The 57,671-nt window shown below is 64.0% G+C and carries 45 protein-coding genes, 1 tRNA gene, 3 rRNA genes and 3 pseudogenes (1 of these 52 only partly in view); 44 read left to right on the top strand and 8 right to left on the bottom strand.

Annotated features, from left to right (window positions below):
- Window positions 1-333: 333 nt before the first annotated feature.
- The 6 genes and pseudogenes from infC (at window position 334) to pheT (ending at window position 6,098) form a co-directional block, all read left to right on the top strand.
- Window positions 334-965, top strand: a pseudogene (gene infC / locus MVA47_RS18360) (translation initiation factor IF-3).
- A 36-nt stretch (window positions 966-1,001) separates the two neighbouring features.
- A complete protein-coding gene (rpmI, locus tag MVA47_RS18355; RefSeq protein ID WP_023960686.1) occupies window positions 1,002-1,196 on the top strand; it encodes a 50S ribosomal protein L35 in 195 nt (64 codons plus the stop codon).
- Between the two features lie 64 nt (window positions 1,197-1,260).
- The gene (gene rplT / locus MVA47_RS18350) at window positions 1,261-1,641 is read left to right on the top strand and encodes a 50S ribosomal protein L20 (protein ID WP_030173202.1); all 381 of its coding nucleotides are present in this window, start codon (window positions 1,261-1,263) and stop codon (window positions 1,639-1,641) included.
- Between the two features lie 17 nt (window positions 1,642-1,658).
- The gene (locus MVA47_RS18345) at window positions 1,659-2,498 is read left to right on the top strand and encodes an RNA methyltransferase (RefSeq protein ID WP_247209172.1); all 840 of its coding nucleotides are present in this window, start codon (window positions 1,659-1,661) and stop codon (window positions 2,496-2,498) included.
- 42 nt (window positions 2,499-2,540) lie between these two features.
- Window positions 2,541-3,590: a phenylalanine--tRNA ligase subunit alpha gene (pheS, locus tag MVA47_RS18340; RefSeq protein ID WP_247209169.1), complete on the top strand. Its 1,050-nt coding sequence runs from the start codon at window positions 2,541-2,543 to the stop codon at window positions 3,588-3,590.
- A gap of 30 nt (window positions 3,591-3,620) precedes the next feature.
- On the top strand, window positions 3,621-6,098 hold the full coding sequence (gene pheT, locus MVA47_RS18335) for a phenylalanine--tRNA ligase subunit beta (RefSeq protein ID WP_247209163.1): 2,478 nt from the start codon (window positions 3,621-3,623) through the stop codon (window positions 6,096-6,098).
- Window positions 6,099-6,112: 14 nt separating this feature from the next.
- On the opposite strand, the gene MVA47_RS18330 is transcribed toward pheT, so the two are convergent.
- Genes MVA47_RS18330 through MVA47_RS18320 form a run of 3 tightly spaced genes read right to left on the bottom strand, consistent with a single transcriptional unit; the run spans window position 6,113 to window position 8,251 of the window.
- The gene (locus MVA47_RS18330; RefSeq protein WP_247209162.1) at window positions 6,113-6,712 is read right to left on the bottom strand and encodes a TetR family transcriptional regulator; all 600 of its coding nucleotides are present in this window, start codon (window positions 6,710-6,712) and stop codon (window positions 6,113-6,115) included.
- 46 nt (window positions 6,713-6,758) lie between these two features.
- Window positions 6,759-7,514, bottom strand: coding sequence for an ABC transporter permease (locus MVA47_RS18325; protein ID WP_247209160.1), 756 nt, complete (start codon window positions 7,512-7,514; stop codon window positions 6,759-6,761).
- Window positions 7,511-8,251: an ABC transporter ATP-binding protein gene (locus tag MVA47_RS18320; protein WP_247209158.1), complete on the bottom strand. Its 741-nt coding sequence runs from the start codon at window positions 8,249-8,251 to the stop codon at window positions 7,511-7,513. Before MVA47_RS18320 ends, MVA47_RS18325 begins: the two co-directional genes overlap by 4 nt.
- Window positions 8,252-8,371: 120 nt before the next feature.
- On the opposite strand from MVA47_RS18320, the gene argC reads away from it, so the two are divergent.
- From argC to tyrS, 12 genes and pseudogenes are all read left to right on the top strand, one after another.
- Window positions 8,372-9,409, top strand: coding sequence for an N-acetyl-gamma-glutamyl-phosphate reductase (gene argC / locus MVA47_RS18315; RefSeq protein WP_247209157.1), 1,038 nt, complete (start codon window positions 8,372-8,374; stop codon window positions 9,407-9,409).
- 85 nt (window positions 9,410-9,494) lie between these two features.
- Window positions 9,495-10,682 (top strand): bifunctional glutamate N-acetyltransferase/amino-acid acetyltransferase ArgJ, encoded by a 1,188-nt coding sequence (argJ, locus tag MVA47_RS18310; protein WP_247209155.1) that lies wholly within the window; start codon window positions 9,495-9,497, stop codon window positions 10,680-10,682.
- Window positions 10,679-11,647 (top strand): acetylglutamate kinase, encoded by a 969-nt coding sequence (argB, locus tag MVA47_RS18305; RefSeq protein WP_247209153.1) that lies wholly within the window; start codon window positions 10,679-10,681, stop codon window positions 11,645-11,647. The genes argJ and argB overlap by 4 nt, the downstream gene beginning before the upstream one ends.
- Window positions 11,644-12,837, top strand: coding sequence for an acetylornithine transaminase (locus MVA47_RS18300; RefSeq protein ID WP_247209151.1), 1,194 nt, complete (start codon window positions 11,644-11,646; stop codon window positions 12,835-12,837). The genes argB and MVA47_RS18300 overlap by 4 nt, the downstream gene beginning before the upstream one ends.
- Window positions 12,834-13,757 (top strand): ornithine carbamoyltransferase, encoded by a 924-nt coding sequence (gene argF, locus MVA47_RS18295; protein ID WP_247209145.1) that lies wholly within the window; start codon window positions 12,834-12,836, stop codon window positions 13,755-13,757. Before MVA47_RS18300 ends, argF begins: the two co-directional genes overlap by 4 nt.
- Window positions 13,736-14,224: an arginine repressor gene (locus MVA47_RS18290; protein WP_051406618.1), complete on the top strand. Its 489-nt coding sequence runs from the start codon at window positions 13,736-13,738 to the stop codon at window positions 14,222-14,224. The genes argF and MVA47_RS18290 overlap by 22 nt, the downstream gene beginning before the upstream one ends.
- Before the next feature lie 76 nt (window positions 14,225-14,300).
- Window positions 14,301-15,497, top strand: coding sequence for an argininosuccinate synthase (locus tag MVA47_RS18285; protein WP_247209144.1), 1,197 nt, complete (start codon window positions 14,301-14,303; stop codon window positions 15,495-15,497).
- The gene (argH, locus tag MVA47_RS18280; protein WP_247209142.1) at window positions 15,498-16,901 is read left to right on the top strand and encodes an argininosuccinate lyase; all 1,404 of its coding nucleotides are present in this window, start codon (window positions 15,498-15,500) and stop codon (window positions 16,899-16,901) included. It abuts the gene before it with no gap.
- Between the two features lie 86 nt (window positions 16,902-16,987).
- Window positions 16,988-19,970, top strand: a pseudogene (locus MVA47_RS18275) (AMP-binding protein).
- A 32-nt stretch (window positions 19,971-20,002) separates the two neighbouring features.
- Window positions 20,003-20,242 (top strand): Trm112 family protein, encoded by a 240-nt coding sequence (locus tag MVA47_RS18270; protein ID WP_247209140.1) that lies wholly within the window; start codon window positions 20,003-20,005, stop codon window positions 20,240-20,242.
- Window positions 20,243-20,269: 27 nt separating this feature from the next.
- Window positions 20,270-20,941, top strand: a complete 672-nt coding sequence (locus MVA47_RS18265) for a DNA-3-methyladenine glycosylase (RefSeq protein ID WP_247209139.1) — start codon at window positions 20,270-20,272, stop codon at window positions 20,939-20,941.
- Window positions 20,938-22,206, top strand: a complete 1,269-nt coding sequence (gene tyrS / locus MVA47_RS18260; RefSeq protein ID WP_247209137.1) for a tyrosine--tRNA ligase — start codon at window positions 20,938-20,940, stop codon at window positions 22,204-22,206. The genes MVA47_RS18265 and tyrS overlap by 4 nt, the downstream gene beginning before the upstream one ends.
- 459 nt (window positions 22,207-22,665) lie before the next feature.
- Here the strand turns inward: tyrS and MVA47_RS18255 are convergent, their stop codons facing one another.
- Window positions 22,666-22,863, bottom strand: coding sequence for a hypothetical protein (locus tag MVA47_RS18255; protein ID WP_247209136.1), 198 nt, complete (start codon window positions 22,861-22,863; stop codon window positions 22,666-22,668).
- Between MVA47_RS18255 and MVA47_RS18250 the strand changes: the two genes are divergently transcribed.
- The 5 genes from MVA47_RS18250 (at window position 22,859) to MVA47_RS18230 (ending at window position 31,963) form a co-directional block, all read left to right on the top strand.
- Window positions 22,859-24,379: ribosomal RNA gene (locus MVA47_RS18250) — 16S ribosomal RNA — on the top strand. The genes MVA47_RS18255 and MVA47_RS18250 overlap by 5 nt on opposite strands.
- A gap of 367 nt (window positions 24,380-24,746) precedes the next feature.
- Window positions 24,747-27,882: ribosomal RNA gene (locus MVA47_RS18245) — 23S ribosomal RNA — on the top strand.
- Between the two features lie 106 nt (window positions 27,883-27,988).
- A 5S ribosomal RNA gene (gene rrf / locus MVA47_RS18240) occupies window positions 27,989-28,105 on the top strand.
- The 16S, 23S and 5S rRNA genes sit together here, the layout of an rRNA operon.
- Before the next feature lie 179 nt (window positions 28,106-28,284).
- Window positions 28,285-29,799, top strand: coding sequence for an FAD-dependent oxidoreductase (locus MVA47_RS18235; RefSeq protein WP_247209135.1), 1,515 nt, complete (start codon window positions 28,285-28,287; stop codon window positions 29,797-29,799).
- A 148-nt stretch (window positions 29,800-29,947) separates the two neighbouring features.
- Window positions 29,948-31,963, top strand: a complete 2,016-nt coding sequence (locus MVA47_RS18230) for an HAD-IIA family hydrolase (protein ID WP_374474257.1) — start codon at window positions 29,948-29,950, stop codon at window positions 31,961-31,963.
- Between the two features lie 11 nt (window positions 31,964-31,974).
- Here MVA47_RS18230 and MVA47_RS18225 read toward each other — a convergent pair whose 3' ends face one another.
- On the bottom strand, window positions 31,975-32,826 hold the full coding sequence (locus tag MVA47_RS18225) for a shikimate 5-dehydrogenase (RefSeq protein WP_247209133.1): 852 nt from the start codon (window positions 32,824-32,826) through the stop codon (window positions 31,975-31,977).
- A gap of 147 nt (window positions 32,827-32,973) precedes the next feature.
- Here MVA47_RS18225 and MVA47_RS18220 point away from each other — a divergent pair, with 147 nt between their 5' ends.
- The 16 genes and pseudogenes from MVA47_RS18220 (at window position 32,974) to MVA47_RS18140 (ending at window position 48,779) form a co-directional block, all read left to right on the top strand.
- Window positions 32,974-33,123 carry a hypothetical protein gene (locus tag MVA47_RS18220; RefSeq protein WP_247209131.1) on the top strand — a complete coding sequence of 50 codons (150 nt, stop codon included), beginning with the start codon at window positions 32,974-32,976 and terminating at the stop codon, window positions 33,121-33,123.
- Between the two features lie 11 nt (window positions 33,124-33,134).
- Complete coding sequence (locus MVA47_RS18215) at window positions 33,135-33,971, top strand: TlyA family RNA methyltransferase (RefSeq protein ID WP_247209125.1); 837 nt, start codon at window positions 33,135-33,137, stop codon at window positions 33,969-33,971.
- Window positions 33,968-34,948: an NAD kinase gene (locus tag MVA47_RS18210; RefSeq protein ID WP_062798481.1), complete on the top strand. Its 981-nt coding sequence runs from the start codon at window positions 33,968-33,970 to the stop codon at window positions 34,946-34,948. The genes MVA47_RS18215 and MVA47_RS18210 overlap by 4 nt, the downstream gene beginning before the upstream one ends.
- Window positions 34,948-36,729 (top strand): DNA repair protein RecN, encoded by a 1,782-nt coding sequence (gene recN, locus MVA47_RS18205; RefSeq protein WP_247209123.1) that lies wholly within the window; start codon window positions 34,948-34,950, stop codon window positions 36,727-36,729. The genes MVA47_RS18210 and recN overlap by 1 nt, the downstream gene beginning before the upstream one ends.
- Before the next feature lie 86 nt (window positions 36,730-36,815).
- Window positions 36,816-38,003 (top strand): putative cytokinetic ring protein SteA, encoded by a 1,188-nt coding sequence (gene steA / locus MVA47_RS18200; RefSeq protein ID WP_023957939.1) that lies wholly within the window; start codon window positions 36,816-36,818, stop codon window positions 38,001-38,003.
- Window positions 38,004-38,126: 123 nt separating this feature from the next.
- Window positions 38,127-39,047, top strand: coding sequence for a copper transporter (locus MVA47_RS18195; RefSeq protein ID WP_247209121.1), 921 nt, complete (start codon window positions 38,127-38,129; stop codon window positions 39,045-39,047).
- Window positions 39,048-39,240: 193 nt separating this feature from the next.
- Window positions 39,241-41,001, top strand: a complete 1,761-nt coding sequence (locus tag MVA47_RS18190; RefSeq protein WP_033334840.1) for a CTP synthase — start codon at window positions 39,241-39,243, stop codon at window positions 40,999-41,001.
- The gene (locus MVA47_RS18185; RefSeq protein ID WP_247209120.1) at window positions 40,998-41,633 is read left to right on the top strand and encodes an NUDIX hydrolase; all 636 of its coding nucleotides are present in this window, start codon (window positions 40,998-41,000) and stop codon (window positions 41,631-41,633) included. The genes MVA47_RS18190 and MVA47_RS18185 overlap by 4 nt, the downstream gene beginning before the upstream one ends.
- Window positions 41,634-41,684: 51 nt before the next feature.
- Window positions 41,685-42,610: pseudogene (xerD, locus tag MVA47_RS26790) on the top strand (site-specific tyrosine recombinase XerD).
- Between the two features lie 123 nt (window positions 42,611-42,733).
- Window positions 42,734-43,657, top strand: coding sequence for a ParA family protein (locus MVA47_RS18170; RefSeq protein WP_281505441.1), 924 nt, complete (start codon window positions 42,734-42,736; stop codon window positions 43,655-43,657).
- 5 nt (window positions 43,658-43,662) lie between these two features.
- The gene (locus tag MVA47_RS18165; protein ID WP_247209116.1) at window positions 43,663-44,472 is read left to right on the top strand and encodes a ScpA family protein; all 810 of its coding nucleotides are present in this window, start codon (window positions 43,663-43,665) and stop codon (window positions 44,470-44,472) included.
- Window positions 44,465-45,163, top strand: coding sequence for an SMC-Scp complex subunit ScpB (gene scpB / locus MVA47_RS18160; RefSeq protein ID WP_116915173.1), 699 nt, complete (start codon window positions 44,465-44,467; stop codon window positions 45,161-45,163). The genes MVA47_RS18165 and scpB overlap by 8 nt, the downstream gene beginning before the upstream one ends.
- Window positions 45,164-45,189: 26 nt before the next feature.
- Window positions 45,190-46,509: a pseudouridine synthase gene (locus MVA47_RS18155; RefSeq protein ID WP_247209110.1), complete on the top strand. Its 1,320-nt coding sequence runs from the start codon at window positions 45,190-45,192 to the stop codon at window positions 46,507-46,509.
- 17 nt (window positions 46,510-46,526) lie between these two features.
- Window positions 46,527-47,195 (top strand): (d)CMP kinase, encoded by a 669-nt coding sequence (cmk, locus tag MVA47_RS18150; protein ID WP_247210890.1) that lies wholly within the window; start codon window positions 46,527-46,529, stop codon window positions 47,193-47,195.
- Complete coding sequence (gene der / locus MVA47_RS18145; protein WP_247209107.1) at window positions 47,192-48,619, top strand: ribosome biogenesis GTPase Der; 1,428 nt, start codon at window positions 47,192-47,194, stop codon at window positions 48,617-48,619. Before cmk ends, der begins: the two co-directional genes overlap by 4 nt.
- An 86-nt stretch (window positions 48,620-48,705) precedes the next feature.
- Window positions 48,706-48,779, top strand: a tRNA-Pro gene (locus MVA47_RS18140).
- Between the two features lie 50 nt (window positions 48,780-48,829).
- Here MVA47_RS18140 and MVA47_RS18135 read toward each other — a convergent pair.
- From MVA47_RS18135 to MVA47_RS18125, 3 genes are all read right to left on the bottom strand, one after another.
- Window positions 48,830-50,164, bottom strand: a complete 1,335-nt coding sequence (locus tag MVA47_RS18135) for an NAD(P)/FAD-dependent oxidoreductase (protein WP_247209105.1) — start codon at window positions 50,162-50,164, stop codon at window positions 48,830-48,832.
- Between the two features lie 36 nt (window positions 50,165-50,200).
- A complete protein-coding gene (locus tag MVA47_RS18130) occupies window positions 50,201-51,019 on the bottom strand; it encodes an Fpg/Nei family DNA glycosylase (protein ID WP_247209104.1) in 819 nt (272 codons plus the stop codon).
- Window positions 51,020-51,126: 107 nt separating this feature from the next.
- A complete protein-coding gene (locus MVA47_RS18125; protein ID WP_247210888.1) occupies window positions 51,127-51,759 on the bottom strand; it encodes a HEAT repeat domain-containing protein in 633 nt (210 codons plus the stop codon).
- Window positions 51,760-51,956: 197 nt separating this feature from the next.
- On the opposite strand from MVA47_RS18125, the gene MVA47_RS18120 reads away from it, so the two are divergent.
- The 5 genes from MVA47_RS18120 to MVA47_RS18100 form a co-directional block, all read left to right on the top strand.
- Window positions 51,957-52,871: an alpha/beta fold hydrolase gene (locus MVA47_RS18120; protein WP_247209103.1), complete on the top strand. Its 915-nt coding sequence runs from the start codon at window positions 51,957-51,959 to the stop codon at window positions 52,869-52,871.
- Window positions 52,872-53,499: 628 nt separating this feature from the next.
- Window positions 53,500-53,829, top strand: coding sequence for a hypothetical protein (locus MVA47_RS18115; protein ID WP_247209101.1), 330 nt, complete (start codon window positions 53,500-53,502; stop codon window positions 53,827-53,829).
- Window positions 53,830-53,982: 153 nt separating this feature from the next.
- The gene (locus tag MVA47_RS18110; protein WP_247210886.1) at window positions 53,983-56,325 is read left to right on the top strand and encodes a Tex family protein; all 2,343 of its coding nucleotides are present in this window, start codon (window positions 53,983-53,985) and stop codon (window positions 56,323-56,325) included.
- A gap of 89 nt (window positions 56,326-56,414) precedes the next feature.
- Window positions 56,415-57,029 (top strand): bifunctional 2-polyprenyl-6-hydroxyphenol methylase/3-demethylubiquinol 3-O-methyltransferase UbiG, encoded by a 615-nt coding sequence (locus MVA47_RS18105; RefSeq protein ID WP_247209099.1) that lies wholly within the window; start codon window positions 56,415-56,417, stop codon window positions 57,027-57,029.
- A gap of 25 nt (window positions 57,030-57,054) precedes the next feature.
- Window positions 57,055-57,671: the 5' portion of an endonuclease/exonuclease/phosphatase family protein gene (locus MVA47_RS18100; RefSeq protein WP_247209098.1), read on the top strand. Its footprint extends 607 nt past the window's final position; the window shows 617 of its 1,224 coding nt (coding positions 1-617); its start codon is at window positions 57,055-57,057; the stop codon falls past the right edge of the window.

Below are 57,671 nucleotides of genomic sequence, written 5' to 3'. Positions count from 1 at the left end.
GCGTACGCCGGGGTTGCAAGTGGAGTTCACACTCCCACCGCTCGACGTCGGTGTCTTCGCAAGAAGCCCGCACAGTTGAACGGTCCGGTTTTGTCGCCGGAGGTATCCGTGTCAGCGGAATATTTCCGGTGGCCTCTGAGTTGGAGGCTGTGATCGCTGGGATGCGATAGGTGACATGAACCGGTCGGTGTGGGCCCCGTCGATGAACTTTCATCGAGCCGGGGCCTTTTCGCTGAGGATCTGTCTTCGCCAGTTGCTCCCGCGGTCCAACCCGACAGAAAACGTCTGCCACGAGGAACCACCTACGTACGCGGACACAAATGAGGAGGCCCCATCAGCACTGAGACTCGTATCAATGAGCGCATCCGAGTTCCCGAGGTCCGTTTGGTCGGACCGAACTCGGAGCAGGTCGGCATCGTCCGCGTGGAAGATGCCCTGCGCTTGGCTATCGAGGCCGATCTTGATCTGGTCGAGGTGGCCCCGAACGCGCGCCCGCCGGTCTGCAAGATCATGGACTACGGCAAGTTCAAATACGAGGCGGCACAGAAGCAGCGCGAATCGCGTCGCAACCAGCAGATGACCGTCATCAAGGAGCAGAAGCTCCGCCCCAAGATCGACGACCACGATTACGAGACCAAAAAGGTCACGTCATCCGCTTCCTCGAAGCCGGGTCCAAGGTCAAGGTGACGATCATGTTCCGCGGACGCGAACAGTCGCGACCCGAGCTCGGTTACCGATTGCTGCAGCGCTTGGGCAACGACGTCGGCGAGTACGGGTTCGTCGAGACCTCCGCCAAGCAAGATGGCCGCAACATGACGATGGTTCTGGCCCCGCACAAGGGCGCCAAGACCAAAGCACAGGCTCAAGCTCAAGCTCAGGCACCGAAAGCGCAACCAGCGCAGAGTGCACCCAGTAAGCCTGCGGCAGATTCAGGACCGGCTCCGGCCGCAAATCCTGAAGGCTGACCGCCTCCCAGGCTGATCGAGAAGAAAGGCATGACCATGCCCAAGACAAAGACCCACAAGGGAACCGCGAAGCGATTCAAGGTGACCGGCAGTGGCAAGATCGTCCGCCAGCGCGCAAACCGTCGCCACTTGATGGAGCACAAGCCCACCAAGCGCACACGTCGTCTCGACGGCACCGTCGTCGTCTCCGAGAACGATGCTCCCCGCATCAAGCGCCTGCTGAAGATCTGACGCTCCCCACAGACCACCCGCTGGCCGGTTCCCGGCAGCCGCACTACTAAGAGGTAAATCAACGATGGCACGCGTAAAAAGGGCGGTAAACGCCCAGAAGAAGCGTCGTACAACCCTGGAGGCTTCCAAGGGCTACCGCGGACAGCGTTCGCGGCTCTACCGCAAGGCCAAAGAGCAGCAGCTGCATTCGCTCACCTACGCGTACCGGGACCGCCGGGCGCGCAAGGGCGAGTTCCGCAAGCTCTGGATCTCGCGGATCAACGCCGCAGCCCGGGCCAACGACATCACCTACAACCGCTTCATCCAGGGTCTGAAGATCGCTGGTGTCGAGGTCGACCGGAAGATCCTCGCCGAGATCGCCGTCAGCGATCCCGAGGCGTTCACCGGTCTGGTTGCTGTCGCCAAGAAGGCGCTGCCGTCGGACGTCAACGCGCCGGCCGCCTGATCGAGCCCGCCAACAACATGTCCGCGCCGGACGTTCTCACCGAACGTTCGGCGCGGATTGTTTCGTACGCCAAACTGCACCGTTCCGCGGGCCGACGCAAAGCAGCCGCATTCCTGGCCGAGGGCGCCAACTCGGTGGCGGCTGCACTACAGAGTCGTCGCGCCCGAGTCCTGCTCGCGACGGACGACGCGCACCTCCGGCACGCTGACCTGATCGACGACGCTCAGCGCATAGGCATCGAGGTCTGCGCGATCACCGAGGGCGCCGCGTCCAAGCTCGCCGACACGGTCACCAGCACTGGTCTGTTCGTGATTGCCGACCTGGTCGACGTACCCCTAGTCGACGTACTGGCGACCTCACCTCGCCTGCTTGCGGTTCCCGTCGAGATGACCGACCCCGGCAATGCCGGCACGCTCATCCGAACTGCAGATGCAATGGGCGCCGACGCCGTGGTGCTGGCAGGCGACAGTGTGGACCCCCACAACGGGAAGTGTGTGCGTTCCACCGCCGGAAGCGTTTTCCATATCCCCATCGCTCGTGAGCGTGACATCGATGTGGTCCTGGCAGAACTGCGTGCCGGCGGGGTCGCGATCTGCGCGACATCCGGGAATGCCGAGCTGAGTCTGCCCGAGGCCGGCCACGTGTTGTCGGGTCCGACTGCGTGGCTCTTCGGCAATGAGGCGCACGGTCTGCCCGAGGACATCCTCGGCCGCGCCGACCATCGCATCTCGATCCCGATCAGGGGCCGGGCCGAGAGCCTCAACTTGGCTGCTGCGGCCGCGATCTGCCTGTATGCCAGCGCCGATGCGCATTCGGGTGTCGACTACCCTCGTACGGGGTCCAGCCCGACCCCCTGAACCTTTTTCTCCACCATCTGACGAGCAGGAGTTACCGCAGCCGTGGCCGACGAGTCGATCCCAATCAGCGAGGCGGACAAGCCACTCGCGACCGCAGTGGACGCCGCTGTGGCAGCGTTCTCCGACGCGGTCGACCTGCCCGCGCTCGCGGTCGCCAAGACCGAACACATGGGGGACAAGTCGGCGATCGCTCTGGCTCGCCGCGAGCTCGGCGCGCTGCCCAAAGAGCAGAAAGCCGAAGCGGGCAAGCGGGTCAACATCGCCCGCGGCCAGGTCCAGCGCGCCTACGAGGAACGACTGGCGGTCTTGACCGCCGAACGCGACGCGGCCGTCCTGGTCGCCGAGACCATCGATGTCACCTTGCCCAGTGCGCGTCGTCCGTCGGGAGCGCGGCACCCGATCACGGTGATCGCCGATCAGGTTGCCGACGTGTTCGTCGGGATGGGCTGGGAGATCGCCGAAGGACCCGAGGTCGAGACAGAGCACTTCAACTTCGATGCGCTGAACTTCCTGCCCGACCACCCGGCGCGTTCGATGCAGGACACCTTCTACATCGCTCCACCCGATTCGCGGCAGGTGCTGCGTACGCACACCTCACCCGTCCAGGTCCGCGCGATGCTCTCGCGTGACCTCCCGATCTACGTCGCCTGTCCGGGCCGCACGTTCCGCACGGACGAACTCGACAGCACCCATACCCCGGTGTTCCACCAGGTCGAGGGTCTGGCCGTGGACAAGGGACTGACCATGGCGCATCTACGCGGCACGCTCGACCTGTTTGCGAAGGCACTGTTCGGACCCGAGACCGTGACCCGGATGCGGCCCAGCTACTTCCCGTTCACCGAACCATCGGCCGAGGTGGACGTCTGGTTCACCGGTAAGAAAGGCGGCGCAGGCTGGGTAGAGTGGGGCGGCTGCGGCATGGTCAACCCTAATGTGTTGCGCGCCAGCGGAATCGACCCAGACGTCTATTCGGGATTCGCTTTCGGCATGGGTCTCGAACGCACGCTGCAGTTCCGCAACGACCTGCCCGACATGCGCGACATGGTCGAGGGCGACATCCGATTCACGGTGCCCTTCGGCCCCGGCGCCTGATTTCCTTCCGAACGAAAGAGCTGAGTCCCAGTGCAAGTAGCGCAGTCGTGGCTGACCGAAGTCCTGCAACGTGGCGCGCCCGGATGGAGCGCATCGTCTGCCCAGATCGATGAAGGTTTCGTGCGGGTCGGCTTCGAGATCGAAGAGATCCGCTCGTTGCCCGTGATCACCGGTCCGCTGGTGGTCGGCCGGGTCAACCACATCGAGCAGCTCACCGAGTTCAAGAAGCCGATCCGGTACTGCCAGGTCGACGTCGGTGAAGCCGATGATCGCGGAATCATCTGTGGTGCACAGAATTTCGCCGAGGGTGACCTGATCGTCGCAGCTCTGCCGGGCAGCGTCTTGCCAGGCGACTTCGCCATCGCGGCACGCAAGACCTACGGCAGGGTGTCCGACGGGATGATCTGCTCGGTGTCGGAGATGGGCATCGGCAACGATCACAGCGGGATTCTGGTGTTGCCGCCGAACATCGCCGCCCCGGGGTCTGACGCCCGCGCGGTCCTGGGCCTGGACGACACCGTCATCGACGTCAATGTGACTCCCGACCGTGGCTACGCGTTCTCGGTCCGGGGGTTGTCCAGGGAGCTCGCCTGCAGCTTCGATCTCGAGTTCGTGGATCCCGCGGATAAACCCGATCTGTCCACGAGCGCAGGCGATTCCGGCTGGCCCGTGCGTATCGACCCCGCGTCGGGGGCCACGCGGTACAGCGCAGCTGTCGTCCGTGGCATCGACCCGACAGCTCCGTCGCCGTGGTGGCTCGTCAAACGGCTGATGTTGGCCGGTGTGCGTCCGATCTCGGCCGCTGTCGACATCACCAACTACGTGATGCTCGAACTGGGTCAACCGCTGCACGCTTTCGACGCTGCGAAACTGTCGGGCGAGATCGTGGTGCGCCGCGCACTCGCCGGGGAAAAGCTGACCACGCTCGACGATGCCGTCCGCGTTCTCGACCCCGAAGACGTTGTGATCACCGACCAGTCGGGACCCATCGCGTTAGCGGGTGTGATGGGTGGGGCGTCCACCGAGATCAACCTCGAAAGCAGCGAAGTGCTGCTCGAAGCCGCTACCTTCGACCCGGTTGCGGTCTTCCGGACGGCAAAACGGCACCGCCTCACCAGTGAGGCGAGCAAGCGATTCGAGCGGGTGGTCGACCCTCGTATCACCGATGTCGCATTGCTCAGGGCTGCCCAGCTGCTCACCGAGATCTGCGGTGGCACAATCGATCCCGTCTACACAGATGTCGGTGATGTGGCTCCGCAGACTCCGGTCACGATGGCGTTGTCGGCGCCTTCGGCCACCGCGGGTATCGCCTATCCCGATGGCACCGCGGTGCGGCGCCTCGAGCAAGTCGGCTGTGAGGTCGCCGCGTCCGGTGACACCCTCACAGTGGTCCCGCCGAGTTGGCGTCCCGATCTACGCCAGAGCGCCGATCTCGTGGAAGAGGTGCTACGCCTCGAGGGCTACGAGAACATCCCGGTTGCCGTTCCGACGGCTCCTGGAGGCACTGGCCTGACCCCGGCCCAGCGCCGCCGACGCAGCATCGGACGCAGCCTTGCGTTGTCGGGCTATGTCGAGGTGCTGCCTTACCCGTTCATGCCTGCGGATGTGTTCGACGTGTGGAACCTCCCGGCCGACGATCCGCGCCGCAACACCGTCAAGGTGCTCAACCCGCTGGAAGCCGACCGTCCGGAGTTGAACTCCACCCTGCTGCCCGGGCTGTTGGAGATGGTCGGGCGCAACCTTGCTCGGGGACAACGTGATCTGTCGATGTTCGCAATCGGTCAGGTGGTGCTGGCCGGTGCCGGCGTGCACCCGGTGCCGGCGCTGCCGGTTGATCGTCGACCCACCGATGACGAGGTCGCCGAGCTGATCTGTTCGTTGCCCGCGCAGCCGCTGCATGTCGCCGCCGTTCTGACGGGTCTGCGAGAGCCGGCAGGGCCGTGGGGCAAGGGGCGTCAGGCCGACCCCACCGACGTCTTCGATGCCGTACGCATCATCGGCCAGGCTGCCGGTGTCGAGCTAACGCTGCGCTCGGGCTCCGAGGTGCCCTGGCATCCGGGCCGCTGCGCCGAAGTTCTGGTCGATGACTCCGTGGTCGGCTGGGCGGGTGAACTGCATCCGGCGGTGCTCGAGAAGATGCACCTTCCGGCACGCTCCTTGGCGCTCGAGATCAACATCGACGCCGTACCGCTCAGCGAGCGCCTGGTGTCGCCGCGTATCTCGCCGTACCCTCCCGTGCTGCAAGACCTCGCAGTGGTCGTCGACGCCGATGTCGCGGCCGCCGATGTGCAGGCCGCGCTGGCCGCCGGCGCCGGTGAGCTGCTCGAGAGCATTGCACTGTTCGATGTGTTCACCGGTGAGCAAGTGGGGGACGGCCGCAAGTCGTTGACCTTCTCCTTGCGCTTCCGGGCATCTGACCGCACCCTCACCGAAGACGAGGCCACTGCAGCCCGCGACGCCGCGCTCGCACAGGCGACGGCGACGGTCGGTGCACAGATGCGGAGCTGACCGACCGGGAGGAGTTACGGACTGATCGGGCCGGTGAGGTAGCGCTGGATCGTGGGTCCGAGGTTGGCGACCACGTCGTCGGCCGGCAGCGAAGCGAGGGGTTCGAAACGCAGCAGGTACCGCGTCATGATCATGCCGAGCACCGCACTGCCCACGAGATTGGCCCGTAGTTTCCCGGTGCCGGCGGGGTTGTCGGCGCGTTCGGTGATGTCTGCGAGCACCACCTCGAGCACCATGGTTCGGATCAGCGTCGGATCGGGTCCACTGATCACGGTGCGCAGCAACGCGATTCCGGATTCTTGCAGTTCGCTGTCCCATACCCCGACTACCGTACGGACGAGGATGGGGCCGAGTTCATCGAGCGGGACCTCGCGCAGAGGCCCCACCACATCGAGCGGATCGATGGGCAATTCGATCGCGGCGAGGAACAGCTTGTGTTTGGTGCCGAAATAGTGGTGCACAAGTGCCGGATCCACTCCCGCGTCCGCGGCGACCGCACGGATGGATGTGCGGTCCAGTCCGTCGCGAGCGAAGAGTGTGCGGGCTGACGCCAAGATCTGTCCCTTGGTGTCAGGTTCACCGGGGCGCCGTCCTGATCGCCTCGGACCGCTCACCCGGGCATCATCTCCAGGTGCCGGTGGCGTCGGACGAGCAGACCCATCACTCGGTCCGCCGCCGCAGCGATCCGGCGGCCAACGCCAGCGCTGCGATGGTGCACAGCAGTACAACCAGCAGGTCCCGCCACATCGTGCCGGTCGGCTCGGAATATCGGCCCACCTGATCCAGCGCCTCCACGGCATAGCTGAGCGGCATCACGTTGCTGATCACCTCGAGCCACCGCGGCAGATCGGCTCGCGGGACGAAGAGTCCACACAGGAACAACTGGGGGATGACCACCACCGGCAAGAACTGGACGGCCTGGAACTCGGTCTGGGCAAAAGCGCTGCACAGCAATCCGAGTCCGACACCGAGGATGGCGTCAAGGATCGCGATCACGAGAACCCATCCGATGCTTCCGGCCGTCTGCAGTCCGAGAACCCAGAACGACACGACACATGCGAGTGCAGCTTGAGCCATCGCGGCCGTGGAAAACGCGGCGGCGTAGCCAACCAGCAGATCCGCCTTGCTCATAGGGGTGGTGAGCAGTCGTTCCAACGTGCCGGACGATCTCTCTCGCAACATCGCGATCGAGGTGATCAAGAACATGATCGCGAAAGGGAGCACCCCGAGCAGAACGAGTGCGATCCGATCGAACGGTTCCGGTCCGCCGGGAGGGCCGACCTGGTTCTCGAACATGAAGTACAGCAACGCCATCAAGATCACCGGGACGAGCAGGATCATGGCGATCGTTCGTGGGTCGGCCTTGAGTTGCCGAAGAACCCGACCGGTGGTCGAGAGCGCGATGGTGGCGTTCATGATGCTGTCCGTTCGGTGATCAGGGCGAGGAAGGCCTGTTCGAGGTTGGTCTGACGCGTCCGGGCGCGTAGGTCGTCGGGAGTGAGTTCTGCGATGACTCCGCCTTCGCGCATCAACACCAGCGCGTCGCAGTGGTCGGCCTCGTCCATCACGTGACTCGATACGAGCAGGGTGGTCCCGGTGTCGGCAAGTGCACGGAACCGCTCCCACAACTCCGCCCGCAGAACCGGGTCGAGACCCACGGTCGGTTCGTCGAGGATCAAGATCTCGGGACTGCCGACGAGCGCGCAGGCGATCGACACCCGGCTGCGCTGACCTCCTGACAACTGAGAGGTTCGGCGACCACGGAAATCGTCGAGACCGACGGCGCGAATCGAGTCGTCCATCAGGTCGCGGCGACGGTAGAGGTCGGCGAAGTAACGGACATTTTCTTCGACGGTGAGATCGGTGTAGACCGAGGGAGCCTGCGTCACGTAGCCGACGCGTCCGCGGAGTTCTTTCGCGCCGGCGGGTCGGCTCAGCACGTCGATAGAGCCTGACGTGATGCGTTGCGTGCCCACCACAGAACGCATGAGCGTGGTCTTCCCGCATCCCGATGGACCGAGAAGTCCGGTGATCGATCCGCGGGGCACCGACAGCGTCACGCCGTTCAGCGCGCGAGTGCTACCGCGCCTGACGACGAGGTCCTCGATTCGGATGGCGGGGTGAGGGTGGTTGGTGGGGTCTGGCTGTGCCATGGCGGTCTCAATTCATCTTGTGTTGAATTCATTGCCTGGTGAATAACATAGAACGCGCGATGGTGGGCGTCAATGGAGGAGCATGTGAATTAACTTGCGGCAGCGTGCATAATGAATCACATGACTGTGTCAGTGGCTGTCGCCGGAGCCAGCGGGTACGCGGGCGGGGAAATTCTTCGCCTGTTACTCGGCCATCCCAAGTACATCTCTGGAGAGATGCGAATCGGTTCACTCACCGCCGGCTCGAACGCGGGGTCGCTGCTGGGTGCTCATCATCCCCACCTTTTACCGCTGGCGGATCGCGAACTCGGCGAGACCACCACCGAAGCGCTGACCGGCCACGACGTGGTGTTCCTGGCGCTCCCGCACGGTACGTCGGGGCCGGTCGCCGACGCTTTGCCGCCCAGCACCCTGGTGATCGACTGCGGCGCCGATTTCCGCTTGCAGGACTCGGCGGAGTGGGACAAGTACTACGGCGGAAATCATGCCGGCAGTTGGCCCTACGGCCTGCCCGAGCTTCCCGGGAACCGCGAGATCTTGTCCGGTGCGTCGCGAATCGCAGTGCCGGGTTGCTATCCGACAGTGAGCACTCTTGCGTTGTTACCCGCTGTCGCGGCGGGAATCGTCGGTCCGCAACTGACGATCGTCGCGGTGACCGGCGCCTCAGGCGCCGGCCGTTCGCCACGGGTCGATCTGCTGGGTTCGGAAGTGATCGGTTCTGCTCGTGCCTACGGGGTCGGCGGGTCACACAGGCACACACCCGAGATCATCCAAAACCTGTCGGCCGTGGGGAACTCACCGGTCAGCGTCTCCTTCACCCCGATATTGGTGCCGATGACCCGAGGAATTCTCGCGACGTGCACAGCTCCCTCGACCGCAACCACCGCCGAGGCGCGTGCCGTGTACGAGAAGGCATATGCGGATGAACCTTTTGTTGCGTTGTTGCCCGAAGGCCGGCTGCCGGCGACGGGCTCGGTGATGGGGTCGAACGCCGTGCAACTCAGCGTGGCCGTCGACGAGCGTGCGGGCACCCTGGTGGCCGTCGCTGCGATCGACAATCTCACCAAAGGCACCGGCGGCGGCGCGGTCCAATCCATGAACCTGGCTCTGGGCTGGGACGAAACAGAGGGTCTGAGCACTGTGGGTGTGGCGCCATGAGCAACGGTGATACGACTGTCAACGGCATCGAGCCCGACTCCGTTGCCTCGCCAGAGAATTGGCGGGAGGTGGCGGCGGGCACCGGATGACTCGATTGCAGGGCGTCACGGCATCCTCAGGTTTCCGGGCTGCGGGCATCGCTGCCGGTATCAAGGCCAGCGGCAAGGAAGATCTGGCGTTGGTGTTCAACGAGGGTCCCGAGTACGAGGCCGCTGGTGTGTTCACGGAGAACAAGGTCAAGGCCGCGCCGGTGTTGTGGAGCCGGCAGGTCTTGTCCACGGGCAGGCTGCGGGCCGTGATCCTCAACTCCGGCGGTGCGAACGCCTGCACGGGGCCCGGGGGGTTCCAAGACGCGCACGCCACGGCGGAAGCCGTGGCAGAAGCCATCAGTGGCTGGGGTACCGAGACCGGCGCCATCGAGGTCGCCGTCTGCTCGACCGGTCTGATCGGTGACCGGTTGCCCATGGACAAGGTGCTGGCAGGCGTGACCGAGGTGGTACACGAGATGGGCGGCGGTATCTCGGGCGGGACCGATGCCGCGCACGCGATCATGACCACCGACACCGTGCCGAAGCAATCTGCGTTCCACCACGCCGAGGGCTGGAATGTCGGAGGCATGGCCAAAGGCGCAGGCATGCTTGCTCCATCGTTGGCAACGATGTTGTCGGTGTTGACCACGGACGCGAAGGTGACCGCGGCTCAGCTCGACGAGGCACTGCGGGCGGCGGCAGCGATCACATTCGATCGGCTGGATGTCGATGGCGCCAGTTCCACGAACGACACCGTGTTGCTACTGAGTTCGGGTGCCAGTGAGGTCGAACCCACGCAGGCCGACCTCAACGAGGCGGTGCGGCTGGTGTGTGACGATCTCGCCGCCCAGATGCAGGCCGACGCCGAGGGTGTCACCAAACGAGTGGTGGTCACCGTGACGGGGGCAGCCAGTGATTCCGAAGCGCTTGTCGCGGCACGCACGATCGCCCGGGACAGTCTGGTGAAGACCGCGTTGTTCGGATCCGATCCCAACTGGGGCCGTGTCCTCGCCGCAGTCGGTATCGCGCCCATCGAGCTCGACCCTGACCGGATTGCCGTGCGGTTCAACGGTTCACCGGTGTGTGAACACGGGATGGGTGTCCCGGGCGCGCGCGAGGTGGATCTGTCGGTCACCGATATCGATCTCACTGTCGACCTGGGAATCGGATCGGGCAGCGCGTGGATCCGCACCACGGACCTGTCCCATGCGTATGTCGAAGAGAACTCGGCGTACTCGTCGTGAAGGGCGCACTCACGCCTCTCGAGAAGGCACACGTTCTCGCCGAAGCGCTTCCGTGGCTGCAGAGGTTCTCCGGCAAGGTGATCGTCGTCAAATACGGCGGCAATGCCATGATCGACGACACCCTGAAGGCGGCATTCGCCGAGGACATGGTGTTCCTGCGGACCTGCGGAATACATCCGGTCGTGGTCCACGGCGGCGGACCGCAGATCTCGGCGATGCTGAAGCGCCTCGGGCTCACCGGCGAGTTCCGTGGTGGATTCCGGGTCACCACGCCGGAGGTGATGGATGTCGTGCGGATGGTGCTCTTCGGCCAGGTCGGCCGGGAACTCGTGGGTCTGATCAACGCACACGGACCCTATGCGGTCGGCATCTCGGGGGAGGACGCGCACCTGTTCACCGCGACGCGCCGCTCGGTTCTCGTAGACGGCGAGGCCACCGATATCGGGCTGGTGGGTGACGTGACGACCGTCGATCCTGCCGCCGTCACCGATCTCATTGCAGCGGGGCGTATTCCGGTGGTGTCGACCATCGCGCCCGACGCGGACGGGGTGGTGCACAACATCAATGCCGACACCGCCGCGGCAGCGCTGGCCCAGGCACTCGGTGCCGAGAAGCTGGTGGTGCTCACCGATGTCGAGGGGCTGTACACCAAGTGGCCCGACCGCGACTCGCTGGTGTCGCAGATCAACACAACCGACCTCGCCGAGCTGCTCCCGCGGCTTGATTCGGGCATGGTCCCGAAGATGGAGGCGTGCTTGCGCGCAGTGGGAGGTGGTGTCGGTCAAGCGCATGTGATCGACGGGCGCACACCGCACTCGATGCTCCTCGAGCTCTTCACGAGTGAGGGCATCGGCACCATGGTGGTTCCCGACCAAGGACATGCGACGCCGCCGGCCTATGGGCATGACGTGCCCGCCGTCGACCACGCTCAGACGCACCCGACACCTAGTGGGGAAAACAAATGACACACGATCGGACCGAGGCCTTGCAAGAACGGTGGTCGGCTTCGCTGATGACGAACTACGGGACGCCGAAGGTGGCCCTGAAGTCCGGGCTCGGCGCGGTTCTCACCGATGTCGAGGGCCGGGAGTATCTCGACCTTCTCGGTGGGATCGCGGTGAACGTCCTGGGGCACGCCAACCCCGGCGTCATCGCGGCGGTGACCGAGCAGATGTCCACTCTCGGACACACCTCGAACATCTATCTCAACGAACCTGTGGTCAAGCTGGCCGAGGCGCTGCTGTCGAGGTGGGGTGTCGAGGGCAGGGCGTTCTTCTGCAATTCCGGCGCCGAGGCCAACGAGGCGGCGTTCAAGATCGCCCGGCGCACGGGGAGGCCAGAGATCATCGCGGCCGAGCAGGCGTTCCACGGACGCACGATGGGGGCTCTGGCACTGACGGGCCAGCCGGCGAAACGCACGCCGTTCGAGCCGATGCCACCAGGGGTGCGCCACGTGCCCTACGGGGACATCGACGCGATGGCCGCAGCCATCGGACCGCAGACCGCTGCAGTCTTTCTCGAACCCATCCTGGGCGAAAGCGGGGTGGTGGTGCCGCCTGCGGACTATCTCGCGTCGGTACGGCAGCTCACCACCGAGCACGGCGCCCTCCTGATCCTGGACGAGGTACAGACCGGAATCGGTCGTACCGGAACGTTTTACGCCCACCAGTCGGTCGGGATCACCCCAGACGTGATCACGTTGGCCAAGGGCCTCGGCGGCGGACTGCCGATCGGAGCGGTCCTGGCGACGGGCCCGGCCGCAGACCTACTCGAACCCGGTCAACACGGCACGACGTTCGGTGGCAACCCGGTGTGCGCGGCGGCTGCGCTGTCGGTGCTCGATCAGATCGACTCACAGGGGCTCACCGAGCATGCTGCGTCGCTGGGCAAGTTCATCACCAGCGGCATCGACGAACTGGGACACCCGCTCATCTCCCATACTCGCGGTGCGGGTCTGCTTCTGGCCGTTGTCCTCACCGAGCCGGTCGCCGGCGCGGCCGAGGCCGCGGCCCGGGAGCGTGGGTTCCTCATCAACGCTCCGGCCCCGGACGTCCTGCGATTGGCACCGCCCTTGATCCTCACCGAGGAACAGGCAGCTGGGTTCGTACAAGCGCTGCCCGGCATCCTCGACGCGGCCGGAAAGGCGCAGTCATGACGCGGCATTTCCTGAGGGACGATGACCTCTCGCCGGAGGAGCAGGCCCGAGTGTTGGCCCTGGCCGCAGAGGTCAAGGCACAACCTTTTGCTCACACACCGCTTTCCGGCCCGAAGGGTGTCGGGGTCATCTTCGACAAGAACTCCACCCGGACTCGGTTTTCCTTCGAGATGGGTATCGCCCAACTCGGTGGGCACGCGGTGGTTGTCGACGGCAAGGAAACCCAACTGGGCCGTGATGAGACGCTGGCCGACACGGGCCGGGTCCTGTCCCGGTATGTGGAGGCGATCGTCTGGCGCACGTACGGCCAGAACCGTCTCGAAGAGATGGCGTCCACCGCAACCGTCCCGGTCATCAACGCATTGTCCGACGACTTCCACCCGTGCCAGGTGCTGGCTGATCTGCAGACGATCGTCGAACACAAAGGTCATGCTGCGGGTCTCACGCTCACCTACCTCGGGGACGGCGCGAACAACATGGCCCATTCTTTGATGCTCGGCTGTGTGACGGCGGGAATGCACGTGAAAATCAGTGCACCGCAAGGATTCACGCCCGACGAACGGTTTGTCGGCTACGCACGGGACCGAGCTGCGCTCACCGGTGGAAGCGTCGAGGTTGTCGTCGACCCGAAGTCGGCCGTTGCCGGGGCCGATGTACTGGTGACCGACACCTGGGTGTCGATGGGTCAGGAAGACGACGGACGTGATCGGAGGGCGCCCTTCCGCGCCTATCAGATCAACGCCGATCTGCTGGCGCTCGCCGATCCCCAAGCGATCGTGCTGCATTGCCTGCCTGCTCATCGCGGGGAGGAGATCACCGACGAGGTCATCGACGGGCCACAGAGCGTGGTGTTCGACGAGGCGGAGAACCGGTTGCATGCCCAGAAGGCGGTGATGTTGTGGCTGCTGGATCAACGGTGACCACCCGGGCCGGCCGACACGCACGGATCATCGCTCTGCTGGCCGGCCGCGAGGTGCACAGTCAGACCCAGCTGCGGGAGCTTCTCGCCGCCGATGGCATCGACGCGACCCAGGCGACGATCTCCCGTGATCTCGATGAACTGGGTGCGGTGAAGATCCGCGGCGCCGACGGCGGATCCGGCATCTACGTGGTGCCGGAGGACGGCTCACCGGTTCGCGGAGTCAGCGGCGGCACCGACCGCTTGTCGCGCCTGATGGGGGACCTGCTCGTGTCGATCGACTCCAGCGGTGCCATGGCGGTGTTGCGAACCCCGCCCGGCGCGGCGCACTATCTGGCCAGTGCGCTCGACCGGGCGAGCCTTCCCGAAGTCGTCGGCACCATCGCCGGGGACGACACACTTTTTGTGCTTGCCCGCGAACCGATCACCGGCGCCGACCTGGCCGAGATGCTCGAGGCGCTGGCATGAGATTCTGAGCAGCACCACCTGACGAACAGCCCTAAGACCTACAACGCACGACCGAACTACAAGGAGTAACCCCCTCATGGCGCAGCGCGTGATCCTCGCGTATTCCGGCGGCCTGGACACCTCGGTGGCCATCAGCTGGATCGGTAAGGAAACCGGTAAGGAGGTGGTGGCCGTGGCCATCGACCTCGGCCAGGGTGGTGAGGACATGGAGGTGGTCCGCCAGCGAGCCCTCGACTGTGGGGCGGTGGAGTCGGTGGTGGTCGACGCACGTGACGAGTTCGCCGAGCAATACTGCCTGCCCGCCATCACCAGCAACGCGCTGTACATGGATCGCTACCCGCTGGTGTCGGCCATCTCTCGGCCGCTGATCGCCAAGCACCTGGTGACCGCGGCCCGCGAACACGGCGGCACCACCGTCGCGCACGGTTGCACCGGCAAGGGCAATGACCAGGTTCGATTCGAGGTCGGATTCGGTTCACTCGCACCGGAACTCGAGGTGATCGCACCGGTCCGCGACTACGCCTGGACCCGTGAGAAGGCCATCACCTTCGCCGAAGAGAACGCCATCCCCATCAACGTGTCGAAGAAGTCACCGTTCTCGATCGACCAGAACGTGTGGGGCCGGGCGGTGGAAACCGGGTTCCTCGAGGATCTCTGGAATGCGCCCACCAAGGATGTGTACTCGTACACCGAGGACCCGACCATCAACTGGCAGGCGCCCGACGAGGTCATCATCAGCTTCGAGAAGGGCCGTCCCACAGCGATCGACGGACGGCCGGTCTCGGTCCTCGAGGCGATCGTCGAACTCAACCGTCGGGCAGGCGCGCACGGCGTCGGCCGTCTCGACGTGGTCGAGGACCGATTGGTCGGCATCAAGAGCCGCGAGATCTACGAGGCTCCGGGCGCCATGGTCTTGATCCGCGCGCACGAAGAGCTCGAACACGTCACCCTCGAGCGCGAACTGGGTCGTTTCAAACGCGGCACCGACCGCAAGTGGGCCGAGCTCGTCTACGACGGTCTGTGGTTCTCTCCACTGAAGTCGTCGCTCGAAGCCTTTGTCGACCACACCCAGCAGCACGTGACCGGCGACATCAGGCTCAACCTGCACGGTGGTCACATCGCGGTCACCGGTCGGCGCAGTGACGAGTCGCTCTACGACTTCAACCTCGCCACCTACGACGAAGGCGACACATTCGACCAGTCGGCAGCCAAGGGCTTTGTCCATCTGCACGGCCTGTCGTCGAAGATCTCCGCGAAGCGGGATCTGCGCTAGATGTCCACGAACCAGGGATCTCTGTGGGGAGGCCGGTTCGCCTCTGGCCCGGCCGACGCCATGGCTGCCCTGAGCAAGTCCACTCACTTCGATTGGGTGTTGGCTCCGTACGACATTCGGGCCTCCCAGGCTCACGCCCGAGTCCTCCACAGCGCTGGATTGCTGTCGGACGACGACCTGCAGACCATGCAGGACGGACTCACGAGATTGGCCGACGATGTCCGGTCGGGCGAGTTCGCACCCGCGGACAGCGACGAAGACGTCCACGGTGCGCTCGAACGCGGTCTGATCGAGCGGGTCGGCGCGGAGGTCGGTGGCCGTCTGCGCGCAGGGCGATCGCGGAACGACCAGGTGGCCACCCTCTTTCGGATGTGGCTGCGCGACGCCGTGCGGATGGTGTCGGCGGGAGTTCTCGATGTGGTGGACGCACTGGTCGGTCAGGCACGGGCGCACCCCGATGCGGTGATGCCGGGCAAGACGCACCTGCAAGCGGCGCAGCCGGTGTTGCTTGCGCATCACCTGCTCGCGCACGCCCATCCGTTGATCCGGGATGTCGAGCGGCTGAAGGACTTCGATCGTCGCGCCGCCGTCTCGCCCTACGGGTCGGGTGCCTTGGCGGGGTCATCGTTGGGTCTCGACCCTGAGGCCATCGCAGCTGATCTCGGGTTCGACTCGGCGGCAGACAATTCGATCGACGCCACGTCGTCGCGGGACTTCGCTGCCGAAGCCGCTTTCGTCTTCGCGATGATCGGTGTCGACCTGTCGAGGATGGCCGAAGAGGTCATCCTATGGAGCACACCGGAGTTCGGGTACGTGACACTGGCCGACGAGTGGTCGACCGGCAGTTCGATCATGCCCCAGAAGAAGAATCCGGACGTCTCGGAACTGACGCGCGGAAAGTCCGGACGAATGATCGGCAACCTCACCGGGTTGCTGGCAACCCTGAAGGCACAGCCGCTGGCGTACAACCGTGACCTGCAAGAGGACAAGGAGCCGGTCTTCGACTCGGTCACCCAGTTGCTCCTTCTGCTGCCGGCAATCGCGGGGCTGGTCAGCACCCTGACCTTCGACGAGAACCGGATGGCGGAACTGGCTCCCGCCGGGTTCACACTGGCCACCGACATCGCGGAGTGGATGGTCCGCGCGGGTGTGCCCTTCCGTGTCGCCCACGAGGTTGCGGGTGCATGTGTCCGCGCCGCCGAGGAGAAGGGGATCGGGCTGCCCGATCTCACCGACGACCAGTTCGCCGAGATCCACCCGGCGTTGACGCCGGCGGTTCGTGATGTGCTGACCGTCGAGGGGTCGATCGCTTCGCGGGACGCGCGCGGCGGAACAGCCGGTGTGCGGGTCGCCGAGCAATTGAACAGGGTGGCCGAGGCCGCAATCGGACACAGGGACTTTTAGGGTTCCCGCCGGGGGCGGCCGCTGCGGCCGGGGTAGAGTGTGACGCCAGTCACGGTCCAACCAGATGTTGTTTCTTAGGGGTGTTTGTGCGCGGCCTTCCGAACGTCAAGGAAACCCTTGATCGTGTTGTAGCCACTGCCCAGAACGGGCTGGAGGTCATCAGGTACGGCAGTCTCGGAGACCGGGACCCAACCGGCCCCGTTTCGGGTCGAGGAGACTGTTCCGATGTACCAGCTGCGGCGGTACTTCCCGGACGAGCCCGGCGACGGTCCGCCCGTGGTGCTGGTGCCGCCGATGATGGTGTCTGCCAACGTCTACGACGTCACGGCCGACAACGGGGCAGTCACTGTCCTCCACCGCAACGGTCTCGACCCCTGGGTGGTCGATTTCGGTTCGCCGGACAAGGTCGTCGGCGGAATGGACCGGACCCTTGCCGACCACGTCGTGGCCATCAGCGAGGTCATCGACTCGGTTCGGGAGGTCACGGGCAAAGACGTCCACCTTGCCGGATATTCGCAGGGCGGAATGTTCTGCTACCAGACCGCCGCGTACCGCCGTTCCGAGGGCATCGCGAGTCTCATCACCTACGGCAGCCCCGTCGACGTCCTCGGTGCGCTCCCGCTGGGATTGCCCGCAGCACTGGTCACCCCGGGCGCACAGTTCCTGGCAGAGAACGTGTTCAACCGAATCTCTGTGCCCGGCTGGTTGGCGCGCACCGGTTTTCAGCTCCTCGACCCCGTGAAGGCGGCACGCAGCCGCATCGACTTCCTGCGTCAGCTCCACGACCGCGAAGCTCTGCTGCCACGGGAGGACTCGCGTCGGTTCATCGAGGTCGACGGCTGGGTTGCGTGGTCCGGGCCCGCTGTGGCAGAGCTGTTGCGCCAGTTCGTCGTCCACAACCGGATGGTCGGCGGTGGCTTCGTCATCAAGGACCGCGTCGTCACCCTGGCAGAGGTCAGCTGCCCCGTACTGGCATTCCTCGGCGAGGCCGACGACATCGGTCAGCCGGTGGCCGTACGCGGCATAATGCGCGCGGCGCCACTGGCTCAGGTGTTCGAATCATCACTCCCGGTTGGACATTTCGGACTTGTTGTCGGCTCCACCGCAGGCACTCGTACCTGGCCCACCACTGCGCAATGGATCCGGTGGCAGGACGGCACCGCTGATCAACCCGAGCTGATCGAGAAGATGCACGACAACAGCGACGCACTTGGTGGTTCCGGTGTCAGCTTCTCGTCGCGAGTCGTCCATGGTGTGGGGACTGCTGCAGGTGTCGGCGCAGAGGCCGGCCGGGATCTGGTCGGTGCAGCGAAGTCGGTCGGACGCACCACCGATGCCGTGCTCAGAGAATCGGCACGCGTGGTCCCTCGGCTCGTGCGGCTGGGCCAGTTGCAGGCCCGGACCACGATCTCGCTCGGAAAACTGATGAACGAGAACGCCCGACGCAACGGCAAACAGGAGCTGTTCCTGTTCGAGGATCGGGTACTGAGCCATCGTCAGGTCAACGACCGTATCGACAACGTCGTGCGCGGTTTGATCGCGTGCGGGGTGCGTCCGGGCGAGCACGTCGGTGTGCTGATGCTGACCAGACCGAGTGCCCTGGTAGCGATCGCGGCACTGTCGAGGCTGGGCGCCGTGGCAGTGATGCTCTCGCCCGGAAACGATCTCAAACAGTCTCTCCGGCTCGGCGATTGCTCCCTTGTTCTCGCCGACCCGGCCAACCTCGACGACTCTGCGGCGATCGCCGACCGGGTGCTCGTACTGGGCGGCGGCGACACCCGAACACTGTCGCAGGCCGACGGCGAACGAATCATCGACATGGAGCAGATCGATCCGGACGCTGTCGAGGTACCCACGTGGTACCGGCCCGACCCGGGCCGTGCCGGCGACCTCGCGTTTGTTCTCTTCAGCAAGAACGGCGGCACCCTCGAGAAGTGGCCGGTGACCAACCATCGGTGGGCACTGTCGGCCTTCGGGGCCGCATCTGCCGCGGCACTCAGCAGCAACGACACCGTCTACTGCCTCACGCCGCTGCATCACGCCTCGGGCCTGCTGACGGCCCTCGGTGGCACGGTCGCCGGTGGTGCCCGGATCGCCCTGTCCAACGGGATCGATCCGAAGCTGTTCTCCGCCGAGGTCCACCGGTACGGGATCACGGTGGTCTCCTATACGTGGTCGATGCTGCAGGACGTCATCCAATGCGACAGCCTCGCCATCCAGCCGCACAACCCCATCCGATTGTTCATGGGTTCGGGCATATCCACCGGGCTGTGGGAAGACCTGCTCGAGCGTTTTCCGCGAGCCCGGGTGCTGGAGTTCTTCGCCACCGGCGACGGCTCGGCGATCCTGGCCAACGTCACCGGCACCAAGGTCGGGTCGGCAGGCAGGCCGGTGCCCGGTGTCAACGAAGTCGCGATCGCGGCATACGACCTGGGGGAGAGCCGTCTGATCACAGACGACACCGGGTACGTCAGGGAAGCGCGCGTCGACGAGGTCGGCGTGATGTTGTCCAAGGCGCAGCAGCAGTACGAGGTGGGGGCAACTGTGCTGCGTGACGTATTTGCCACGGGTGACCGTTGGCAGCTGTCCGAGCACATGTTCAGACGCGATGCCGATGGGGATTTCTGGTTCATGGGCCACACCTCTTCGGTGATCCACTCGGCAGAGGGTTACATCTACCCCCAACCGATCGTCGATGGCCTGTCGCGGCTGGTGCAGGTCAAGCACGCGGTCGTCTACAAGGTGGGGGAGCCCGGCAATCAGCTCGCGATTGCAGCGATCTCGAGGCAGTCCGACACCGGTTCACCGACGGGGTCGGCGCTCAGACTCGCGTTGGCCGAACTGACTCCGGCCGAACGGCCCCACATCATTCGTGTGCTCGACAACATCGAGGTGACCACTTCCTATCGTCCGCGGTCGGAAGCCCTGCGTAAGGCGGGCATCCCGGCTGCCGGCGCAGGCGTCTGGTTCCGCGACGACGAGGGCCGGTACCGGAGGCTGACGCGGGCGATCGCGACGGAACGCGGTTGGCACGCCGGCGCGCGGTCGGTCGCTGCAGTCGCCCACTAGGCACGTCGATTCGGAAAGGTACCGTTGACGCCGTGTCACATGAAGCCGGACTGAACCCCTTGTTGCTGACCTTGCTGGCATGCCCGCAGGACCACGGGCCGTTGCTGGTCATCGGCGACGAGCTGATGTACAACCCCAGGCTCCGCCGCGCCTATCGGATCGATGACGGCATACCCGCGCTGTTGATCGACGATGCGCGTGATGTCGGCGACGAAGAACACGAGCAATTGCTCCAGCGCGCCACTGACACGACCGGTCCCTCGCCCAGCTGAACCTTGGCGCAACCGACTCTCTTCGACGTGGAGCGGCTGGCGGGTGCCACGCCGCTGCAGGCAGCGCGCCGACTACTCGGATCGCTGCTCGAGGTGGAAGCCGCCGACGGTGTGGTGCGGATGCGCATCGTCGAGGTCGAGGCCTACGGGGGTACCCCCGACAGTCGGTTCCCTGATCCTGCGTCGCACGGATACCGCGGACCGACCGACCGGAACCGGGTGATGTTCGGGTCGGCGGGTCACCTGTACGTATACCGGTCGTATGGCATCCACTGGTGCGCCAACATCTCCTACGGCCAGGCTGGGCAGTGCGGTGGTGTGTTGATGCGGGCGGGTGAGATAGTCGGTGGCCTCGACATCGCCAGACTCCGGCGCCTGACTGCCCGAGCTGACCACCAATTGGCCTGCGGCCCAGGCAATGTCGGATCGGCACTGGCCATAAGCAGGGAACTGAACGGGTCGGCCGTCTGCACGGGGGAGTCGCCCGTCAGGTTGTTCAGGGGGCCACGTGTACCGGCCGCCGCGGTCGAGAACGGGCCGCGCGTCGGCGTCAGCACCGCCCAGGATCGTCCGTGGCGTCTCTGGGACGGGCGCAGTCTCGCAGTGTCGAAGTACCGCCGCGCCGAGCCGTTGCCCTCCGGGACGCGCACCCTCCGCCTGTCGGTACCTGCGGCGGGTACGGAAGGATCGACTCCGTGACCGCTGCGATCCTCGACGAACTGAACTGGCGCGGGCTGATCGCCCAGACCACCGACATCGACGAGTTGGCGAAAGTGCTGACGAGTCCGACGACGCTCTACGCAGGGTTCGACCCCACTGCGCCGAGCCTGCACGCGGGCCACCTCGTTCCACTCCTCACACTGAAGCGGTTCCAGCGCGCAGGCCACCGGCCCATAGTCCTCGCCGGTGGGGCGACGGGGATGATCGGCGATCCGCGCGACGTCGGGGAACGCACCATGCAGTCAGCGGACACGGTGGCCGAATCAGCGCGGAGGATCAGGTCCCAACTGGAGCGATTTGTCGATTTCGATGATTCGCCCACCGGTGCTGTGGTGGTCAACAACCTCGATTGGACGGGCAGCCTCCCGGTGGTCGACTTCCTACGAGACGTCGGCAAACACTTCTCGGTCAACGTGATGCTGGCTCGTGACACCGTGCGACGCCGCCTGGAATCCGACGGTATGAGCTACACCGAATTCAGCTATATGTTGTTGCAGGCCAACGACTATCTGCAATTGAACCGTGAGTTCGGCTGCGCTCTGCAGGTGGGTGGTTCCGACCAGTGGGGCAACATCATCGCCGGCGTCGACCTCACCAGGAGGGTCGACGGCCGAGCTGTCCACGCGTTGACGGTCCCGCTGGTGACGTCGTCCGACGGCAAGAAGTTCGGCAAGTCAACCGGTGGTGGGAGCCTGTGGCTGGACCCGGAGCGGACCAGCCCCTATTCCTGGTACCAGTACTTCCTGAACACCGCGGACGCCGATGTGGTGCGTTACCTCAAGTGGTTCACCTTCCTGGGTCAGGAGGAGATCGCCGAACTCGAGCGGGTCACTCTGGAATCGCCGCACAAGCGCGAGGCGCAGCGACGGCTGGCGCAGGAGATGACCACTCTCGTCCACGGTCAGGCGAACACCGACGCGGTGCAACTGGCGAGCCAGGCGCTGTTCGGCCGTGCCGAATTGACCGAGCTCGACGAGAACACGCTGGCCGCGGCGCTGTCCGAGACCACCATTGCCGACCTGTCCGCAGACTCTCAGCCGACCATCATCGACATCTTGGTGGCGACGGGACTGTCCGAGAGCAACAAAGCCGCTCGTCGAACCATCGGAGAAGGCGGCGCGTACGTCAACAACGTCAAGATCTCGGATCCGCAGTGGCAGCCCAGTTCGACGGATCTGCTGCATGGATCGTGGTTGGTGGTGCGTCGTGGGAAGCGAAACTTCGCCGGCGCCCGGGTCCGATGACGGCTGTTCATGCGGTGTTACTCGAAAACACCCCTCTGACCAGGCGATTTGACGACACGCTTACGACCGCGTAACTTTCTTCAAGTCAGCGAGTGAGGCGCCGGAGAGCGAGAGTCCGGAGCGGCCAAGAACACCGACGGGATGTTTTCCTGAAGGAACAACGCTGACCGCCCAAGTTAGATACGGATCCACTCCGGTGGAGCGTTTCTGCGCGGGTGGCTGAAGGCCGAGAGACCACGGAGCAGCCGGAAACGGAATGTTGCGAGCAGGTTTCAGAGCTGATAGGCTGGGAGACCTGCTCCGGACGAGATTCGGAGCGGAACTTCTAAGCAAGACAATAACAAATGCCCTCCGGGATGGCACCTGTTTTCAGGTGTCGAAGTCGGGGAGTGTGTGTTCTTTGAGAACTCGATAGTGTGTCGATGGATTGTTAGTGCCAATTTAGGTGCTGCATGTCTGTCACGGTGGCTGAGCCTCTTCTGGGGTTTGGTTGGTGATGGTGTGTGGTGCCGGCATTAGTTTGATTGTTTTTTTGATCCCATCGCAGGTTTTGAGTCCTGTGGTGGTGTCAGTTTTTGTTTGGTTGGGATTGTGAAATCTCTTCAGGACATATTTTTTTGAAAGGCGCCTTTGGGTGTTCTTTTGGAAGGTTTTCATGGAGAGTTTGATCCTGGCTCAGGACGAACGCTGGCGGCGTGCTTAACACATGCAAGTCGAACGATGAAGCCAGCTTGCTGGTGGATTAGTGGCGAACGGGTGAGTAACACGTGGGTGATCTGCCCCAAACTTTGGGATAAGCCTGGGAAACTGGGTCTAATACCGAATATGACCGATACTCGCATGGGTGTTGGTGGAAAGCTCCGGCGGTTTGGGATGGGCCCGCGGCCTATCAGCTTGTTGGTGGGGTAATGGCCTACCAAGGCGACGACGGGTAGCCGGCCTGAGAGGGCGACCGGCCACACTGGGACTGAGACACGGCCCAGACTCCTACGGGAGGCAGCAGTGGGGAATATTGCACAATGGGCGCAAGCCTGATGCAGCGACGCCGCGTGAGGGATGACGGCCTTCGGGTTGTAAACCTCTTTCACCAGGGACGAAGCGAAAGTGACGGTACCTGGAGAAGAAGCACCGGCCAACTACGTGCCAGCAGCCGCGGTAATACGTAGGGTGCGAGCGTTGTCCGGAATTACTGGGCGTAAAGAGCTCGTAGGCGGTTTGTCGCGTCGTTCGTGAAAACTTGGGGCTTAACTCCAAGCGTGCGGGCGATACGGGCAGACTTGAGTACTACAGGGGAGACTGGAATTCCTGGTGTAGCGGTGAAATGCGCAGATATCAGGAGGAACACCGGTGGCGAAGGCGGGTCTCTGGGTAGTAACTGACGCTGAGGAGCGAAAGCGTGGGTAGCGAACAGGATTAGATACCCTGGTAGTCCACGCCGTAAACGGTGGGTACTAGGTGTGGGTTCCTTTTCACGGGATCCGTGCCGTAGCTAACGCATTAAGTACCCCGCCTGGGGAGTACGGCCGCAAGGCTAAAACTCAAAGGAATTGACGGGGGCCCGCACAAGCGGCGGAGCATGTGGATTAATTCGATGCAACGCGAAGAACCTTACCTGGGTTTGACATACACCAGAAAGCCATAGAGATATGGCCCCCCTTGTGGTTGGTGTACAGGTGGTGCATGGCTGTCGTCAGCTCGTGTCGTGAGATGTTGGGTTAAGTCCCGCAACGAGCGCAACCCTTGTCCTGTGTTGCCAGCACGTAATGGTGGGGACTCGCAGGAGACTGCCGGGGTCAACTCGGAGGAAGGTGGGGATGACGTCAAGTCATCATGCCCCTTATGTCCAGGGCTTCACACATGCTACAATGGCCGGTACAGAGGGCTGCGATACCGTGAGGTGGAGCGAATCCCTTAAAGCCGGTCTCAGTTCGGATCGGGGTCTGCAACTCGACCCCGTGAAGTCGGAGTCGCTAGTAATCGCAGATCAGCAACGCTGCGGTGAATACGTTCCCGGGCCTTGTACACACCGCCCGTCACGTCATGAAAGTTGGTAACACCCGAAGCCGGTGGCCCAACCCCTTGTGGGAGGGAGCCGTCGAAGGTGGGATTGGCGATTGGGACGAAGTCGTAACAAGGTAGCCGTACCGGAAGGTGCGGCTGGATCACCTCCTTTCTAAGGAGCAACATAAACTGCGGTCGATGGGTTGCTTTGTACCAGCCCCGCTTGCTGCTTCGGCAGTGGGTGTGATCGTGGTGGCCCCGCTTCACAGGCGAATGTTCTGTGGTGGGAGCTCATGGGTGAAACGCTAACAATATCGGGGTCTTCGGTTTCGGAGGTTCTGGTGCTTGCCCCTGTGAGGGGGTGGGGCATTGACACACTATTGGGTCCTGAGGGAACACACTGTGAGGTGGGTTTGCTCTGGATTTAACGATGATGCCGACTGCTTTCCGCTCGTTTTTCGGGTGTTGGGTGTGGTGGGTGTGTGTTGTTTGAGAATTGCACAGTGGATGCGAGCATCTTTATTTTGTTTTGATAATGTTTGTAAGTGTGTAAGAGCGTACGGTGGATGCCTTGGCACCAGGAGCCGATGAAGGACGTAGGAGGCTGCGATAAGCCTCGGGGAGCTGTCAACCGAGCTGTGATCCGAGGGTGTCCGAATGGGGAAACCCAGCACGAGTGATGTCGTGTTACCCGCATCTGAATATATAGGGTGTGTGGAGGGAACGTAGGGAAGTGAAACATCTCAGTACCTACAGGAAGAGAAAACAACATGTGATTCCGTGAGTAGTGGCGAGCGAAAGCGGATGAGGCTAAACCATGGATGTGTGATAGCCGGCGGGCGTTGCATTCGTGGGGTTGTGGGATCCATTGTGTCAATTCTGCCGGGTTGGCCAACAGTGAGAAATCGTTGTGTTAGGCGAAGTGGTCTGGAACGGCCTGTCGTAGAGGGTGAGAATCCCGTAGCCGAAAATGTGACGACTGTTGATATGGACACCCAAGTAGCAGCGGGCCCGTGAAATCTGCTGTGAATCTGTCGGGACCACCCGATAAGCCTGAATACTCCCTGGTGACCGATAGCGGACTAGTACCGTGAGGGAAAGGTGAAAAGTACCCCGGGAGGGGAGTGAAATAGTACCTGAAACCGTGCGCTTACAATCCGTCAAAGCTGATGCAGTCTTTAGTGGCTGGTTGGTGATGGCGTGCCTTTTGAAGAATGAGCCTGCGAGTTAGTGCTCGGTGGCGAGGTTAACCCGTGTGGGGTAGCCGTAGCGAAAGCGAGTCCGAATAGGGCGTCAGAGTCGCCGGGTCTAGACCCGAAGCGGAGTGATCTACCCATGGCCAGGTTGAAGCGACGGTAAGACGTCGTGGAGGACCGAACCCACTTCAGTTGAAAATGGAGGGGATGAGCTGTGGGTAGGGGTGAAAGGCCAATCAAACTCCGTGATAGCTGGTTCTCCCCGAAATGCATTTAGGTGCAGCGTCGCATGTTTCTCGCTGGAGGTAGAGCTACTGGATGGCCGATGGGCCCTACAAGGTTACTGACGTCAGCCAAACTCCGAATGCCAGTGAGTGAGAGTGCGGCAGTGAGACTGCGGGCGATAAGGTTCGTAGTCGAGAGGGAAACAGCCCAGATCGCCGGCTAAGGCCCCTAAGCGTGTACTAAGTGGAAAAGGATGTGGGGTCGCGAAGACAACCAGGAGGTTGGCTTAGAAGCAGCCACCCTTGAAAGAGTGCGTAATAGCTCACTGGTCAAGTGATCCTGCGCCGACAATGTAGCGGGGCTCAAGTACACCGCCGAAGCCGCGGCACTCATACGTTAGCCCGTCTTTTTCCTGCGGGGGAAAGACTAGGTGTGTGGGTGGGTAGGGGAGCGTCCTGCATCCATGGAAGCATCGGAGTGATCCAGGTGTGGAGGGTGTGGGAGTGAGAATGCAGGCATGAGTAGCGAAAGCGAAGTGAGAAACTTCGCCGCCGAATGACCAAGGGTTCCTGGGCCAGGCTAATCCGCCCAGGGTGAGTCGGGACCTAAGGCGAGGCCGACAGGCGTAGTCGATGGACAACGGGTTGATATTCCCGTACCCGTGTAGTCGCGTCCGTGATGAATCAGCAGTACTAACCATCCTGAAGATCAAGGGTTACCTTCGGGTTTCGTTTGGTTGGATGCATGGGACCTTTGCTGGTAGTAGTCAAGCGATGGGGTGACGCAGGAAGGTAGTGGGGCCAGTCAGTGGTTGTACTGGTGTAAGCCTGTAGGGAGAGACATAGGCAAATCCGTGTCTCACATATCCTGAGAGGTGATGCGTAGCCGAATGAGGCGAATTCCATGATCCTATGCTGCCGAGAAAAGCCTCTAGCGAGTGGCGACACGGCCCGTACCCCAAACCAACACAGGTGGTCAGGTAGAGAATACTAAGGCGATCGAGAGAACTGTGGTTAAGGAACTCGGCAAAATGCCCCCGTAACTTCGGGAGAAGGGGGACCACGTCTGGTGATCAACTTTTCGTTGTGAGCTGGGTGTGGTCGCAGAGACCAGAGAGAAGCGACTGTTTACTAAAAACACAGGTCCGTGCGAAGTCGTAAGACGATGTATACGGACTGACGCCTGCCCGGTGCTGGAAGGTTAAGAGGACCGGTTAACACTTCGGTGTGAAGCTGAGAATTTAAGCCCCAGTAAACGGCGGTGGTAACTATAACCATCCTAAGGTAGCGAAATTCCTTGTCGGGTAAGTTCCGACCTGCACGAATGGCGTAACGACTTCTCTGCTGTCTCAACCACAGACTCGGCGAAATTGCATTACGAGTAAAGATGCTCGTTACGCGCGGCAGGACGAAAAGACCCCGGGACCTTCACTATAGCTTGGTATTGGTGTTCGGTTCGGTTTGTGTAGGATAGGTGGGAGACTGTGAAGCATGCACGCCAGTGTGTGTGGAGTCGTTGTTGAAATACCACTCTGATCGTATTGGATATCTAACCTCGGACCATGATCTGGTTCAGGGACAGTGCCTGGTGGGTAGTTTAACTGGGGCGGTTGCCTCCTAAAATGTAACGGAGGCGCCCAAAGGTTCCCTCAGCCTGGTTGGCAATCAGGTGTTGAGTGTAAGTGCACAAGGGAGCTTGACTGTGAGACGTACATGTCGAGCAGGGACGAAAGTCGGGACTAGTGATCCGGCACCGGCAAGTGGAAGCGGTGTCGCTCAACGGATAAAAGGTACCCCGGGGATAACAGGCTGATCTTCCCCAAGAGTCCATATCGACGGGATGGTTTGGCACCTCGATGTCGGCTCGTCGCATCCTGGGGCTGGAGTAGGTCCCAAGGGTTGGGCTGTTCGCCCATTAAAGCGGCACGCGAGCTGGGTTTAGAACGTCGTGAGACAGTTCGGTCTCTATCCGCCGCGCGCGTAAGAAACTTGAGGAAACCTGTCCCTAGTACGAGAGGACCGGGACGGACGAACCTCTGGTGTGCCAGTTGTCCTACCAAGGGCACCGCTGGTTAGCTACGTTCGGAAGGGATAACCGCTGAAAGCATCTAAGCGGGAAGCCTGTTCCAAGATGAGGTTTCTCACCCTCTTAGCAGGGGTAAGGCCCCCCACAGACCATGGGGTAGATAGGCCAGAACTGGAAGCCCGGTAACGGGTGCAGGTGACTGGTACTAATCGGCCGAGGACTTACAACCAAAACAAGAAACTTGTTTCGCATCCACTGTGCAATATCTGAAACAACACGCACATCTCAAAAAAATATAAATAGGCCAGAAGATGTGTGTACTGGTTTCATAAAGTTACGGCGGCTATAGCGGAGGGGAAACGCCCGGCCCCATTCCGAACCCGGAAGCTAAGCCCTCCAGCGCCAATGGTACTGCACCCTAATCAGTGTGGGAGAGTAGGACACCGCCGAACACAACTCGCGAACGCCTCGCGTTTGACATCGAAAGATGTTGAACGCGGGGCGTTTTGCTGTTTTTGAGGGCTTTGCGTATCGGCCCCGCTGCGTCTTAAGTCGGACTCGCGCCTGGCTGCCTACATCAAAACTGGGTCAAACGACCCACTGTCGGATCCGGCGTCCTACACTTCTGGCCATGTCCTACACCGAAGTTCCGCGCCCTGTTCTGAGTGTTGCCGGCATGACCCGCAGACAATTGTTGGGCGCGGCGGTGGCAGGGGCGGTCGGCGTCTCAGTCGGAGCCACTGTTCTCGGAGCCGGGACATCAACCGCGGGAATGAACCCCGATGAGCTCTTCGACGTCGTCATCGTCGGCGGCGGTCTGTCGGGTCTTGCTGCTGCGAGATCTGTTGCAAGAGCCGGAAAGTCGGTGCGGGTTCTCGAGGCCCGCGAGCGCGCCGGCGGACGTGTCCACAACATCACCACACCGAAACTTGGTGTCACCCTCGATGCCGGAGCGGAGTTCGTGGGCCCGACGCAGACCCACATTGCCGCATTGGCACATGAATACGGTGTTGTTTCAGTGCCCACCTATAACGAGGGGGACAGCGTCTTTTGGAACAGCGGCCGGCGATCCACCATGCCGAGTGCGCTGGGGATACCGATCGACCCGGCCAGTCCTGAGGCGGCGTTTGCTCTCGCCCAGCTCGAGGTGCAAGGTCTGCTCCAATTCCCGGTGGGTGAGCCATGGAAACACCCTGATGCGTCCTACCTTGACTCGATCACCTGGAAGCAATGGCTGGAAGCGCGATCGATGTCCCCGACTGCCAGGATGTTGCTCTCGCTCGCCTGCTCTGCTGCATTGTCGGTCGAAGCCGACGAAGTGTCGGCCCTGTACTTCTTCAATTACGTTGCCGCAGCAGGAGACGAGGCCAACCCCGGTAGCCTCATTCGACTTCTGGGCACCTCCGGTGGCGCCCAGGAGCGGCTCTTTGTCGGCGGTGCTGCGCTGATTCCTCTTCGGATGGCCGCAGCGCTGGGTGATCGCATGTTGTACAACGCCGCAGTCCGTCACATCTCGTGGGGCGATGGGTTCGCGACCGTACAGAGTGATGCGGGGGCGTTGCGGGCGAGGAAGGTCATCGTTGCCATGTCGCCCGCGATCACCGGTCGCATCCAGTTCAGCCCTGGGCTGCCGGCAGGCCGTACCGGTTTGCAGGACGGCTATCGGATGGGTGCCATCAGCAAGTTCGCAGCCGTGTACGCCGAGCCGTTCTGGCGTGCGAAGGGATTGTCGGGTCAGGTCATCGGAAACGGCGACCCGATCGACGTTTGCTTCGAGAACTATGCCGAAGGCAATCACGTCCTGATGGGGTTCATCTCGGCCGACGCGATGCGGCGATTGGACAACGCGCCGCAGGAACAGCTGGTCGACGAGTGCATCAAGAACTTCGTCGACTATTTCGGTCCGGAGGCCCGGGACCATCTGGATCACGGCGTTTTCAAGTGGGACCTCGAACCGTGGTCGCAAGGCGGCCCGGTGGCCGTCAGCAGACCCGGAACGCTGACACGGTATGGCAACGCCTTGCGAGCGCCCGTGGGTCCGGTCCACTGGGCTGGTACCGAGACTTCCGACTACTGGACCGGGTACATGGATGGCGCAGTGAGGTCCGGGGAACGTGCCGCTCGTGAGGTCATCGCGGCTCTGTAGAGGGCGCGTCACCGGCAATTCGTCGCGGAGGGCCCTCAGCGACTACCCTGGCGTGCGGCCGATCGGCCATCAACAGGCAACTACATAGCGTGAATCCATCGATTCGGCGGCCCGTCCGCTGCGGTGAGATCGTGACGAAGAGGCAGACGTGAACGACAGAATGAACCGTGGCAGTGGCGGAAGCACCGGCGGTAGTGGACGTGGCAATCAACCCGGTGGCCGGTCATCCGACCGTCAGGGGGGATCGAATCGCTCGGGCTCAGACCGCGGACGCAACTTCCGCAATGACTCGGATGCGCGCCGCGGAACCGGCTCGGCCAATCGGCCGCCCGAACCGCTCATTCCTGAAGACGTGGTGCCGCAGGATCTGGATACCGCTGTACGCCGCGACCTCCTGAGTCTCGACCGCACCAATGCCGACACCGTGTCGCGGCACCTGATAATGACGTTCCGGCTGCTCGACGAGGATCCTCAGCTCGCCCTGGAACACGCACGCGCAGCGCGTCGTCGCGCAGGCCGGATCGCGATGGTCAGGGAGGCAGCCGGGCTCGCGGCCTACAACGCCCAGGAGTGGGCAGAGGCGCTGTCCGAACTGCGCGCAGCCCGCCGGATGTCAGGTGGGAACGCCCTGCTGCCCATGATCGCCGACTGCGAGCGTGGACTGGGCCGGCCCGAGCGCGCAATCGATGTCGCCAGAAGCGAAGAAGCCCGGGCACTCACGGGCGAAGAGGCTGCCGAGATGCGCATCGTGGAGTCGGGCGCACGCCTCGATCTCGGCGACTTCGACAAGGCCATCGTCACCCTGCAGACCAAAGACCTCGACCCATCGAGGGTCGGTACCGAGGCCGCGCGCTACTTTTACGCCTATGCGGCGGCACTGCTGGCCGCCGACCGTCGTGACGAGGCGATCACCTGGTTCATGAACGCCGCTGCCGCCGACGACGACGATGCGACCGACGCCGAGGAACGGCTCATGGAGCTGAGCAACCCCGAGGGCATCGACACCGAGTTCGAAGAAGGCGGACTGGCCGGCGAGGACGAGACCTCCACGCCGACAACACTTGCCCAGTCCGCTCCGACAGCACGGTCGGTTCCTGTGGTTGCCGAGCCTGTTCAGGTGCCTGCTCCCGTTGTCCCGAAACTCGTCCCGGCTGAGCCCGCCGAGCCGGGTGCGCGCCTGCGCGACGGCTATGACGTCCTGCTCCTGGATCTCGACGGCACCGTCTATGCCGGAAAAGATGAGATCCCCGGCGCAAGAGAAGCATTGGACGCCGGCGATCAGCGCAACTTTTATGTGACCAACAACGCCAGCCGGTCTCCCGGCGATGTCGCCGCGCACCTGCGCGATCTCGGTTTCGTCGCGGAACCCGACGAGGTCGTCACCAGTGCTCAGACCGCCGCGCGGCTGCTCGCCGAACAGTTGCCGATGGGTTCGCGGGTCTTGGTCGTGGGAACCGACGCACTCGTCCACGAGGTCCGATCTGCAGGCCTTGGGGTGACTCGAAGCGCCGACGATCGTCCGGCCGCTGTTGTGCAAGGACATTCGCCGGATACCGACTGGTCCAATCTCTCCGAGGCTGCCCTGGCGATCCGGGCCGGCGCCCGCTGGATTGCCTGCAACGTCGACGCCACGCTTCCGACCGACCGCGGACTCCTTGTAGGCAACGGTTCTATGGTGGCCGCAGTGGCGAACGCAACCGGGCAGCAACCGCAGGTCGCCGGAAAGCCTGCGGCACCGCTGATGATCGATGCGGTGAACCGCAGCGGTTCCAAGACGCCGCTGGTGGTCGGCGACCGACTCGACACCGACATCGAAGGCGCCAACGCCATCGAGGCGGACAGCCTGCTTGTTCTCACCGGGGTCAGCACCGCCGTTGATGCACTGAATGCTCCGGAGGCGCAGCGCCCGACGTTTGTGTCGGCGGATCTCAGCGGACTCAACGCCGCGGGGGACGATGTTGTCGTCGGCCCGCGCCCCGGCTGGCACGTCAGTGTCCTGGACGGCACGTTGACCGTGGTCGCTCAAGACGGTGCGGACGCGAGCGCGGTTCTCTACGCGGTGCTCCATGCCGCGTGGTCACAGGAGCCGCGCGCTCGCTGGACCGTGGAGGCCGCCGAAGAAGAAGCGCAAGCCGCTCTGATGGGTGCCGGTCTCCTGAGCTGAGTGCGGACCGGTCAGCTCCGAGAGAACTCGGATGCGGCCGCGATCTGTTCGTCGGTCGGGCGCACACCGGTGTACAGCACGAATTGCTCGGCCGCCTGCAGGGCGATCACCTGTGCGCCGGTGATGGTGGGTCGGTTCTCGAACGCCGCGATGAGTGGGGTCCGCGACGGCATCGCGACCACATCGAACGCGGCCTGTGCTGCCTCGACAACCTCGGTGGGGAAGGGCAGGCCGTGAGCGTCGGGGCCGCCTGCCATGCCGATCGGGGTTGCATTGACCAGTAGCTGTGGGCGGTCCGCGCCGAGTTCGGATTGCCAGGTGAAGCCATATTGGTCTGCCAGCGCAGAACCGGCGTCACGGTTGCGGGCCACCACGACGGTGTTCTGGTATCCCTCATCGCGGAGAGCGGCGACCACCGCTTTGGCCATTCCTCCGCTACCGGCGATGGCTACTGAATAATCTTTCGGTATCACGCTGTCGCGCAACAGATTTGCTGCTGCCTGATAGTCGGTGTTGTAGGCATGGAGGACACCGTCCTCGTTGACGATCGTGTTCACCGACGCGATGGCGGCGGCCGAATCATGCATCACGTCGACAAGGTCGATGACTTCTTCCTTGAAGGGCATCGAGATTCCGGCACCGCGGATGCCGAGGGCTCGTAGACCTCCGATGGCAGCGGGCAGATCGGTTGTCGTGAACGCCTTGTAGACGTAGTCGAGCCCGATCTCGTTGTACAGATAGTTGTGAAACTTGGTGCCGATGTTGCTCGGCCGCCCCGACAGGGAGATACACAATTGCGTCTCACGGCGGAGGACACGGGCATCAGGTGCGTGGGACGGCGATCCGTCGGTGGTGGACGTCATCACTCGACGCTAACAATCGACTAGCCTTGGCAGGCGATGAACCATCCCCGCCCCGGCCCCATCCCAGGTCCCAGGCCCGGCCCCAGACCTGGGCCGGCTCCTGTCGAACCTGCATCCAACGTCGACCTCGGTGAGATCCGGGAGCGGGTGACAGACCTGCTCGAGCAGGCCGATCAAGTCGCGGCCGGTGACGACGCCGAAGGTATGGGTCTGAACCAGCTGGCCCGGCAGGCCGAGCTGCTGGACAGAGCGCACACGGTACTCACCGAGGCCCTCGAAAAGGTTGATCGTGTCTGAGTGCCGTTCTCATGGCGCGTAGAGCCCGGCTGGACGCCGAGCTGGTCAGGCGAGGTGAAGCGCGGTCTCGTGACCACGCCCGGGCACTCATCGAGGCCGGCCGCGTCAAGGTCAACGGAACGGTGGCCTCCAAACCGGCCACCAATGTCGACCTCGGTGCCCCGATAGTCGTAGCCGACTCCGACGACGAAGGTTGGGCCTCACGGGGCGCCCACAAGCTCCTGGGTGCACTGGATGCCTTCGAGCCGCTCGGACTATCGGTAGCGGGCAAACGCTGCCTGGATGCCGGTGCATCCACCGGCGGTTTCACCGATGTGTTGCTGCGGCGTGGAGCTGCCGCGGTGGTTGCGGTGGACGTCGGGTACGGCCAGCTCATCTGGCGGATACAGAACGATCCGCGCGTCGACGTCCGTGACCGCACCAACGTTCGGAGCCTGTCCGTCGAGCAGATCGGCGGTCCGGTGGAGGTTGTCGTCGCCGACTTGTCGTTCATCTCCCTTAACCTGGTGCTCGCAGCGTTCGCCGACTGCGCTCAGGAGGGAGCGGACCTGCTTCCGATGGTCAAACCGCAGTTCGAGGTCGGCAAAGACCGGGTGGGATCGGGGGGAGTCGTGCGCGATCGGGCTCTACGTACAGAAGCGGTGACTGCCGTGGCCCAGACAGCCGCGGGGTATGGCCTTCGCACGCTCGGTGCGGTTGCCAGCCCGCTGCCAGGACCGTCGGGCAATGTTGAATACTTCCTGTGGCTGCGAAAAGAGTCGACTGCAGCGGGCGCGTCGGAACCGGTGACGGTGGACGACGAGGTACGCGCGGCGATAGCCCAGGCAATCGAGGAAGGGCCCCAGTGACAGACCACAACGACGCCGCACCGGCGGCATCGGGACGTGAGTTCTTGGTGGTCGCCCACACCGGACGCGACAACGTCCACGAGACCATGGCGGTCATCGCCAAACGATGCGCCGAGGCGGGCGTCGGACTGCGGGTGATCGACCACGACACCATGCCCAGCCACCCTGGGCCCCAATATCTCGGCACGGTCTATCCACTCGATCCCGCCGAGCTCCGCGAGATCGGCGCCGATGTCGCGGTCACCGCCGGCGACGAGCAGTCCGCGGCGGGTTGCGAGGTGGTCATCGTGCTCGGCGGTGACGGCACGTTCCTGCGAGCTGCCGAACTCGCCCACCCCGTCGGGGCACCGGTACTCGGGATCAACCTCGGGCACATCGGTTTTCTTGCCGAGGCGGAGGCCAACCGGGTCGATGAAGTGATCGGCAAGCTGATTCGCCGTGATTATGAGATCGAAGACCGGATGACGTTGGACGTCTGCGTCCACGTCGACGGTGAAGTGATCGCGAAGAGCTGGGCCCTGAACGAGGCGAGCATCCAGAACCTCTCGCGGCAAGGAGTTTTGGAGTTGATCACCGAGGTCGACGGCCGACCGGTCTCGGCGTTCGGGGCGGATGGCATCTTGGTGTCCACGCCGACCGGATCAACGGCCTACGCGTTTTCCGCGGGCGGACCCGTGATGTGGCCGGATCTCGAGGCGATCTTGCTGGTGCCGTCCAATGCGCACGCACTCTTCGCCCGGCCGATGATCACCAGCCCCCAGTCGCGGGTCGCGGTGGAGGTACTGGCCCGTGGGCAGGATGCGCTCTTGTCATGCGACGGTCGCCGCAACATCGACGTTCCGGCGGGAGGTCGGATCGAGGTCGTTCGTGGTGAGCGACCGGTGCATTGGGTGCGCATCGATTCGGACCCGTTCGCCGATCGTCTGGTCCGTAAGTTCCAGCTACCGGTCACCGGGTGGCGGGGGAGGCAGCTGTAGTGCTCGAAGAGATCTCGATCAGTGGCCTCGGTGTCATCGACAAGGCCGGTGCCGAGTTCCACGAGGGTTTGACCGTACTGACCGGTGAGACGGGTGCAGGCAAGACGATGGTTGTCACCAGCCTGCATCTGTTGTCGGGCGCCAGGGCCGATGCGGGGCGCGTGCGATCGGGGCAGGCACGTGCGGTTGTCGAAGGCAGGTTCCGGGCGACGGGTCCGGACGCAGCGGAGGTGCTCGACTCGTCAGGGGCAGAACTCGACGAGGATGGCACCGTCATCGCCGTCCGCACCGTCAACGCCGACGGCCGCTCGCGGGCACATCTGGGCGGCCGGTCGGTCCCGGTCGGACTGCTGGGACAGTTCACCAGCGGACAGCTCGCCATCCACGGGCAGAACGACCAGTTGCGGCTCCTGCGGGCCGAGCACCAGCGCGACGCACTCGATCGGTTCGCGGCCGACGCGGTCACCAAACCGCTCAAGGCCTACCGCGAGGCGCGCGAACGGTGGATCACCCTCGCCGACCAGCTACGCGATCGGCAGGCCAATTCGCGGGAGATCGCCCAGGAATCAGACCGATTGCGGTTCGGGCTCGACGAGATCGACAAGGTTGCCCCGCAACCGCGGGAAGACGAAGCGATCGCCACGACCGTCCGTCAACTCAGCGATCTGGAGACCATCCGCAACGCTGCGGTGACCGCATTGGACGTCGTGACGGGCGCAGGTTCGGAGATCGACGCGGGGACTGGATCGTCGGTACTCGACGGGTTGGGCGCAGTCCGGACGACGCTGGCGGCGATCAACGACGACACCCTGCGGACCCTGTTGCCGCGCGTCGAAGAAGCGTTGACCGTGGTCGGTGACATCGGGGAAGAACTCAGTTCGTTCGTCTCCGGTCTGCCCACCGACGCTGCCGAACTCGAGCAGCTCCTGCAGCGGCAGGCCGAACTCAAGTCATTGGTCCGCAAGTACGCACCGGACATCGACGGCGTCATCGCATGGGCCGACGCCGCCCGGTCGCGGCTGGCCGAGATCGGCGACTCCTCCGAGTCGCTCGACGAGCTCGCCGCCAGGGTGTCCGCCGCGAGAGATGACGTCGCCGCCGCGGCGGTCAAGTTGACCAAGGTGAGAGTGAAGGCGGCCAAATCGCTTGCCGCCAAGGTCAGTTCAGAGTTGGCCGGTTTGGCGATGGGGGATGCGCAGCTAGAGGTCTCGGTGTCATCCGACGTGGCCACCGACGGCGATCGCCGGTCCATCGAGGTTTCCGGACAGCAGGTGCATGCCGGATCACATGGTGTGGACAGAGTGGAGTTCGGCCTCAGTGCACACGCGGGCGCGCCTGCTCGTCCCATCGCGAAGTCGGCATCTGGCGGTGAACTGTCGCGGGTGATGCTGGCACTCGAAGTGGTGCTGGCAGGTCAGGGCAGAGGATCGACGATGGTGTTCGACGAGGTCGATGCCGGCGTCGGTGGGCGGGCAGCGGTGGAGATCGGCCGCAGGCTGGCCCGACTTGCCCGAGCCCACCAGGTCATCGTCGTCACGCATCTCCCGCAGGTCGCGGCTTTTGCCGACAATCATCTGCTGATCGGCAAGCAGACCGGTGGGCAATCGCGCGGCGGAAAGGCCGGCCGGGTCACAAGCTCGGTCGAGGTGCTCGACCGCGACGAACGCATCGCCGAACTGGCACGCATGCTTGCCGGCCTCGGTGACTCGGACACCGGGCGGGCTCATGCCGAGGAACTTCTGGGCACTGCCGAGCAGGAGAAGACGGCATTCGCGGAATGACACCGTTGTTACTCGTGTGACAAAAGTGGCGTGTGTTACGGCGCGCCTCCGCCAAAACTGTCGAGTGGTGGTTCAGTGTTTCTCGCATGAAGATGCCTGCCCTGCTGTCACGCACAACCGAAACTCTGCCTGGGATCAGCGGTATCGCCAGGATCGACAAGAACACCAAACGACTGCTCTCGAGAGTCGGCCCCGGGGACATCGTGATCCTCGACGAGGTCGACCTCGATCGCGTCACCGCGGACGCCCTGGTGGCCGCCGACGTGGTGGCGGTGGTCAATGCCTCGCCGTCCATCTCCGGTCGGTTCCCCAACCTCGGTCCCGAGCTGCTGGCGGCTTCCGGCATCACCTTGATCGACGACGTGGGCGTCGAGGTGTTCAAACGCATCAAGGATGGCGCGAAGATCCGGATCGACGAAGGCGGGCTCTACAGCGGTGAGCGTCGGCTCGCCAAGGGCACCGAATTGGGTGAGCGCGAGATCGCGGACCTGATGATCGACGCCAAGACAGGCCTGGTCGATCATCTGGAGGCGTTCTCCGGCAACACGATCGAGTTCATCCGCAGCGAGTCACCGTTGATCATCGACGGAGTGGGCGTGCCGGATGTCGACATCCGCATCGAGGGCCGCCACGTCGTCGTGGTCGCGGACGGGCCCGACCATGTCGCGGACCTCAAGCGCCTCAAGCCGTTCATCAAGGAGTATCAGCCGCTCATGGTTGGTGTCGAAGGTGGCGCCGACACGTTGATGGAGATGGGTTACCGCCCTGATCTGGTGGTCGGCGACCCCGAAGGTATGAAGTCCGCAACCCTCAAATCGGGTGCGCAGGTGGTGCTTCCGGCCGACCCCGACGGACATGCCCCCGGACTCGAGCGCATTCAGGACCTCGGTATCGGGGCCATGACCTTCCCTGCGGCGGGCTCGGCCGCTGACTTGGCGCTCCTGCTCGTCAACCACCACGAAGCGGCTCTCATCGTCACCGTCGGCCACGCGGCATCGATCGACGAGTTCTTCGACCGCAGCCTGCGGGAATCGAACCCGTCCACGTTCCTGACGCGGCTCAAGGTCGGCCCCAAGCTGGTCGACTCGAAAGCCGTTGCCACTCTGTATCGCTCACGGGTCTCCGGCGCGGCGGTGGCCCTGCTGATCCTGGCCGCATTGACGGCCTTGATCGTTGCGGTACTGATGTCGAGCGCCGGCACCGAGGTGATCGACTGGGCAGCAGATCAGTGGGACCGGCTGGCCGACTGGGTCACCCGGGTCTGGAATGAGTGACGCCTCACCTCGGCCCAGTGCCCGCAAGGCAACGTCGAACCCGCTGCCGGCGATGATTGACACGATGTGTCCGCGGTACCGCCCCGTACTCGGGTGCGGCACCTCGGTGAGAAAGAGGGATCTGTGATTTCGCTTCGCCAGCATGCCATTTCGCTGGTCGCGGTGTTCCTGGCGCTGGCTGTGGGTGTGGTGTTGGGCTCCGGTTTCGTCGCCGACACCTTCGGGTCGTCCAGCGATGCGCAGGATGAACGTGAGCAGCAACTGCGAGACGAGAATCAGCAACTCAGCAGTAATCTCAACGCGGCGAACAATTTTGACGCCGCCATCGCGGGCCGGTTGCTCGGCGGGAGCCTCAAGGACCGCCCTGTGCTCATCATCACCACTCCGAACGCCGATGAGGGCGACATCGCGGCCGTCAAAGACAACCTGAACAAGTCCGGTGCGATCTTCAACGGTCAGCTGGCTCTGACAGAGGCGTTCATCAGTGACCAGAATGCCGAGAAGATGCGGTCGATCATCGACCAGTCCATTCCGCCCGGCAGTGAACTCCGGACCGAACTGACAGACTCCGGCGGGCGGGCCGGTGATCTTCTCGGGCTGCTGCTGAACCTGTCTCCGGAGGACGCCGAACCGCAGGTCTCGTCGAGCGACACCACCGCCGGTCTGGCCGCGCTCAAGCAGGGCGGTTTCGTGGACTATGCCAACGGCGCGGTGAAGCCCGCCCAGTTGTCGATTGTTGTGACAGGCAACAAGTTCGCGGACGACTCCGGAGCGCGCGGACAAGTGATCGGGCGCTTCGCCGTGGCGTTCGCCCAGCGAGGATCGGGCACCGTACTGGTCGGACGAACGGGGTCGGCAGAGGGCTCCTCGCCGATCGCTGTCGTCCGGGCCGATCCATCGCTCAACTCGAAGATCTCGACCGTCGACAACGTCGATCAGGCCACAGGACGCATCACCACAGTGCTGGCCCTCACCGACGAGCTCGGCAACAAGCAGGGAGCATTCGGCACCGGCCCAGGGGCCACCGCCATCACCCCGGAATGACAGACGCTCTATGGACGCTCGCCACCCCGGTCCCGATACCGATGGTGGCGAGCGTGCCGTCCGTGTCGCGGCAGTGAAGAAAAGTCCGCATTGGTGTTACCGTGGAGTCCCGTAGGTAGGCAAGGTTTTCTTGCCGCCTAGCCGATGGTCAAGCCCCGCCCTCGGCTTCGTCTCCAGCCGAACGGAAGAAGCGTTGCGACCACTACGCCATGCGCGCTCAGGCACAAAGCACATCTTTGTCACCGGGGGCGTCGCGTCGTCACTCGGCAAAGGCCTGACGGCTTCGAGCCTCGGCCAGTTGCTCACAGCTCGCGGCCTTCGCGTCACGATGCAGAAGCTCGATCCTTATCTGAACGTGGATCCGGGCACGATGAATCCCTTTCAGCACGGTGAGGTGTTCGTCACAGAAGACGGCGCCGAGACCGACCTCGACGTCGGTCACTACGAACGATTCCTCGACCGCGACCTCTCGGGTTTCGCGAATGTGACCACCGGACAGGTTTATTCGACTGTCATCGCGAAAGAACGTCGCGGTGAATACCTCGGCGACACGGTTCAGGTGATCCCGCACATCACCGACGAGATCAAGAATCGCGTCCGGGCGATGAGCCAGGCCGACGCCGACGGTGAGATCCCCGATGTGGTCATCACCGAGATCGGGGGCACCGTCGGAGACATCGAGTCGCAGCCTTTCATCGAGGCCGCTCGCCAGATCCGCCACGATGTCGGCCGCGACAACGTGTTCTTCCTGCATGTGTCCTTGGTGCCGTACCTGGCGCCGTCGGGTGAGCTCAAGACCAAGCCCACTCAGCACTCGGTGGCCGCTCTGCGCAACATCGGTATCCAGCCTGACGCGTTGATCCTGCGCTGCGATCGCGACGTGCCCGAGCCCCTCAAGAACAAGATCGCCCTCATGTGCGACGTGGAGGTCGAAGGCGTCATCTCGACACCGGACGCCCCGTCCATCTACGACATCCCCAAGGTGCTCCACTCCGAGCAGCTCGACGCGTACGTGGTGCGCAAGCTCGGTCTGCCGTTCCGCGACGTCGACTGGACCGTGTGGGGTGAACTCCTCAAGCGGGTTCACGAGCCGCGCGAAGAGGTGACGATCGCGCTGGTGGGTAAGTATGTCGAGCTGCCCGACGCCTACCTGTCGGTGACCGAGGCCATCCGGGCCGGCGGGTTCGCCCACCGCGCGAAGGTCAACCTCGTCTGGGTGCAATCGGACGAATGTGCCGAGGACGACGGCGCGAAGACGGCGCTGGCCCGCGCGGACGGCATCCTCATCCCCGGAGGGTTCGGGATCCGGGGCATCGAGGGCAAGGTGGGCGCTGTGCGATTCGCACGCACCCACGGCGTCCCGTTGCTGGGTCTGTGCCTCGGTCTGCAGTGCATCGTGATCGAGGCCGCACGAGCCGCCGGGCTCGATGAGGCGAGTTCCACCGAGTTCGACCCCGAGACTCCGTTCCCGGTGATCTCGACGATGGCTGATCAGGAGCAGGCTGTCGCCGGCGAAGCCGACCTCGGTGGAACCATGCGGCTGGGCGCCTATCCCGCCAAGCTGGATCGCGGTTCCGTGGTGGCCACGGCCTACAACGCAGTCGAGGTCTCCGAACGCCATCGCCACCGGTTCGAGGTGAACAACGCCTACCGGGACAAGATCGCCGAGAGTGGCCTCGTGTTCTCGGGCACCTCACCGGACGGGCACCTGGTGGAGTTCGTCGAGTACCCGCGCGAGGTGCACCCGTTCATGGTGGGCACGCAGGCGCACCCGGAGCTCAAGAGCCGCCCTACTCGCCCCCATCCGCTGTTCAGTGCATTCGTGCGGGCATCGCTGCGGTACAAGGCAGCCGAACGACTGCCGGTGAACATCCATCCCGATGACGACGTGGATCCCGCCGATCTCGACGACGTCACCGCTGCCGAGGCCGGTGTGCTGGAGGCCGGGGCTTGAGCCAGTCGCCACATGAGTTCGGCACCGTCGGAAGCGAATTGCAGTACAGCGGCGCCATCGTGGCCCTACGGGTCGATGAGGTTCAGATGCCGGGAGGTCGCACAGCGAAGCGTGAGGTGGTCGAACACCACGGTGCGGTCGCCATCGCCGCGGTGAACGACAAAGACGAGATCGCACTGGTCTTGCAGTACCGGCATCCGCTCGGTCGTCGGCTCCTCGAACTGCCCGCAGGTCTGCTCGATGCTGGGCCGGATGAGTCACCGTTGGAAGCGGCCAAGCGGGAACTGGTCGAAGAGACCGGCTTGGCTGCCGACAATTGGAACGTGTTGGTCGACGTAGCGGTTTCACCGGGGTTCACCGATGAGGCCCTGCGCGTGTATCTCGCGACGGGGATCCGGGAGGTCCCGCGGCCAGACCCCGAAGACGAAGAAGCCGACATGGAGATGCAGTGGGTCGGCCTCGATGAAGCAGTGGACAAGGTGCTCTCGGGCGAGATAGTCAACTCGACGGCCGTGAGCGGGATCCTGTCACTGGTTGCGGCCCGAGCGCGCTCTGTGTCGCTGCGCGGCACCGATGCGCCCTGGGCTGACCGGCCTGTCGCGTTCGCTCAGCGCAAGGCTGCACAGGCATGATCGCCGGCCGGGCCTTCGACGTTCTCGAGAACTCATGAGCCCGGCCGCGTCATGACCCTCGCCGACCAGGTGCAGATGTATCTGGATCACCTGGAGGTCGAGCGCGGCTCGGCCGCCAACACCTTGCAGTCGTATGCCAGAGATCTGCGGCGGTACCAGGAGTATCTGGCCGAGCGGGGGATCGATTCGCTCGCCGAGGTCACCGAATCCGACATCCGGGAGTTCCTGGTTGCGTTGCGTCGTGGCGATCCGGACAAGGAACGACCGCCACTCGCGGACAGCTCGATCGCGCGAACCCTGGTGGCCACCAGAGGATTTCACAAGTTCGCCGCCGGCGAAGGGCTTGTGCAGGCCAACGTCGCGCATGCCGTAGCGCCACCCAAGGCGCCGCGCCGACTGCCGAAAAGCCTGCCGGTGGACGAAGTGCTGGCGATCCTTGCCGCCAGCGGGGGGACGACGCCTCCGACGGGCCGCGATCGTTGCGTGATCGTGCGCTGCTGGAGCTCTTGTACAGCTGCGGGGCCCGGATCTCCGAGGCCGTCACTCTCGATGTGGACGACATCGATACCGGATCGCGCTCCGTTCTGCTCCGCGGCAAGGGTGGCAAGGAGCGGGTGGTGCCGGTCGGAAGGCCGGCCATCGCCGCACTCGACGCCTACCTGGTGCGGGGGCGACCCGCGCTGGTCTCGCGGTTCAACCCGGCGTTGTTCCTCAACACCCGCGGGGGGCGTTTGAGTCGGCAGAGTGCGTGGCAGGTGCTCGTCGACGCGGCGGCGCGTGCAGGATTGGACAAATCGGTCTCGCCCCATACGTTGCGACACAGTTTTGCGACCCATCTGCTGGACGGCGGCGCCGACGTACGCGTCGTACAGGAACTCTTGGGTCACGCATCGGTGACCACCACGCAGGTGTACACGCTGGTCACGGTCGGCACCATGCGTGAGGTGTATGCCTTGGCTCATCCGCGGGCCCGGTGAGGACGTCCCGCTGCGCCCGCGACGGTGAGCCTCCACAGCCGTGTCGCGCCGACCCACTAGGCTCGTGATGTGACAACGCCACAGCCACCAGATCGAGGCCACGGGCGTGACGCGCATCAATTGATGATCTCCACGCCTTCGCGCGGCGACAACGACGACGAGACGACGCCGAGTGGCTGGGATCAGGATCGCGAGAAGCCCAGCCCAGCGAGTGAATTGGGTCCGACCGGACGCCCCGTGCGTGAGGTGCCCGAACCGGCGCCGCTCGACCATCACGGCCCGGCGACGGTGGTTGCCGTCTGCAACCAGAAGGGTGGGGTCGGCAAGACCACCTCCACCATCAACTTGGGCGCCGCTCTCGCCGAGTGCGGGCGTCGCGTGTTGCTCGTGGACCTGGACCCTCAGGGCGCGTTGTCGGCGGGGCTCGGCGTACCCCATCACGAACTCGACCTGACCGTCCACAACATGCTGGTCCCGCCGCAGGTGTCGGCGGACGAGGTGCTCATGCGCACGCGGGTCGAGAACCTCGACCTGCTCCCGTCGAACATCGATCTGTCCGCGGCCGAGATCCAGTTGGTCACCGAAGTCGGCCGTGAACACACGCTGGGCCGCGCTTTGCACCCCCTGCTCGACCGCTACGACTACGTGCTCATCGACTGCCAGCCGTCACTCGGTTTGCTCACCGTCAATGCGCTCTCGTGCGCCGACACCGTGATCATCCCGATGGAATGCGAGTACTTCAGTCTGCGAGGGCTGGCGCTGCTCAACGACACCATCGAAAAAGTACGTGATCGGCTCAACCCGCGCCTCAAGCTCGGCGGCATCCTCGTGACCATGTTCGATGCGCGCACCCTGCATTCACGCGAGGTGATGGCCCGCGTTGTCGAGGTGTTCGGGGACAAGGTGTACGACACCGTGATCGCACGCACCGTGCGCTTCCCCGAGACCAGCGTTGCGGGCGAACCCATCACGTCATGGGCGCCGAAGTCCGCAGGTGCGCGCGCCTACCGGGCGCTGGCCCGCGAAGTCATCGCCCGCACCCGCTAGTCGTGATGACAGAAGCACCGCCGGAGAAAACGGGTTTCCAGGTCAAACTGACCAACTTCGAGGGCCCCTTCGACCTGCTCCTCAACCTCATCGGCCAGCACCGGATGGATGTCACCGAGGTGGCGCTCCACGAGGTCACCGACGACTTCATCGCCTACACCAAGCAGCTCGGTAGCGAGATGGGCCTGGATCAGACCACCCAGTTCCTCGTGGTGGCTGCCACCTTGCTCGACCTCAAGGCGGCACGACTGCTGCCGTCAGGTGAGGTGGAGAACGACGAAGACCTCGCACTGCTCGAAGCCCGGGATCTACTTTTCGCGCGCTTGCTGCAGTATCGGGCTTACAAACAAGTGGCCGCACTTTTTGCCGAGCTGGAAGCTGCTGCACTGCAACGGTATCCGCGTGCGATATCGCTGGAGCCGCAGTTCGAGTCGTTGCTGCCCGAGGTGACGATCGGCGTCAGCCCGGCGGTGTTCGCCGAGGTGGCCGTTGCGGCCATGACGCCCAAACCGGTTCCGCAGGTGGGTCTCGGGCACCTACACGTCTCACAGATCTCGGTTCCTGAACAGGCGGCCCGAGTCGGTGAGATCTTGCGCAACGCTGGCGCGGGAGCATGGGTGAGTTTCACCGATCTGGTCGCCGAGTGTGACTCAGGGCTCGGAGTGGTGGCCCGTTTCCTGGCCCTGCTCGAATTGTTCCGGGAACGTGCAGTCGCATTCGAACAACCCGAGGCGCTCGGTACCTTGCGGGTCAGTTGGACCGGGGAGATCTCAGATCCTGCGGCGATCGTGGTGAAGGCGGAAGACTATGGATGAGCCAGACGGCGGCGTTTCGGCCGTGGAATCGGACGCACTTTTCGAGGCCGAGACCCTCGACGAACCCGAGATGCGGGCGGCGCTCGAAGCCATGTTGCTTGTTGTCGACACACCCGCCACGAGTGAGCAGCTGGCATCGGCGCTCGATGAGACCAGCGCTCGGGTGGATGCCCTTCTCCGTCAGATGAGCCAAGAGCTGACCGAGCGACGCAGTGGCATGGACCTGCGGTTTGCCGGGGACGGCTGGCGGTATTACACCCGCAACGACTTCGCGCCGTACGTCGAACGGCTCCTGCTCGACGGCGCACGTTCAAAACTGACCCGGGCGGCGTTGGAGACGCTCGCCGTCATCGCGTATCGACAGCCGGTCACACGGTCTCGTGTCAGCGCTGTTCGTGGTGTCAACGTCGACGGGGTCATCCGCACGTTGATCGCTCGTGGCCTGATCAGTGAGGCAGGGACCGACGTCGATTCGGGCGCAGTGATGTATCGCACCACGGAACTGTTCCTGGAGCGCCTGGGTCTTGCTTCGCTCGGTGAGCTGCCGGATCTGGCGCCGCTGCTGCCCGATGTGGATGTGATCGACGCCCTCGGTGACGAGATCAACAGCGACCCGAGATTCGCCAAATTGGCAGGTGGCAGGGCAGACTTGAAGGACAAGACCAACAACATCACCGTTGACGACGACTGACGACAACGGGAATTAGGGACAAAAGCATGGCACCCGCTAGCCGAGACGGCAGACCGGACAGAAACAAAGACAAGGGCAAGAGGCGCGCTCCGAGGTTCGAGGACTCGGCCGAGCCCGACCGCGGAGGACGCCCGTCATCGGAGCGTGGCGGTAAACCCGCAGCCGAGCGCGGCGCGCGCCCATCGAGAGATCGTCGAGAGCGCCCCGCAGGTGAACGCGGCGGCAGGCCGACGGCCGATCGTGGCGGTAGGTCGGGCGGAGAGCGTGGCGAGCGAGGCGGACGCCCCGGTGCCGACCGTGCCGGCAGACAGTCAGGGGAACGCAGCGGACGGCCCACCGGAGAACGAGGCCGTGCCGCCGGCGAGCGCGCGGGTAGGCCCGGCGCTGAGCGCAGTGGGAAGCCCGCGGGGGAGCGCGGCGGTAAGCCCGGACATCGCGGACAGGGTGCGGCCGTCGAACGATTCCGGAAGAGCCATCGCAAAGGTGCTGGGCCCGAGGGCAAACCGCGGTCGGCTCCTGATGTGAAGAGCGGCCAGGTGAGGCTGAACAACGCCAAACCGGCCCGCGAACAGAACCCGTTGGATGTCGGCGGTGATGGCGCGACGTACGTCGAGGGCGGCATGCGCCTGCAGAAGGTCCTCGCGCAGTCCGGGGTCGCCTCGCGACGCGGTGCCGAAGAGATGATTGCCGCCGGTCGGGTTGAGGTCGACGGAGAAATCGTCTTGGAGCAAGGCCTTCGCATCGATCCAAAGACAGCTGTCGTGCGAGTGGATGGCGCGCGCGTGGTCGTCAACGAAGAACACCAGTACCTGGCGCTGAACAAGCCCAAGGGTTGGCAGTCGACGATGGCAGATGATTTCGGTCGTCCCTGCATCGGTGATCTTGTTGCCGAGCGAGTCATGGCCGGGCAGAGGCTTTTCCACGTGGGCCGACTGGACGCGGACACCGAGGGTCTCATCTTGCTGACCAACGACGGCGAACTCGCCCATCGGCTGATGCACCCGTCCTACGAGGTGCCCAAGACGTACTTGGCCACCGTTCGCGGTGAGGCGCACCGCACGCTGGGCAAGATCCTGCGCGACGGTATCGAGCTCGACGACGGCCCGGCCAAGGTCGACAAGTTCTCGCTGCTGGACGTGAACCAGGGAATCTCCTTGCTGCAGCTGACCCTGCACGAAGGGCGCAAGCGGATTGTGCGTCGCCTCCTCGATGAAGCCGGTTATCCGGTGATCCGCTTGGTACGCACCGACATCGGCGCAGTCAATGTCGGAGAGCAGCGTCCGGGAACGTTGCGGGTGTTGGGCAACAACGAGATCGGTGCCCTGTACAAGGCGGTGGGAATGTGACCGGAACCGAACGAGCCGTGATAGCGATCGACGGCCCCGCCGGCACCGGCAAGTCGAGCGTCTCCCGTCGAGTGGCAATGGCGCTGGGCGGCAACTACATCGACACCGGCGCCATGTACCGGGTGGCAACGCTCAAGGCGCTTCGCGCCGGCGCGTCGTTGGATGATCCGGAATCGATCGACAAGGCCACCGACGACCTCACCATCTCCGTCACCAACGATCCGCAAGCGCAGATCGTCATGATGGACGGCGAGGACGTGACCGAGGAGATCCGGACCGACGCGGTGACGCGTGCAGTGTCTGCGGTGTCGGCGGTACCCGCAGTACGCACGCGGCTGGTCCAGGCACAACGCGACCTCGCGCAGAGTGGGCTCAGCGTCCTGGAAGGCCGCGACATCGGCACCGTGGTGTTTCCGGACGCCACGCTGAAGATCTTTCTCACGGCGTCGCCGGAGGCGCGGGCGCAGCGCCGACATGATCAGAACACCGCTGCGGGAATGAAAAGCGACTACCAAACGGTTCTGGACGACGTGATCCGTCGGGATCATCTGGATTCCACACGAGCGACGTCGCCGTTGCGGCCCGCGGAGGATGCGGTCCGGGTCGACACCACCGATCTGGGCATCGAAGAGGTTATCGCCAAGCTGGTCGAGTTGGCGCGTAACCGGATTGAGGTAAAAGCATGAGCGACACTTTTGATGGGGCCGCGCCGTCGTCTGACGGCATATGGACAGACGAAGCCGAATGGGACCTGAGTGAGTTCGCCGATGTGGACGTCGACGGCGCCCCACTTGCCGTTCCGACCGTCGCCATCGTCGGACGCCCCAACGTGGGTAAGTCTTCACTCGTCAACCGCATCCTCGGTCGCCGCGAGGCGGTTGTGGAGGATGTGCCCGGGGTGACACGCGACCGGGTGTCGTACGACGCCTCCTGGGCCGGTCGACGGTTCATGGTGCAGGACACCGGCGGTTGGGAACCGGACGCCAAAGGGATGGCGCAGTCGGTGGCCCGCCAGGCCGAGGTCGCGATGAAGACGGCCGACGCGATCGTTCTCGTCGTGGATGCCACGGTCGGTGCCACCAGCACCGACGAAGCGGTTGCCAAGGTGCTGCGCCGGTCGAAGACCCCAGTGCTGCTGGCAGCCAACAAGGTTGATGACGAACGCCTCGAATCGGAAGCCGCGTCGTTGTGGTCGCTGGGTCTGGGGGAGCCGTTCACGGTGTCCGCAGCTCACGGCCGTGGCACCGGGGATCTGCTCGACCGGATCCTGGAAGCGTTGCCCGAGACCCCTAGAGAATCCGTTCTCACGGGTGGTCCGCGCCGAGTTGCGTTGGTGGGCAAGCCCAATGTGGGCAAGAGCTCACTGATGAACAAACTGACCGGGGAAGATCGGGCGGTTGTCGACAACGTTGCCGGAACCACCGTCGACCCGGTCGACGAGTTGGTCGAGCTGGGCGGCAAGATCTGGAACTTCGTCGACACTGCCGGCCTGCGCAAAAAGGTGCAGCAGTCGAGCGGACACGAGTTCTACGCCTCGCTGCGTACCCGTTCGGCCATCGAGGCAGCAGAAGTCGCCGTATTGCTCATCGACGCGTCCGAACCGATCACCGAGCAAGACCAGCGGGTGCTCACGATGATCATCGAGGCCGGCCGTGCTCTGGTGATCGCCTTCAACAAGTGGGACCTCGTCGACGAGGATCGCCGGACCCAGTTGGAGAAGGAGATCGACCGCGACCTGTCGCGCGTGCCCTGGGCACGGACGGTCAACATCTCCGCGCACACGGGACGCGCCGTTCAGAAGCTCGTGCCGGCGCTCGAGACCGCGCTGGAGTCGTGGGACAAGCGAGTATCCACCGGGCAGCTCAACACGTGGCTCAAGGCCGTGATCGCCGAGACACCTCCGCCCATGCGCGGAGGCCGGCTCCCCAGGGTCATGTTCGCCACTCAGGCCGCCACCAGGCCGCCGACGTTCGTGTTCTTCACCACGGGGTTCCTGGAGGCCGGTTATCGCCGGTTCCTGGAGCGCAAGCTGCGTGAAGCCTTCAACTTCGACGGGTCACCTGTCCGGGTGAACGTGCGCGTCCGCGAGAAGCGAGAGCGCAAGAAGTAGCTGACGGGCGGCACTCCGGGAACCGATTGGCATCGGAGGCCGCCCGTCAGATAGTCTTTCTGACGCTGCTCCTCACGGATCAGCAACGGGCTGTGGCGCAGTTTGGTAGCGCACTTGACTGGGGGTCAAGTGGTCGCAGGTTCAAATCCTGTCAGCCCGACAGTGATGGCAAGGGTCAAGGCGGTTCCGGAGAAATCCGGGACCGCCTTTTCAATTCTCGGGCTCGGCCCAGATCTCCTCGAACGAGACGGCACGACCCAGGATCTGCTCCGCAGCACGATGCCCTGACTTCAGCGCGCCGGTCACCGTCGAGGGATCGTCGGTCCAGGTTGCCTCGCCCGCCAGGTGCAGCACATCGTCGATCGGGATGGCCAGATCGTCGTGATCGAGGCGGTCCGAGCCCACTGACATGTAGGAGTACGAACCCCGCGAGTACGGGTCGTCCTGCCATCGAGTGACGTGTACCCGTTCGGGTTCGGCGACGCGGTCCCCGTACAGCTTTCGGAGAGCATCGAGGACGGAGTCGGCGATCTGCGCGTCCGACCATTCGCGAGTTTCTCGCGCACACGGGCCGGCGGCAAATGTGAGGAGGGTCGGAGAACCCGCCGTCGAGCTCACGTCGTACCAGGAATGCCACCAGCGGCCGGCTTCCCCTTGTTGGCGTATCGCGTAGACGTCCTCATCCCAGAACCTGTGTGGGAACTGCAAAAACACCTTCTCGAAGGCGTTCATCCCGAGCCTGGCCAGAGCCTCTCCGTGTGCCTCGGGTAGCGGGGGATCAAAGACGAACTCCGGCGACTTCAGCACACCGAGCGGCACCGTGACCACCACCCGGTCGGCAGAGAATCGACCGCGGCCGGTGTCGACGGAGGCACCGGCCTGCCCCCACTGCACTCGCGTGACCTCGTGCTCGAGTCGAACGTCGAGTCCCTCGGCAAGGCGGGTGGCGAGTACGTCATATCCGTCGGGAAAGACGACTTCCGCTCCCTCGATCGCATCGTCGTCGAGCCCATGTGCATCGAGGTCGTCGAGCCACACACCGAGTTGTTCCTCGGTCCGATGCCGCATGAACTCGCGGACGCGCATCGAGCGTTGGCCGCTCCAATCGAGTTGCGCCAGAGCGGCTTCAACTGCCCTGCCGTATGACGTACCCGGCTCCGAAGCGGCGACGGTGAGTCTGAACTGTTCGTCGAACCGATGGATGTCCGACACAAAACGCTCCGTGTCCTCGGCATTCATTCGGGTTCCGGCGGGGGAGTAGTAGGCGATCGGCCGTCCGCCCGGTTGAAAGCTGCCCACGGTGAACTCGACGGTGCGCATGCCGAATGCGTCGACTGCGTCGGCAACCGGGTTGTTGTCGACCCCGTGTATCCACGATGCGCCGTAGTCGATGACGTCGCCGTCGGCACGCGACGTCCAGACGCGTCCGCCCACCCGATCGCGAGCTTCCAGGATCACCACGCGCCTACCCTCTCCCGAGAGGATTCGTGCGGCGGTCAGTCCGGCTATCCCGGCACCGACGACCAGCGTGTCAAAGTCTGTCACTGCATATTCCGATCTATCGCAATGTGGATCCGGAGGTCACGACTGTTCCTTCGAACACCACCACGTCGTGCGTCCGCCCACGGTGCCCCGCGACATCGGTGCACCGCATCGAGGGCACACGGCGCCGGACTTGCGATAGGGGATGATCTCTCCGGTGTGTACACCGCCCTTCCTGATCGCGGATCGGATGGCGCGGCGCAGGACGACACGTAGCTCGTCGAGTTCGTCGGTTGTGAGGGTTTTGCAGCGCCGCGCGGGTGATTGCCCGCTCTGCCACAGGACTTCATCGGCGAGGAGATTGCCGACGCCGGCGATCGCGGCCTGATCGAGCAGCCGTGCCTTGAGAGGTGCTCCGCTGGAACCGATCCGGTGACGAAAATCCTCCCGCGAGATCTCAGCGGCATCAGGCCCGAGCGCGTCGATGTCCGGCTCGAGGCGAACCCTGCCGAGGCGGCGTTTGTCGAAGAGCCTGAGTTGACCTCCGTCTTCGAACGTCATGGCGAAGCGCGTCCATTCAGGCTTGTCGGTGTCGCGTTCACCGACGTGCGGGTCCCCGCCGCCGTACCGCGACGTCTGGTCGCCGTCGGGTGCGGTGACGATGATTCGCCCGCCCATGCCGAGGTGAATACCAAGCGTCGGACCAGTGGAGCCGTCGGCGATCGTCGTCTCACACCACATGGCCTTGCCCCGGCGACGAGCATCGGTCAGCTTGCCGCCCTTCAGTGCACCCGCGATCTCGCCCGGCCGATGCGGACGGCACTCGAACGTGTCGGTGTCGTCGATGTCGACAATGACGCGATTCAGCGCCTTCTCGACGACCTGTCTCGCGTTTTCGACCTCTGGCAGTTCCGGCACCTGTTCGGTCTACCCTTCCGGCGCGATCTGCTCAAGTGCTCAAGTCCTGCCATGTGCCTCATCGCGGCTGCGCCGGTGGTCGCTACGCGTCGCCCCCCCGGGTCGAGCTATGCGTCCTGGTCCGGCAGCGGTCCGGCGTTGGCGATCTTCTTGGCATCCTCGACTGTCACGGTGAATGCGCTGTCGGGGTCATTCCAGAGGCGTTGAGTCGCCCTGGCGTGAGCGCGTACCGCCGGATTGCCGCTCTCGCTTGCGGTCTCGAGGATGCCGGGAACTGTGTCGCCGAGTTCGATCAGCGCCCGGCTGAGACTCCGTTGGGTTTCACGGTCGCCGCGACCGAGTTCCGTTGCCAGCTCAAGCGCCACGGTGTGTTCGTGCCCGTCGGGAACCAGGACAACAACGGCACGCCACGCCGCTCGGGCCACCTCGTCGTCGGCATCGTGCACGAGCTCGAGGGGTATGTCAGCCCATGTCGCGCGATCGCCGATCTTCGACAAGGTGTGCAAGGCCTGACTGCGGGCCTGCGCCGTCGTGGAATGTAGCTCGGCCAGCAGGAGCGGGACGACGATCTCTGCAGGATGGCGGGTCAGTGCCCACGTCAGCATGTCCCGGACGTAGAAGTCCGACTCGAACGCGCAACACTCCACCAGGACGCTGACAAACTCAGCGTGCGGCTCGGTGCCCGCTGCGAGCGCCGTGCGCAAGCGAGTCGACGAGTCAGCGTCATGCAACGCGTGCATCAGACGCCGGGTCTGATCATTCTGATGTGGCCGGTCGATGGGACTCACCTCCTGGAAGTGATTCACAGCCTCTCATCCGATGTGGGCCTGACGCCACGGGATAAGACCGAGCCGTGCGGGCACGCCGGTTCGGCGCCCTACGAGTGCTGGAGCGCGTTACTGTCCTTGAAAGTGCTGACTCGGTGAGGAGCCGCGACATGGCGCGACACGGTCAGGACAAGGCGGATGTGGCAGCTGTCGTTGCAGACACCTCGCAGGGGCCGATCGAGTACACCGATACAGGCGCCGGCCCGCCAGTGCTGTTTCTGCACGGATCGCCTGGCGGCTGCGATCAAGGTGCCCTCATGAGCAGGTTCCTGGCAGTTCATCATCGAATCGTCGCCATCTCGCGGCCCGGGTATCTGAACACTCCACTGGCAGAACGCAATCGGACTCCGTCAGCGCAAGCGGACCAGGTGGCCGAGCTCATGTCGACATTGGGTATCGACCGATTCGGTGTCATGTGCTGGTCGGGCGGCGGGCCGGTCAGCTATGAGCTGGCGGCCGCCCATCCTGGCCGTGTGGCAGCCGTCGCGGTCATCGCCGGCGTCAGTACGACGTTCAATCCTGCTCGAACGTTACGCGGCCGGCTCGAGATGGGCGAGGAGAGAATGCTTTTCACCCGGCTCGGTACGTGGTTCGCGAACGCTCTCGTCGACAAGGCGGCCGCCACCGCGATCTCGACGCTGGTTGCCGGCGAAGGTGACATGACTCGCTCGCAAGCGATACAGCTGACTGCTCAGATCATGTCGGACCCCGGGCAGCGGCAATTTGCGACAGAACTGTTCAGCACGGTGACCGGGAACCGGAAAGCGGGATTCAACAACGACTTCGAGCAGTTTCGCACACTCGATCTACCCTTGGACGCCATCACCGCACCAGTGCTGCTGGTGCATGCCCGAACCGATGCGGATGTCCCGTTCGAACAATCCGTTCGCGCAACCGATTCGCTGCCCAACAGTCGATTGATGACAATCGACGTGGGGAGCCACCTCTCCGCGTGGCTGGGCCCGGATGCAGGTGCGGTGCAGACCGCAGTTGTCCGTCACTTCCGTCTGCACCTCCCGTGGTGATCGTGGGCCCCAACCGTCGTTTGCCTATGCTCATCTGCAGTTGCGACTGGTTGACCTTGAACTGATTTCGCGATCGCGAGCGCTGTAGGGGCGCCACTCAGCGATTGCATATCCTCCGCTCTCCCGACGAACAAAAGACAGATAGTTAATTTGTTGCGCCCCTGCAACAATGTCCCTTAAGATCACTTTTGCGCTCCCAGCCGGGAGGAATTTCTCGAACTCTGGGGTTCCGAGTTCGATCGCAAGGAATGCATGGCGTTGTTGACGCACGGTCAGTCGTGGAGTGCATGTGTGGAGGTCGATCGGCTCCGATCGCGAGTTATTCACCTGTCCGCTTGCGTGAGACGGCGTCGGGTCAGCGGAGGCATGTGCCGGTCAGTCGGCCTCGCATATCTCCCGGACAGATTGACCGCACCGATGCGCGTGGGTGCCGATCGTGTGGTGCCGGTTCTTGCCGACTGGGGAATCGCAAGAGCACGCGAGCGGCGGGTGTGTAGTGACAGGTGATTTCTCAACTAGGTAGGGGGAGAGGTTGTCTGAGGCACGTGGGCTGAGGAACGAGGTGGAGAGAACATCCTCAGCGATCCGTCGAGGGGTCGGGTCGTTGAGGCGAGCACGGAGGTGGCCGGTGGACAACAACGCCGGCAACCGTGATGGTCGCGGAGAACCCGTGATCGTGCATGCTCGGGTCATCGACACGACCATGTCCTCCGCTCAGTGGTCGAGCTTCCTGCGCAGTCGTCTGGCGCTTGTTCAGACAGGAGAAGTGGTCGCCGAGGTGCACACTGCACGAGCGGGCACTGCGTATCTGGTGTTCACCTCGGGACCGAGTGGAACGAGATCCGCTGTCGAGATGGCCGCTGCCGCGATCACCTCCGATCCGCATCGATTCGGCTTGCTCTCCGCTGCCCCCACGCGACGACTGCAGGACTCGCCGCTGTGGTCCGTGCGGTACTGAGATTCGACGGGACATGTCCTCGACTGGGTGCGTCGCCAGGGTGTGACCACGCGATGCGGCCATACCTCCCGTTCCCGGCCCGACACACCGACCATCGAGATCGGACTCGGCTGATCGTTGGGTAGGGTTCTGCGAGTGAATTCGAGCCAACCCGTGAAGTCCGTGAACACCCGCATCGCCGAAGAACTGGCGGTCCGGGAAGCGCAGGTGGCGGCCGCTGTCCGGCTGCTCGACGAAGGCTCTACGGTGCCGTTCATCGCTCGCTATCGCAAAGAGGTGACCGGCAGCCTGGATGACGCCCAGCTGCGCACGCTCGAGGAGCGCCTACGCTACTTGCGCGAACTGGACGAGCGTCGGGCCGCGGTGTTGTCGTCCATCGCCGAGCAGGGCAAGCTCACCGATGAGTTGAAGGCTGCGCTCAATGCCGCCGAGACCAAGTCCCGTGTCGAAGACATCTACCTCCCGTACAAGCCCAAGCGTCGGACGAAGGCGCAGATAGCGCGGGAGAACGGGCTCGAACCACTCGCGGATCGACTGGTCTCCGACCCGGGCGTTGTGCCCGAGGATGTTGCCGCCGGGTATGTCTCAGAGACTGTCGCCGACGTCGCGGCTGCTCTCGAGGGCGCCCGTCACATCCTCACCGAGCGCATCTCAGAGGATGCCGAACTCGTGGGGACGATTCGCGAAAAATTCTGGGCCGAGGGATCGCTACGCACCACGGCGAGAACTCAGGAGGTGGCGAAAAGTGCTGCCGCGCAGAAGTTCCGGGACTACTTCGACTTCTCTGAGCCGCTGGACAAGGTGCCTTCTCACCGCGTGCTCGCTGTGATGCGCGGCGAGAAGGAAGAGGCGCTGTCACTCACCCTCGACGGTGGGGACGACGAGAGCTATCAGGCGCTCGCCGCGGCGGCCCTGGGCGTCGACACAGCCAACACCGGCCCGGCGACCCAGTGGCTGCTGAGCACAGCGCGGTTGGCGTGGCGCACCAAGTTGATGATCACCGCAATGGTCGACGCGCGTGTGCGTCTGCGTGCACGAGCCGAAGAAGACGCCGTCGCGGTGTTCGCCCGGAATCTCGGCGACCTGCTGCTCGCCGCACCGGCCGGGGCACGGACGACGTTGGGACTTGATCCAGGTTTCCGTACCGGCGTGAAGGTCGCGGTGGTCGACGGAACAGGCAAGGTTCTCGACACCTGCGCGATCTACCCGCACCAACCCCAGAAACAGTGGGATGTCGCCAAGGCGACACTCGCGGCATTGGTCGCACGACACAAAGTGGAACTGATCGCAGTGGGCAACGGCACCGCCTCACGAGAAACAGATGCCCTCGCCGCCGAATTGATCACCGATATCCGGGCTTCGGGAGCTGACGCCCCGGCCAAGGCGATGGTGAGCGAGGCGGGCGCCTCGGTGTATTCCGCCTCCGAATACGCCTCACATGAACTGCCGGACATGGATGTATCGCTGCGAGGTGCAGTATCGATCGCCCGGCGACTGCAAGACCCACTGGCCGAACTGGTCAAGATCGAACCGAAGTCGATCGGCGTCGGCCAGTACCAGCACGACGTCACGCCGGGGACGCTCGCGCGCAGCCTCAATGCGGTGGTGGAAGACGCCGTGAACGCAGTCGGCGTTGATCTGAACACCGCATCCGTGCCGTTGCTCTCGCGCGTTTCCGGGGTGACGACAACGCTGGCAGAGGCAATCGTCGCTCACCGCGACACCACCGGGCCATTTCGTAGTCGTAAGTCGTTGCTGAAGGTTCCACGTCTGGGCCCCAAGGCTTTTGAGCAGTGTGCCGGGTTCCTTCGAATCCGCGACGGCGACGACCCTCTCGATGCGTCGGGTGTCCACCCCGAGGCTTACCCGGTGGTCCGGAGCATCCTGGACCGATCAGGTGTGACCTTGGCCGAACTCATCGGCAACGAGCGGACCCTCCGATCGATCCGGCCGGCCGACTTCGCCGACGAACGATTCGGGATACCGACGATCTCGGACATTCTCGCCGAGCTCGAGAAGCCCGGCCGCGACCCGCGACCGGCATTCACCACTGCGACGTTTGCCGCGGGGGTCGAGAAGGTTGCCGACCTCAAACCGGGAATGGTCCTCGAAGGTGTGGTGACCAACGTCGCCGCGTTCGGGGCTTTCGTCGACGTCGGCGTGCACCAGGACGGATTGGTGCATGTGTCGGCGATGGCCAACCGGTTCGTCTCCGATCCGCACGAGGTCGTGAAGTCGGGACAGGTGGTGAGGGTGAAGGTGTTGGAGGTCGACGTCGAACGCCAGCGGATCGGACTGACACTCCGACTCGACGACGACACGCCTCGTTCCGGCGGTACGTCCGACAATCGGCCGGCTGGGCAGGGGCAACGACGGCCCAAGAACGCCGGACAGCCGAGAAAGCCGAAGCGCGACAACACAACCGGAAAGCCAGCGGCGGCGCCGTCGAACGGTTCACTGGCACAGGCTCTGCGAGACGCAGGTTTCGGACGGTAGGAAACCACCGCTTGGGCGACGGCTCCTTCACGAGGCCACATACGGTTGGGGACGGAACACCGCGTGGACGATCTGAGTCAGGAGCCCGAATGAGCGAACGCACGCCCAGCCAGTGGGAGAAGATCATCGAGGCCGATCCGGCGCACTCCACCCGTTATGTTGAGCGGTTTCGCGCGATGGCGGCCCGCGGCCAGGACATCGTCGGAGAGGCGCGGCTGATCGATGCGATGCTGGTCCGCGGTAGTCGTGTTCTCGACGCCGGCTGCGGCCCGGGCCGGGTGGGCGGCCACCTCCACGACGCCGGTCACGAGGTCGTCGGCGTCGATGTGGACCCTGTCCTCATCGACGCTGCCGAGCACGATCATCCAGGCCCGACCTGGCTCGTCGGCGACCTCGCCGACCTTGATCTGCCGGCCCGAGGGGTGACAGCTGGCTTCGACGTCATCGTTTGTGCGGGCAATGTGGTGACCTTTGTTGCGCCATCCACCCGCCGCGACGTCCTCGCCGGTTTCGCCCGGCACGTCGCACCGGACGGCCGGGTCGTCGTCGGGTTCGGTGCAGGCCGCGACTACCCGTTTGCTGATTTCCTTGATGACGCAACCAGCAGCGGACTCTCGGTGGACGTTCTCTTGTCCACCTGGGATCTGCGTCCGTTCACGGACGACTCCGACTTCTTGGTTGCCGTGTTCTCACTCGCGGGCTGACGGGCACAAACCTCGGGAGATTCCGGTGACACTTGTAGTCGACACAAAGGTCCACGTGCTGCGAGATCATCCGCTCGCAGCGGGTGGCAGTCTGCCGCCACTGGATGCGCCGCCCTATGCACCCGGCGCGATCGACATGGCCGGACGACACGTTCGTTCTCGAGGGCCATCGGTTCTCGTCGGGGCTGCCGTCGGGTGTCTCGTCGGCGCGATGACCAGCCTCGGGGCCGGAGCAGGCACCTCGGCGGGCGCGGCGACAGGGTTACTGGTGAGCGAAATCAGAGTTCACGAGGTCGGCGACGCCCCCAGCGCCCGTGCGCGCGTCCAGGATTCCGGCCCAACCGAACACGTACGTGTCATGGAATACAACGTGCATGGCGGCATGGGCGGGCCTGGTCAATTCCTCGCCACGCCTGGTCGTCTGGACCACCTCGCCGCCACCATCCGGCGCGAGCGCCCGGATATCGTGCTCCTGCAGGAGTTGGACCACTTCGCGACCCGGTCGAACTACACCGACACGTTGAAGCAGTTGGCTCAGCGATTGGCACCGACGGGCGCCGTGATGACTCCGGCGATCGAGAAGGTGAACGGCCGTCGTGAGGGGACCGGGATCCTCACCTTCAGTGGTTTCGACATCACCGA

Origin of the sequence: Williamsia sp. DF01-3 (assembly GCF_023051145.1) — a bacterium.
Lineage (GTDB): Bacteria > Actinomycetota > Actinomycetes > Mycobacteriales > Mycobacteriaceae > Williamsia.
Note: the sequence above shows the minus strand (reverse complement) of the source record. Positions and strands in the feature narration are given on the sequence as shown.

Bases quoted from the DNA above. Each gene is read 5' to 3' on its own strand.
- MVA47_RS18325 (WP_247209160.1), bottom strand. From the start codon at position 7,514: ATGAACGCCACCATCGCGCTCTCGACCACCGGTCGGGTTCTTCGGCAA.
- der (WP_247209107.1), top strand. From the start codon at position 47,192: ATGAGCGACACTTTTGATGGGGCCGCGCCGTCGTCTGACGGCATATGG.
- rpmI (WP_023960686.1), top strand. From the start codon at position 1,002: ATGCCCAAGACAAAGACCCACAAGGGAACCGCGAAGCGATTCAAGGTG.
- MVA47_RS18215 (WP_247209125.1), top strand. From the start codon at position 33,135: ATGGCGCGTAGAGCCCGGCTGGACGCCGAGCTGGTCAGGCGAGGTGAA.
- MVA47_RS18255 (WP_247209136.1), bottom strand. From the start codon at position 22,863: ATGAAAACCTTCCAAAAGAACACCCAAAGGCGCCTTTCAAAAAAATAT.
- argC (WP_247209157.1), top strand. From the start codon at position 8,372: ATGACTGTGTCAGTGGCTGTCGCCGGAGCCAGCGGGTACGCGGGCGGG.
- argH (WP_247209142.1), top strand. From the start codon at position 15,498: ATGTCCACGAACCAGGGATCTCTGTGGGGAGGCCGGTTCGCCTCTGGC.
- MVA47_RS18165 (WP_247209116.1), top strand. From the start codon at position 43,663: ATGACAGAAGCACCGCCGGAGAAAACGGGTTTCCAGGTCAAACTGACC.
- scpB (WP_116915173.1), top strand. From the start codon at position 44,465: ATGGATGAGCCAGACGGCGGCGTTTCGGCCGTGGAATCGGACGCACTT.
- MVA47_RS18105 (WP_247209099.1), top strand. From the start codon at position 56,415: ATGAGCGAACGCACGCCCAGCCAGTGGGAGAAGATCATCGAGGCCGAT.
- MVA47_RS18125 (WP_247210888.1), bottom strand. From the start codon at position 51,759: ATGCACGCGTTGCATGACGCTGACTCGTCGACTCGCTTGCGCACGGCG.
- argJ (WP_247209155.1), top strand. From the start codon at position 9,495: ATGACTCGATTGCAGGGCGTCACGGCATCCTCAGGTTTCCGGGCTGCG.
- MVA47_RS18235 (WP_247209135.1), top strand. From the start codon at position 28,285: ATGTCCTACACCGAAGTTCCGCGCCCTGTTCTGAGTGTTGCCGGCATG.
- MVA47_RS18285 (WP_247209144.1), top strand. From the start codon at position 14,301: ATGGCGCAGCGCGTGATCCTCGCGTATTCCGGCGGCCTGGACACCTCG.
- steA (WP_023957939.1), top strand. From the start codon at position 36,816: ATGAAGATGCCTGCCCTGCTGTCACGCACAACCGAAACTCTGCCTGGG.
- MVA47_RS18320 (WP_247209158.1), bottom strand. From the start codon at position 8,251: ATGGCACAGCCAGACCCCACCAACCACCCTCACCCCGCCATCCGAATC.
- argF (WP_247209145.1), top strand. From the start codon at position 12,834: ATGACGCGGCATTTCCTGAGGGACGATGACCTCTCGCCGGAGGAGCAG.
- MVA47_RS18225 (WP_247209133.1), bottom strand. From the start codon at position 32,826: ATGACGTCCACCACCGACGGATCGCCGTCCCACGCACCTGATGCCCGT.
- MVA47_RS18155 (WP_247209110.1), top strand. From the start codon at position 45,190: ATGGCACCCGCTAGCCGAGACGGCAGACCGGACAGAAACAAAGACAAG.
- MVA47_RS18300 (WP_247209151.1), top strand. From the start codon at position 11,644: ATGACACACGATCGGACCGAGGCCTTGCAAGAACGGTGGTCGGCTTCG.
- rplT (WP_030173202.1), top strand. From the start codon at position 1,261: ATGGCACGCGTAAAAAGGGCGGTAAACGCCCAGAAGAAGCGTCGTACA.
- MVA47_RS18170 (WP_281505441.1), top strand. From the start codon at position 42,734: ATGATCTCCACGCCTTCGCGCGGCGACAACGACGACGAGACGACGCCG.
- MVA47_RS18120 (WP_247209103.1), top strand. From the start codon at position 51,957: ATGGCGCGACACGGTCAGGACAAGGCGGATGTGGCAGCTGTCGTTGCA.
- MVA47_RS18345 (WP_247209172.1), top strand. From the start codon at position 1,659: ATGTCCGCGCCGGACGTTCTCACCGAACGTTCGGCGCGGATTGTTTCG.